The organism is Lichenicola sp. GTC18331 (genome assembly GCF_055386855.1).
In genome coordinates this window covers 2,514,125-2,570,772 of sequence record NZ_AP045015.1, presented here as the reverse complement: position 1 = coordinate 2,570,772, position 56,648 = coordinate 2,514,125, and the positions used below count along the sequence as shown (strand labels likewise).

Here is a 56,648-nt window from a genome sequence, read left to right as displayed (position 1 = left end):
AATCCGCCGTTTGCGCTGATCGCCGCGCGCGCGGTGTCGCCGAACTGCGTTCCCGGCGCGGCACCTGGATTGACCACGCATGCGCGGATGCCGAACGGGGCCCATTCGAGCGCAGCGCTTTCCGTCAGCGCATTCACCGCCGCCTTGCTGGCACGATAGACCGACAAGAGCGGAAGCGGTCGGTAGGTCACGCTCGAACTGACGTTGACGATGACGCCGCTGCCACGTGCGCGCATGCCGGGCAACACCGCCTGCATCGTCGCCACGACGCCGATCGTGTTGGTGTCAAAAATGCGTCGGACCATGTCCGGGCTCGTGCCCTCGATGGCGTTCAGCCAGCCGATCCCGGCATTGTTGACCAGAACGTCGATCGCGCCCGCCTCCGCCGTCGCCGCGGCGATGCTGTCGGCATCGGTGACGTCGAGCCTAAGCACGCGCAGCGTCTCCGCACGCGGCAGCGTGCTCGCCGCCGGGTCGCGCATCGTGGCGACGACCTCCCATCCCTGTTCAAGGAAATGGAGCGCGATCTCCCGGCCGAAACCCGTGGAACAACCTGTGATGAGAACGGTGGGCATGAATATCCTCCGGATCGTTGACCCCACCAGACTTGGCCCGCGTCGGCCGGACGGTCTACGGTTCAAAGTCTGCGTTTCGTTGGAGATCGTCCAATCATGTCCGATCCGGTCGCCCAGGTGATCGGCCTGCTCCAGCCGAGCGCCGCGTTCTCCAAGATGGTCGTCGCATCCGGGCGCTGGGCGGTCCGGCCGCCGCTGGGCACGCCGTTCTATGGCGCGATGCTGGACGGGGAATGCATTCTGTCGCCGGACGGCGGCACGCCGATCAGCCTCCGGAAGGGCGATTTTCATCTTCTGTCCATGACCGAAGCGGTCACGGTGACGAGCCCGGACCCACCGGCATCCGGTTGGCTGGACGAGCCGGAAGAGATCGGGCCGGGCCTGTATCGCGTCGGCGAACCGGGGCCAGCGAACGCCCGGATGCTGATCGGCCACTATCAGTTCGCCTCGAACGATGCTGCCCTGCTGGTGTCTCTGCTGCCGCCTCTGGTGGTGGTGCGCGGCGAACCGCGCCTGCCGGTTCTGGTATCGCTGTTGAGCGAGGAGGCCCGCGCGGAGCGGCCCGGGCGGGACGTGGTTCTGTCGCGGCTTCTGGAGGTGCTCCTGATCGAGGCTCTGCGGACCGAAGCCGCGCCGGATGCGGCGCCGGGCCTGCTGCGCGGACTCGCCGATCGGAAGATCGCCGTCGCTCTGCGCAGCCTGCACGGCGATCCGGGGCATGGCTGGACGGTGGCGGCTCTGGCGCGGGCCTGCGGCCTGTCACGCTCCAGCTTCTTCGACCGGTTCCGGCACGAGGTGGGCATCAGCCCGATGGATTACCTGCTCGGCTGGCGCATGGCTCTGGCCAGGGATCTGCTGCGCAGCGGCGAGGCCGGTGTCGGCGAGATCGCCCGTCGTGTCGGCTACAGTAGCCAGAGCACCTTCAGCGTCGCGTTCACCCGCCACGTAGGCATGTCTCCGACCGCTTTCGCCCGGGGGCGGCAGACACCCGACCCGGTCGTTCCGGCGGCCTGAACGCCGCGATCAGACGCGACCGCCGCCCGGCCTCCCCTGTCTCCACCGGTCTCCGTCGTTCGCCGTTGCATGCGTTCGACCGATCGCTTAGCAGAGCCGCAGCGCAACCCCGGAAGAGGCATGGCCATCATGGCGGAGAACGGCCCGGCCGGTGCAATATCGTCACCAGATCACCACGCCGCTTCCCTCGCAGCATGAGCCGGGCGATCAAGATCGGCTGGTGCTCGCTGGTCGTCAGCGTGGTGGTGCTGGCGATGAAGGCCGGCGCCTATCTGCTGACCGGCTCGGTGGCGCTGTATTCCGACGCCCTGGAAACGGTGATCAACGTGGTGGCCGCGGCGGGCGCGCTGACCGCGCTCTGGTTCAGCGAATTGCCACCAGACGACAACCATCCCTACGGCCATCACAAGGCGGAATATCTGAGCGCTGTGGTGGAGGGCGCGCTGGTTCTGGCGACCTCGGCCGCGATCCTGCACAGCGCCTGGGACGGCTGGAACCATCCCCGGCGTCCGACCACGCCGTTTCTGGGCATCGGGCTGAACGCCGCCGCCGGGCTGATCAACCTGCTCTGGGCCCTGGTGCTGCTGCGCTGTGGGCGACGCTGGAAATCCCCTGCCCTGGCGGCCGGCGGCAAGCATCTGATGACGGATGTCTGGACCACGGGTGGGGTTCTGGTGGCGTTCGCCCTCGTGCCCCTGACCGGCGAGCTGCGCATCGACGCTTCCGTAGCGGCGCTGGTGGCACTGCATATTCTCTGGGTCGGCTACCGGATGCTACGCGAATCCGTCGGCGGACTGATGGACGAGGTGCAGGACCCCGACAGCCTGAACCGCCTGCGACGCGTGATCGGAGAGAACGCGGAGGGCGCGATCGAGGCGCATGATCTGCGCAGCCGCACCGCCGGCAGCGTGACCTTCGTCGAGTTCCATCTCGTGGTGCCGGGGCTGATGACGGTGGAAGCCTCGCACGAGATCTGCGACCGGCTCGAAGCCGCCTTGCGCGACGAGGTCGGCGAAGCGGTGATCTCGATCCATGTCGAACCCGAACCCAAGGCCAAATTGGTCGGCGTTCCGGTGCTCTGATCCGGGGCCCGAATCGGCGACCCATCCTGTCGACGGGAACGAATCGGGGCCACACCGGAAAGGAAGCTTCTGGCGCCAATGGGTTCCGGGCTATAATTGACGCTGTTCGCGAAGGAAGGCCGGAGCAGCGCCCATGCAAGTCGCCCATCGCAGCCGGCTCATCTCCGAGCGGTTCGCGTCCCCGGAACTGCAATCCCTGATCCGCCGGCGTTTGACCGAGCTGGGCGGGCTGGCGCTCGCCCTGGTGGCGATCGCCACCCTGGTCGCGCTCCTGTCCTACGATCCGAACGATTCCTCGTTCAACACCGCTACCTCGGCGCCCGCACATAATCTGCTGGGCTCCGTCGGCGCGACCTTGTCCGATCTGGTGCTTCAGTCGCTCGGATTGGCCGGCTATCTGCCCGTGCTGATCATGCTGGCCTGGGCATGGCGCATCGCGTCGCATGGCGGTCTGGGCAATCTGACGGTCCGTTTGATCGCCATCATCTGCGCCCTGCCGGTGCTGGCCTCGGTGCTGGGCGGCATTCCGCTGTTGTTCCATGTCTCGCCGCCCACCCCGAACCAGAGTTGGTCGGCCATGGGCCTGCCGGGCGGTTCGGTCGGGCTGTCCCTGGCGCAACTCGCCTTGTCGGCGGGCCAGGGCGCGCTCGGCGCGGTCGGCGGTCTGGTTGTGTGGCTGCTCGGCGTGGTCCTTTCTGTCGTGCTGATCCCGCTCTGTCTCGGCCTCTCCGCAGGCGAGTGGCGCGCCATGGGCCGTGGCGCGCGTCGCACGGCACGGCTCGGACGCAACAAGAGCGCACCGGCGTCCCGACGCAGCCTACGCGACCGTTTCTCCGCCGGCAGAGCCGCTCCGGTGGAGGACGAGGACGATTTCGACCATGTCCTACCAGGCGACACGCCGTTCTCCGCCGCGGCGCGCCAGACCGCACCGGCCACCGGCACCGGCCTGACGTTGCGTGCCGATCCGCGCGAACCGGAGCGGGCGCCGAAGCGCGCCCGGCGCAGCGCGGATCGTCGCGAACCGTCCTTCGCTGGCGGCAGCACCGCACCCGCACCGAAGCCGGCGCTGCCGAGCCGCAGCGGCTGGGTGATGCCGCCGAGCGCGGAAGACGAGCCGGAAGAGCAACCGATCCTGCCGCTGCGTTCACGCGCGGCCAAGCTGTCCGCCGGGCGGACGGAGGAGGAGGTGCCGACCATTCGTCTGGGCGGTCCCGTGTCCACCGCCGCGCCGCAGCCGATGCCGCAACCCACCGCATCGCGCGAGCAGCGCTCGGGCATGTTGTCGCGCTTTCTTGGCGGACGCGGAGAGGCGGGTGCGGAGCCGATGCGACACGACGCGCCGCATGCCGCCCAGCCTCACGCGGCCCCGTCCGCTGCGCCGCGCATGTCCGCCAGCCTGCATGCGCCGTTCGGCGGATGGCATCTGCCGCCTTTGTCCTTGTTGCAGCCGGCGCCGGCGCGCAACAGCGTCGGCCCGTCCAACGAAAGCCTGCAGGCGAATGCCCGTCTGCTCGAAACGGTGCTGTCGGATTACGGTGTGCAAGGTGCGATCGGCGACATCCATGCCGGGCCTGTGGTCACGCTCTATGAGCTGGAGCCTGCGCCGGGCATCCGCTCGGCCCGCGTGATCGGTCTCGCCGACGACATTGCCCGCTCCCTGTCCGTGACCGCCGTGCGCATCGCCACCGTGCCGGGCCGCAACGTGATCGGCATCGAGGTGCCGAACGCCCGCCGCGAAACCGTGTTCTTCTCCGAGCTGCTGGACGCGGACGACTGGAACGCGCATCCGGCCCGCCTGTGCCTGGCTCTGGGCAAGGACATCTCCGGCGCGCCGGTCTATGCCGATCTCGCCCGCATGCCGCATCTGCTGATCGCCGGCACCACCGGTTCGGGCAAATCCGTCGGCATCAACTCCATGATCCTCAGCCTGCTCTACCGGTTAAGCCCGGACGAGTGCCGCCTGATCATGATCGATCCGAAGATGCTGGAGCTGTCGATCTATGACGGCATCCCGCATCTGATGACGCCCGTGGTGACCGATCCGGCCAAGGCGGTGACGGCGCTGAAATGGACCGTGCGCGAGATGGAACGCCGGTATCGCGGCATGAGCCAGCTCGGCGTGCGCAACATCAACGGCTACAACGAGCGTGTCGCAGCCGCCCGCGCTTCCGGTGAGACAATGACGCGCAAGGTGCAGACGGGCTTCGACCCCGAGACCGGTCGCCCGATCTTCGAGGAACAGAACCTGTCTCTCGAGGCGCTGCCTTACATCGTCGTGGTGATCGACGAGATGGCCGACCTGATGATGGTGGCCGGCAAGGAGATCGAGAGCACGGTGCAGCGTCTGGCGCAGATGGCGCGCGCGGCCGGCATCCACGTGATCATGGCGACGCAGCGCCCGTCGGTGGACGTGATCACAGGCACCATCAAGGCCAATTTCCCGACCCGCATCTCCTTCCAAGTGATTTCCAAGTTCGACAGCCGCACCATCCTGGGCGAACAGGGCGCGGAACAGCTTCTGGGCCAGGGCGACATGCTCTACATGGCCGGCGGCGGACGCATCACCCGCGTGCATGGCCCGTTCGTGGGCGATGCCGAAGTCGAAGAAGTCGTGCGCCATCTGAAGGAGCAGGGCGAGCCGGCCTATGTGGACGAGGTCACCGCCCTGTTCGAAGACGAAGGCAGTTCGTCCGGCGGTGGTGGCGGTTCGGGCAACGGCCTGAACGGCGGCGGTTTCGACGGCGAGACCGGGCTGTTCGATCAGGCCGTGGCGCTGGTGTCGCGCGAAGGCAAAGCGTCCACATCGTTCATCCAGCGGCATCTGTCGATCGGCTACAACCGCGCTGCCAAGCTGATCGAGCAGATGGAGAAGGAAGGCATCGTCAGCGCCGCCAACCATGTCGGGCGTCGCGAGGTGCTGACCCGCCGGACGGTGGACGAGGAGTGATCGCCACCGTCGCGATATAGCCTCGCAACGCGGCAGGTCTTTCTCGCCAAACCGGGCGCCTTCGCCGAAGGCACTGAGCCGCTACCGGGAAAAGCAGAACAGCTCGGCGTAAGAACTGCTTGACAGCAGAGGCTCCGATCGCGCTTTTCCCGGAACGTATGTATGCGAACGATCATCCTGAGAATCGAGCCGCTGCACCCGATGCAGAACCCAGGCTGGTGGGCGAGGACCCGGGCATCGCCTTCGGGCGCCGCCTGCTGCGCGTCGGTTTCGCGTGGCGCCGGGAGATTGACGCCGATCTGAAACCGTTCGGGCTGACCGACGCCTCCTGGCGGCCGATCCTGCTGCTCGGCACGCTGGGCGAGCCGGTGCGACAGGGCGTTCTGGCGCGGATGCTGGAGGTGGACGGTCCATCCCTCGCCCGCGTGGTGGACCAGTTGGAGCGCGACGGCCTCGTGTCGCGCACGGAGGATCCGCTCGATCGTCGCACCAAGCACGTGCACATCACCGCCGACGGCATGGCGCTGCATCATGCCGTGCAAAAAGGCGCCGCCGCCGTCTGCCGGCGCATGCTGGCGGACGTGTCGGCGGCCGATCTCGACCGGTGCAACGCCGTGCTGGACCAGGTCGAGCTGGCGATGACCGCGACGCGCGACGGAACCGACCGGGCATGAGCGATCATGTGGCCGCGCGCGGCGTGCCGATGCGCGCAGTGTGGAACATTCTGCAAGCGGAACGGCACAACGTGTCGTTCGTGGCGCGCACGCTTCTGGCCGCCTGCATCGCGCTCTATGTCGCCTTCGCCCTGCAGTTGCAGTCGCCGCTCTCTGCGGTGACGACCGTACTGATCGTGGCGGGGCCCACCAACGGCGCCATTCTCAGCAAGAGCTTCTGGCGTCTGGTGGGAACGCTGATCGGCGCGGCGGCGGCGGTGGCGTTGATGGCGTGGTTCGCGCAATCCCCCGTGCTCTACACGGTGGTTCTGAGCTGCTGCATCGGCGTGGCGTGTTTCGTGTCGACGCTGTTGCGCTTCTTCAAGGCCTACAGCGCGGTTCTGGCCGGCTACACCATCATCATCGTCAGTGCCGGCGCGTTTCATGCGCCGGACGACATCTTCATCGACGCCATATCGCGCGTATCGGCGGTGACCACCGGTCTGGTCAGCGCGGCTCTGGTGTTTCTGGTCACGGTGCTGCCGCGTTCTTCCGCGCTGGGCAACAGCATCGAGCTGATCCTGCGCGATCTCGCCGCCCTGTTCGTGCGCGTGCGCTACGATGCAGGCAGCGACGGGAAGGACGCCCGCGCACGGGCCGCTCTGCTGGGCCGAATCTCGGCATTGGACGAGGCGATCGAATACGGTGCCGCGGAAAGCTATGCGCTGCGCCGCCGGCGTCATGCGATGCGTCTCGCCGCGTCGCGTCTGCTGGGTCTGCTCTCTGCGGTGGAACCGGTGCACGGAGATGCTTCGGGCTCGCCGGCAGCGACCGAGGCGCGCCGGATCGCCCATCACTGCATGACGCGCGTGGCAGATCGCTCGGTCAATCTGCACGCTCTGACGACGGAACTCGAGGAAGCGGAAGACAGGCTCACCGTTCTGGCCGATCGCGCCCGCACCGGCGACGCGCTTCTGGTGACGATGCACGAACGGACGCTGGTGTCGGAGCTGCGGCGAACGCTGGCGGCGCTGAACTCGGCCGGAGACGCACGCACGGCCAGTGAGTTGCAGCGGCGCATCCGCTTACGCCCCCTGCCGGAATGGCATGCTGCGGGACGCAACGCGATACGCGGCTTCCTGGTGACATTCATCGCCGGACTGTTCTGGTACGTCTCGCAATGGCCGTCCGGCCCGTCGATGCTGGCCTTTCTGATCCCGGCAGCGTGTTTGTTGTCCACCAATCCGTCGGCCTCGCGCGCGAGCATGCAGTTCGCGGGCGGCACATTGTTCGCGGTGCCTCTGGCGTTCTTCTGCGAGTCGATGCTGTTGCCGCAGGTGGACGGGTTTCCGCTGCTGGCGTTCTCGTTGTGCCTGTGTCTGGCCCCGGGGATCTGGCTGCAGACCCAGGCCTCGACGCGATTGGCAGCGACAGGGTTCGCGATCTTCTTCTGCGCCATGGTGAACATCCACAACCCGATCACCTTCGACGACATCTCGCTGCTGAACACCTTGTTCTCGTTCATCGTCGGACCGGTTCTGCTGGTGATGGTGTTTCGCGTGCTGTTGCCGGCCGACGTGTCCGGCGACGCGCGCCGGTTCGGCGGTTCCTTGTCGCGCGCCGTGGAGCGCTTCGCCCGGCGCGGCCTGCGCGGTCGCGGCACGCCATCGGTTCGGTTCGAGATCTGGCAGGATCAGCAGATGCAGAAGGTGCTGCGTCTGGAGCAGCGTTCGGTGCAGTTGCCGGCGGGCGTCGGGCCGCGCACCACGCGCGCGGCCTATCTGGTGCTGGCGCTGGGACGCACCGTGGCTGCGCTCCGCACCCTGCGCCGTCACGCCGATCTGCCGCAGGACGTGCACGACGCGCTGAATCACGGTCTTGCCGCCATAGGACGCATGTCGCGCGATCCCGAGGCAGCGGCCGACGCGGTCTCGACAGCGGCGATCGCACTGCCGATGGCGGATGTGTCGGACATCGCCGGTGCCAACGCCGAGATCGACACCGATCCGCTCGATCGGGAAAGCCCGCCAGCCGAACCGGACACTGCGGCCGAGACGCCGGATATCGCCCCCGAGCCCCCCCATGCCGATCCGATGGCGCTGCCGGACGATCCGACGGCGCCCGGGGTCGATGACGATCCATCGGCCACGCCGCATGATCCGACGCCTTCGAGCCTAGCGCCGACGCCTGCCAGCCGGCCGGGTCCGTCTGTGCCCGCCGTGGCTGTGCCGGTCGCACGAACCGCCGACGACGCCGCCAACCGCATGCGACGCGAAGCGCGCGGCCTGCTCGATGAAGCGGCACTGCTGATCCGGCACGCCGACGGTCTGATCCGTCGCGACTGCCCGATCATGCGCGCGGGTTGGACACCCACACCACTCCCTCATGCCGGAAACGCCTCATGCTGAGTGAATCTCACCTGTCCGGCGTGTTGTTCGCGCCGATCGTGCTCTACGTGCTCGCGGCGGTGCTGCTGACGATGATCCTGCGCGTGGTCATCTGGCGTAGCGGGCTCGCGCAATGGCTCTGGCATCTTCCGCTGATGGAAGTCGCTCTATTCGTCTGCATTCTTTCGCTTCTCGTCCTGTATTTCTGATTCGGATACGCTCGTGTCGCCGCTTTCCCTGATTCGCTCTTTCGTTCGCCTTGTCCTGACGCTCGTCATCGTCGGCGCCGGCTGCGTGCTCGGTCTGTCGCTCTGGCGCACCTACATGGTGTCGCCCTGGACGCGGGACGGGCGCGTGCGCGCCTATGTGGTCGACATCGCGCCGGAAGTATCGGGCACGGTGGTGTCCGTACCCGTGCACGACAACCAGCTCGTGCATAAGGGCGACCCGCTCTTCGTGATCGATCCGGTGCGCTTCCGTCTGGCGATCGCGGAAGCGGAGGCGAAGCTGTCCGCCGCCAGGGAGGATCTGCGCCTGCGCCAATCCGACGCCAAGCGGCGCGTCGGTCTGGCCGGCATCGTCTCGGCGGAAGAACAGGAACGGTTCAATTCGGTCGCGGAAACCCAGCGCGCCGCGGTGGATGCCGCGCAGGCGTCGCTCGACGTGGCAAAGCTCAATCTGCAACGAGCCACGCTGTATTCGCCGGTGAACGGCTACGTCACGAATCTGTCTTTGCGCGTGGGTGATTATGTGAATGCCGGTCAACCGCGCATCGCCGTGCTCGATCGCGACAGTTTCTGGGTCAACGGGTATTTCGAGGAAACCAAGATCCACGGCGTCGCGCCCGGGGAACCCGCGCGGATCAAGCTGATGGGTTTCAAGCCGCTTCTGCGCGGCCATGTGGAAAGCATCGCCGCCGGCATCAACGATCAGAACGGCAATCCCGACCGGCTCGGCCTTCAGGATGTGAATCCGGTCTTCACCTGGGTGCGTCTGGCGCAGCGCATTCCCGTGCGTATCCATATCGACGACGTTCCGGCCGGCGTGGTGCTGTCGGCAGGCATGACCTGCTCGGTCGCCGTGGGGTCGGAAGTGTCGGATCGCGTGCATCTGTCGAGCTGGCTGCAGGATCATCTGTGAGCGGTACGGCTACGATGAAGCGCATTCCCTTCGCCCTGGTCGCGCTGCTGACCGGCTGCAAGGTCGGCCCGGTCTATCGCGCGCCGGATACGGTGGTGCCCGCGAACTGGAGCGAGCATGCGGCCACGCCGGAAGAGCTGAGCCGCACCGAAACACAGATGCGGCAATGGTGGGCCAGCTTCCACGATCCGATGCTCGACCGTCTGATAGAACAGACCATCCGCGGCAATTACGACATCCGCATCCAGTCGGAGAAGCTGTTGGCGGCGCGCGATCTGCGCGACCAGATCGAGGCGCAGCTTCGCCCGCAGGTGGATGTGCTGGGTTCGGCCGGTATCCAGAGATACAGCACCACGCTGCAATATCCGCCTTTGCCGGGCATCTCGTCCGATAACCGTCTCTGGCAGTACGGCACGACGGTGAGCTGGCAGGTCGACCTGTTCGGCCGCATCCGCCGTTCGGTGGAAGCGCAGAATGCCGCCGTCGCCGCCGGTGTGGAGGAGCGGCGCGGCACGCTGATTTCCGCTCTGGCCGAGGTCGCGACCGATTACTGCACGCTGCGCGTGACCCAGCAGCAGGTGGTGATCGCGCAGAAGAACATCGCCGCCGCCGACGAATCCCTGAAGCTGACGCAGAAGGTCTACGCCGAAGGGCTCGGCACGACTCTGGCGGTGGCGCAGGCCCAGGCGCAGCTCGAAACCGAACAAGCGACGTTGCAGCCGCTGCAGACCCGGATCGCGCAGCTTTCGCATGCCATCGCCCTGCTGGCCGGTGCGCTTCCGGCCACCTACGAGGCGGAGCTGGCCCAGCCTGCACCGATGCCCGAGGTTCCGGCCCTGCCGGTGGCGCTGCCGTCCACCGTGATCGCCAACCGGCCCGATATCCGCGCGCGGGAACGGCAATTCGCGCAGGCCACGGCACGCATCGGGGTCGCGATCGCGCAGCTCTACCCGTCCTTCAGCGTGCCTTTGTCGTTCACGCCGATGTCGAGCATGATCCACGAGCTGATGACCGCCAGCAGCCTGGTCTGGTCGGCGCTGCTCCAGGCGAGTTTCCCGGTCTATCACGGCGGCAGCCTGCAGGCTCAGGTGCGCGGCGCCCGGGCCGAAGCGGAAGCGGCGCGCCTGGCCTATCAGAACACGGTTCTGCACGCCTTCGGCGAGGTGGAGGACCGTCTGGTCGCCTACAACAACGACGCCATCCGGGCGCGGACGCTGCATGACGCCGCACGGGACGATGCGCTGGCGATGGAGCGTGCCCGGCGCCTCTATGCCGCCGGCCTGAGCGGCTTTCTCGACGTGCTGACCGCGGAGAGGCTGGCCTACGAGGGCGAGAACGCCGCCGTGCTGGGCGAACTGGCGCGGATGCAGGACGCGATCGGACTCTACACCGCGATGGGGGCCGGCTGGCAGGACGTGCAGTTGCCCGATCCGCTGCCGGTGACGGTGGCGGAGCAGAACGCCGCCGCGGCGGCGCATCGGGCGCACTGAAACGGGCGCCGGGACCCGCATCGGGCACGTAAAGCGGCTGCGATCCGGGCCCCTCGGCCGCTTCGCACCGGCCCGGTGCGTGTATTCGCGGTCATTTAAGCTGCCATCGGCCTCACGCAGGCATCCCGAACGCCCGACGCTCGTTGGAACGCGCGATCCGGCACAGGCCGGTTCTCCGCAATGCGAGGCGTGCGATGGCTTTGTTCGATGGATCTCCGATTCTGGAAGTGGTGCCGCTCGAGAACGGCCGCTTCGGCGTGCGTGCCACCGGCGGCAACGCGCTGGGCGGCATCGTCGAGGAGTTCGACACCGAGAACGAGGCGGATAACTGGGTGGCGGCCCATTCCAAGCTGTCGTTCGACGGCAGCGGCATTCTGAAGCCGGGCGACGGGCAGAACGTGGCCTGACCCCCGCGATCGGCCGGGCGCCTAGTCACGGCGCCCGATGCCGGATCGTCGTTTTGCTGGCACCCATGCGGCAAAGCCGGTATCCGCGCGCGCCCACCCCCTGCTAAGGCGGTTCGGGACGATGGAGGCCGTGCGATGGCGACACCAAACAGCGCAGGAACGATGCCGGCAGGGTTGGCCCCGGCCATTCGGCCGGCCGATGCCGCCACGGCCATCCTGCTCACCGTCACCTTCTGTCACCTGCTCAACGACTCGATGCAGGCCCTGCTTCCAGCGATCTACCCGCAGCTGAAGAGCGATTTCTCGCTGTCGTTCGGGCAGATCGGCTACTTGACCTTGACCTATCAGATCGTGGCGTCGCTGCTGCAACCGCTGATCGGACACTATACGGACCGCCGTAAGCTGCCTTGGTCGCTCTCGGTCGGCATGGTGTTCACGCTGTTCGGATTGCTGACGCTGGCTCTGGCCGGGACGTATCCGCATCTGCTGCTGGGTGCGGTGCTGCTCGGCATTGGCTCGTCGATCTTCCACCCGGAATCGTCGCGCATCGCCCGAATGGCGTCGGGCGGCCGGTTCGGATACGCGCAATCCCTGTTCCAGGTGGGCGGCAATCTCGGCACCTCGCTGGGGCCGCTGATGGCCGCGTTCATCGTGCTGCCTCTGGGCCGGCCGAGTCTGGCGTGGTTCTGTCTGCTGGCCCTGCTGGGGTCGGCGCTCCAGGCCGGGGTCGGGCGCTGGTATGCGCGTCAGCCGCCTCTGGTGGCGCGGGCGCGGGCGCATCACGTGGCGCTGGGACGCGGACGCATCACCGGGGCGCTGGCGGTGCTGATCGCGCTGGTGTTCTCCAAGTATTTCTATCTGGCCAGCTTCTCCTCCTACTACATTTTCTTCCTGATCCACCGTTTCGGCCTGTCGGTGCAGGCGGCGCAGACCGATCTGTTCGTGTTCCTGGGCGCGGTGGCGGCGGGCACCTTCATCGGCGGCCCGGTCGGCGACAGGATCGGCCGCAAGAGCGTGATCTGGGTGTCGATCCTGGGCGTGCTGCCGTTCAGCCTGTTGCTGCCGCATGTCGGGCTGACCGCGACGATCGTTCTGAGTGCGGTGATCGGGCTGATCCTATCCTCGGCGTTCTCCGCCATTCTGGTCTACGCGACCGAGTTGCTGCCCGGGCGTGTCGGCATGGTGTCCGGCCTGTTCTTCGGCGTGGCGTTCGGCATGGGCGGATTGGGTGCGGCCCTGCTGGGCATGCTGGCCGACGCCAAGGGCATCGTGTTCGTCTACGATGTCTGCGCCTTCCTGCCGGCGATCGGCATCCTGACCGCGTTCCTGCCCAATCTGGACGCGCCGCGCGGCGCGAAACGCGGCTGAGCCTGCCGCCCCTACCCGCGCACCTGTTCGAGGACAGACGCTTCGTCGTGCTGAACAAGCCGGCCGGTCTGCCGGTGCATCCCGGCCCGCGCGGCGGGGCGTCGGTCGAGGATTGGTTTCCGCTGCTGTCGCGCAGGAAGGACGGCCCATGGCTGGCCCATCGGCTCGACACCGACACGGCCGGCTGCCTGCTGGTGGCGCTGCGCAAGACGGCGCTGATCGAGGCGCAGAGCTGTTTCGCCGATGGCCGCGCCGGGAAACGCTACTGGGCGGTGGTATCCGGCGTGCCGGAAGCATCTTCCGGCGAGATCGACGCGCCTCTGCTCAAGCACAGCGACAAGAGCGGCTGGCGCATGCGTGTGGACCCGAAGGGACAGCCGGCGCGCACACGGTGGCAGGTGATGGGCACGGCGCCTGGGCTTTGCTGGCTGGAGCTGGAGCTTCTTTCTGGGCGCACCCATCAGGCGCGTGTGCATTGCGCGCAGCTCGGCCTGCCGATCCTGGGCGACCCGATCTATGGAAAAACCGGCAGCGGCCTGCATCTGCTGGCGCGGTCGATCGCCCTGCCGCTCGATCCACCCGTCGCCGCGACCGCGCCGCCGCCACCGCACATGCGGGACGCCTTGGGTCGTTGCGGCTGGAGGGCTTCAGCCGAGGACTGAGGAATCAGCCAGAAGTTGGTTGATCCGCGACGCGTCGTCCGCCGAAGCAGGATTGTAGACCAGCATGGACAGGTCGGGCCGGCCGTCCACGGCAAAGGAGCAGTAATCCAGCGCGATCTCGCCGATCGCGGGATGGCGCAGACGCTTGGTGCCTTCGCCTTGTGCCAGAACCGTCCGGTCCTGCCATAAACGCGCGAAGACCGGACTTTTTCGGCACAGCTCCTCCACCAGAGGCGCCGCCGCCGCTTCGGCACCGGCGCGGACGATATCGGCACGGAAACTGCCGACCAGGAAACGAGACAAAGCGTCCCAATCGTGCTGCCGCGCCTGGACCGTCGGTTGCAGGAACAGGCGCCGCAGAACGTTGCGCTCTTCCGGCCTGAGGGTCGCGTAGTCTGTGAGGATCACGGAAGACGCCCGGTTCCAGCCGATCACGTCCCAGCACGCGGTGCGGAGCAGCGCCGGGCTGCGCGGGAACGCGTCCAGCACCGCCTGGAGGCGCGGCGTCATGCCATCGGACGGACGGTAACGGATCTCGGGTGGATGGCCGAGGCCGATCAGAAACAGGTGTTCGCGCTCGGCGTCGCTCAGCGCGAGGGCCCGCGCCACCCGCCCCAGCACCTCGGACGACGGCGGACCGCCGCGCCCCTGTTCCAGGAGCGTATACCAGGTGACGCTGATGCAGGCGCGCTGCGCCACCTCCTCGCGACGCAGGCCGAGCGTCCGGCGGCGACCGCCCGTCGCGATGCCCAGAGCAGCCGGATCGAGCCGGGTGCGGCGGTCGCGCAGGAAGCCGCCGAGGCCGTTGTCGCGCGCGGTGCCGATTGATCCGTCGGGCATTCGGGTCCGATCCTGGCAGGGATCATACCAGTATAAGGTCCAGGCTTTCCCCGGGCGACGGGAAGATCGACGGTTCGCGCATCAACAAGCACGGATCGAACCCATGCGCGTTTTCGTCACCGGAGCCACGGGCTTCGTCGGTTCCGCTCTGGTCCAGGAGCTTCTGTCGCACGGCCATGAGGTGCTGGGCCTGTCGCGCTCAGCGGAAAAGGGCACCGCTCTTGCCGCGACCGGCGCGGAGGTGCTGCACGGCACGCTCGACGATCTGCCGTTGCTGCGCGACGCCACAGCCCGTGCCGACGCGGTGGCGCATCTCGGCTTCAACCATGATTTCAGCCGTTTCGCCGAGAATTGCGCGCAGGATCGGCGCGCCATCGAGGTGATCGGCGAAGCGCTTTCGCCCGGGAAGCCGTTTCTGGTGACGTCCGGCGTCGCCATGCTGGCACAGGACCGTCCGGCGACGGAGGCCGATCGCCACCCGGACGATCACGGCTTCCCGCGGCGCTCTGAGCAGGCGGCGCGGGCCCTGGCGGCGAAGGGATTGACGACCGGAACGGTACGGCTGCCCCCGACGACGCACGGTCTCGGCGACCACGGCTTCGTGCCGATGCTGGCGGCGCTGGCGCGGCAGACCGGCGTCTCGGCCTTTGTCGAGAACACGGACACACGCTGGGCGGCGACGCACCGCACCGATGCGGCGCGCCTGTTCCGTTTGGCACTGGAAGACGGAGTGCGGCAGCCGGTCTATCACGCGATCGCCGAGGAAGGAGTGCCGTTTCGCCGCATCGCGGAGGCGATCGGACGGGCGCTGGGCGTTCCGGTGGACGCACGCGCACCGGAGCATTTCGGCTGGATGGCGGCGTTTGCCGGCACCAACATGGCGGCAACCGGCGCGGACACCGCGTCGCGCCTGGGCTGGGTGCCGACCGGGCCGGACTTGCTCACCGATCTGGCTGAGCCCGGGTATTTCGACGTGGGCTGAGGAGCTGGGTGAGAGAGAAAGGTAAGAGTATTCTTTCTTGGAAGAAAGAACCAAAGAACTTTGGCCGTTTGGTCACAGCTAAATCAACCAGCATTCAGCCAAACGGACAAAAGTCTTTTTGCTTCTTTTTCTTCAGAAAAGAAGATCTTACCGTCTCCTTCCATCAAGGCGCTTTCCACACCGCGTCCGCCACAGTGATCTTTCCGGGCAGAAGATGCTGCGCCAGGAAAGCGTCCGCAATGCGCTGCTGCTCGGCCACCACATCCGGCGTCATCGGCTGGACGCCGTAGGTGAGCCGGTCCAGCGCCTTGCGCACCACGGGCAGAGGCAGGCCAGTATCGGTGGCGAGATACTGGCTGGCATCCGCCTTGTGCGCCTCGCTCCATGCATCCGCCGCGGCGATCTGCTGCAGCAGGATCGGGATCAGATCCGGGTTCTTCGCGGCAAAACCGCGCTCGGCCAGAAAGAACTGCCGGTTGCCGACCACGCCATCGGCCCAGGTGAGCACGCGTGTGGGTTTGGCCGCCTGCACGGCGGAGAGATACGGGTCCCAGATCGCCCAGGCATCGATGCGGCCACTGTCGAACGCCGGACGCGCAGCACCTGGCACCAGGAACACCGGCTGGATGTCGGCCATGGTCAGCCCCGCCTTGGTCAGCGCAGCGAGCAGCAGCCAATGCACGTTCGACGCGCGGTTGAGCGCCACCTGCTTGCCCTTGAGGCCGGCCACATCGCGGATCGGACTCGATTCCGGCACGATGATCGCCTCGCCGAAGGGCGCGACCGGCTCGTGCCCGACATAAACGATCCGGTTGCTGGTGGCCTGGGCGAAGATCGGCGGCGCATCGCCGGTGATGCCGAAATCCACCGCGCCGGCACTGAGCGCCTGCAGAAGCTGCGGGCCGGCAGCGAACTCGCTCCAGGCAATGGACACGTTGGTGCCGGCCAGCGCTTTCTCCAGCAATCCGGTGTGCTTCAGCAGGATCAACGTGCCGTAGCGCTGATAGCCGATCCGGATGGTGCGCGGCGCGCCGGCGGCGAACGCGGCACCTGCGGTCAGAAGGGCCGGAACAGCGCCGAGAAGGCTGCGACGTGAAAGCATGGGCGGACTCCATCGAGATCACGTGCTTTGCATTATTCACGATTGCGGTCCAGTCTCCTTGAAATCAATCACTACGAACGATCGTTCTTTACGATCTGCCGCCGCAGGAGCGTGCTCATGCCCGACACCATCCTTCCCGTGGATCACAGGACCGGCCTCGCCCCTTCCGGGGGCGCCACGGAATGCGACGTGCTCTGGTTCCTGCCCACCCACGGCGACGGGCGTTATCTCGGCTCGCAGATCGGCGCGCGCCATGTGACGCTGAACTATCTGAGCCAGATCGCCCGCGCCGCCGACGAACTCGGCTATTTCGGCATGCTGCTGCCGACCGGGAAGAGCTGCGAGGACAGTTGGGTCGTGGCGTCGTCGATGATCCCGCTGACGCAGCGCGTGCGCTTCTTGGTCGCGGTGCGTCCGGGACTGAGCGAGCCGTCCATGACCGCGCGCATGGCGGCGACGTTCGACCGGCTCAGCAACGGGCGCCTGCTGGTGAACGTGGTGACGGGCGGCGATCCGACCGAGCTGGCCGGAGACGGCGTGTTCCTCGACCACGCGTCGCGCTACGAGGCCACCGCCGAATATCTGGAGGTGTGGCGCCGGCTGATGCGCGGCGACACCGTGGATTTCGAGGGGCGGCACCTACGCTCGAAGGGCGGCAAGCTGCTGTTTCCGCCGGCGCAGCGCCCCTACCCGCCTTTGTATTTCGGCGGCTCATCCGGCGTCGGCCAGGAGGTCGCGGCCGAGCATGTGGATGTTTACCTGACCTGGGGCGAGCCGCCCGCGGCGGTGAAGGAAAAGATTGACGCCGTGCGGGCACTGGCCGCCGCGCGCGGGCGCACGCTCAGCTTCGGCATCCGCCTGCATGTGATCGTGCGCGAAACCTCGGAGGAAGCCTGGGCGGCGGCGGACTCGCTGATCCGGCATCTGGACGAGGCCGACATCGCCAAGGCCCAGGCCGCGTTCGCGAAATTCGACAGCGTGGGCCAGCAACGGATGGCCGAACTGCACAAAGGCGGCCGCGACAATCTGGTGGTGTCGCCCAATCTCTGGGCCGGGGTCGGTCTCGTGCGTGGCGGCGCCGGAACCGCTCTCGTGGGCAACCCGGACGAGGTCGCCGCGCGCATGAAGGAATACATGGCGCTGGGCATCGACCGCTTCATCCTGAGCGGCTATCCGCATCTGGAGGAATGCTACCGCTTCGCCGAGTTGGTGTTTCCCAAGCTGCCGCTCCGGGCCACCACGGGCAACGCTCTAGGCGCAGCGCATCACGGCGGGCCGTTCGGCGAGGTGATCGCGAATGTGAGCGCACCGACGCATGGGGGACGGGGGTAGGTTGCTGCGGGGCTCTGCCCCGCATGCCCCGGAAAGGGGCGGTCTCCCCTTTCATCCCCAAACGTTGCGAACTCCAATTGGTAGCGGATTCGGCGTTGTAGCAGGCCTTACTATACCCACCTGGGCGACCTGTAAGCAGATATCAGATGTTTGGCGATCACTTCACACAAAAACAGATCGCTCTTAGGCTTTGATTGCTGCAATAATGTCGGCGCCGGAGCCGGCGATCGTAGCCGGACCCACCGACTCAACCATGTCTCTGGGAAGACCCGCAATTACGCAGGCGTCGGTTACGGTCAGACTGGACTCCAAACTAGGCCAGTAGAGGGCTAAACCAGCCCTCCGCATGAGTGCAAACAGATCATCAAACATGAGTTCACCTCCAGGACGATTGATGCTGAAGCTGTGCACGTCATCACCTTCGTCCGGAGAGAGATCACCGCCACCTCCGTCGGGGTAAGAAAGAACCATAACATTCGGCTCAATTCCTTCAGAGGCGTAGGCACCGAACGCTTCATGAAGCCATTGTCGAGGGAAACTCGCTATTTTCCCGTTTCGAAAGCAATGGATATATAAGTCAAAACTCATTCTTGTTGCCCTGAGCCGATTGATGCGCTGTCCTGACTTATGAGTATTCTCATGCAGATCGGCGTCGTCGAGGTTATTCGCGCAGCACATCCGGATTTAGGTCAATCTACCGCGATCCCTTCGTCCCACGCTCTCGTACCCACTTGTCGTCACCCGCTCCAAAGTGGACAGCCCGCCGTCGGCCCCCATTGATCGACGAGAATATCTCTAAGGCCCCATTGACGACCCAACTCTTGATTACCCCACGCGTTAGGGCAATCTGTTCGCTCTACCCACCCGGGCACGAAAGGTTCGATCATGCAGCAGTTGGAACAGGTTGCGTTTGTTGCCGCCGCACTGCTGGCGATGATCCCTGTTCTGCTCGCCGCGCGGCCGAAGCCGCAGCCGATCCGCATTCGGGCGCGGAAGGGCCGCTAGACCGCCTCGCCCACGTCCAGCGCGTCGAGCAGCACGCGACGCCCTCGCGCGAACTCGGCAGCATCGTGCCGGCGCGGGCGCTCCATTTCCAACGGCAGCACGGTTCTGATCCGGCCGCGATCCAGCACCACGGCCCGATCGCCGAGCGTCAGTGCCTCGTCCACATCATGCGTCACCAGCAGTACGGCGCAGCCATGGGCGCGCCAGAGGCGCTCCACCATCGCGTGCATGCGTAGGCGGGTGAGCGCGTCGAGGCTAGCGAAGGGCTCGTCCAGCATCAACAATTGTGGCGCGCGCACCAGAGCCCGGGCGATGCCGACGCGCTGAGCCTCGCCGCCCGATAGGGTGAGCGGCCAGGCGTCGAGACGATGCGATAAACCGACCTCGCCCAGGGCCGCTTCGGCGCGGGCGTGCGCATCCGCGCCGTTCAGACCCAGCATCACGTTGTCGCGCACCCGCTTCCACGGCAGCAGGCGGCTCTCCTGGAACACCACCGCGACCTGTTCCGGCACGGTGACAGTGCCTTCCTCGACGGGGTCGAGTCCGGCCAAAGTGCGCAGAAGCGTGGTTTTGCCGGAGCCGGAACGGCCCAGGAGGGCAACGAACTCGCCGGGACGGATCTGCAGATCGAGCCCGTCCAGCACACGATTGCCACCGAAGGCGCGGCCCAGGCCCTCGACGAAGACACCGGCGCTCATCGCACGCCTCCCGCCACCGGGCGCCAGCACAGCAGACGCCGCTCCAGCATCCGCACCGCGAGATCGCTGAGCAGACCGAGCAGCGCATAGACCAGCAGCCCGACCAGGATGATGTCGGTGCGGAGGAAATCCTGCGCGTCCATCATCATATGACCGATCCCCGTCGACGCGTTCACCTGCTCGGCAACCACCAGCATCAGCCAGGAAATGCCGACGGAAAAGCGCAGGCCCGTGAGCAGATCGGGCAATGCCCCGGGCAGAACGATGTTGCGGATCACGGCCGAGCGGGACAGGCCGAGCGTGCGGCCCATCTCCAGCAGCTTCGGGTCGATCGCGCGGATGCCCTTGAACAGGTTGAGATAGACCGGGATCAGCGCGCCCAGCGCCACCAGGGCGATCTTGGGCGTCTCGCCGATGCCGAACCAGAGAATGAACAGCGGCACCAGAGCCAGAGCCGGCAGAGTGCGGAGCATCTGCATCGGCGCATCGACCACGTCCTCGCCGATACGCGACAGGCCGGCGACCAAGGCCAGAGCGATGCCGCCACCGATGGCGATGGCCAGTCCGCTGCCGGCGCGGCCGAGGGACACGAACAGGTTCTGCGGCAGAACACCGCTGCGGGTGAGGTCGAACGCGGTGCGGGCAATGCGCAACGGCGAGGCGAGGGTTTCCGGCGAGACCAGCCCTGCGGAGGACGCCGCCTGCCAGACCGCCAGGATCAGCAGGGTGGACCAGAAGCGGCGGAAGGGCAGCGGACGGGCGGTCTTCCGCCCCCCCGCCGGGCTGCGTCTCGCCGACCGAACCGGCGCCGGGCGCGACACAGGCCGGCCAATCACCGCCGTCGGGCTGGAGACCCTGTCGAGCATGTTTGTTTCATCCGCTGTCGTTCGCGGATGAAACAAACCATCATGCAGATGGTAGCGTCAACTTATCACACTATTTTGTGTCGTTGTTCTTGCCCTTCTCCGACGCCCTCTCCGCCGGCTGCGCGCTGATCAAAGCGCTCATGTTGACGATGCCGCGTGCGGTGACGCTTTGCGCCAGCACATGTACCGGGCGCGACACGCCGAGCAGCATCGGCCCGACCTGCAGACCCTCGGCTGCCGCCTTCAGCAGGGAGAAACCGATATTGGCGGCATCAAGCGTCGGCATGATCAGCAGATTGGCGGAGCCGGTCAGGCGGCTATCCGGCACCGTGCGCTGACGCAGGGCTTCGGAGAGCGCGGTGTCGGCCTGCATCTCACCATCCACTTCGAGTTCCGGCGAAGCCGCGCGGATCAGGCGCAGGGCCTGACGCATCTTGCGGGCCGAGGCACTGTCGGAGGAGCCGAAATTGGAGTGCGAGAGCAGGGCCGCGCGCGGCGTCAGGCCGAACTCGCGCACCGCTTCCGCCGCCAGCAGGGTCATCTCGCAGATCTGCTCGGCGGTGGGGTCGAGCACCATGTGCGTGTCGCAGAAGAACAGCACGCCGTTGCCCTGGATCAGCGCGGTCAGGGCATAGACGCGGGTGGCGCTCTCATGCGGCGGGATCACCGGCAGCACGTATTTCACCTGCTGCCACCAGCTGTTCAGCCCGCCGACCAGGGCGGCGTCGACATGGCCGGAGCGGAGCAGCATGGAGGCGGCGATGGTCGGACGCTTCACCAGAGCGCGCTCCGCCGCCTGCATCGGCAGACCTCGGCGCGCAACCAGCTTCTGGTAATCGGCGATCATCGGCGCGAACAGCTCGGAGCTGTCCGGGTCGATCACCTCCACGTCCTTGTCCAGATCGAGACGTAGGCCGAGCAGGCGCAGCTTGTTCTGGATCACCTCGCGACGGCCGAGCAGAACCGGGCGGGCGAGCTTGTCGTCCACCACCGCCTGCACGGCGCGCAGCGTGCGCTCGTCCTCGCCCTCGGCGTAGGCGATGCGCTTCGGCGTCTTGCGGGCGGCCTCGAACACCGGGCGCATCACCTGCCCGGAGCGATACACGACGTCGTCCAGATCCTGGCGATAGGCCTCGAAATCGGCGATCGGCCGTTCCGCCACCCCGCTCTCCATGGCCGCCTTGGCGACGGCGGGGGCCACGACCAGGATCAGGCGCGGGTCGAACGGTTTCGGGATGATGTATTCCGGCCCGAACATCGGCGCCTCGCCGCCATAGGCCGCAGCCACGGCTTCGCTGGCCTCGATACGCGCCAGACCGGCGATCGCCTCCACGGCGGCGACCTTCATCGCCTCGTTGATCTCGCGCGCGCCGCAATCCAGCGCGCCGCGGAAGATGAACGGGAAGCAGAGCACGTTGTTGACCTGGTTCGGGAAATCCGACCGGCCAGTGGCGATGATCGCGTCCGGGCGCACCTCCCGGGCGAGATCGGGCAGGATCTCCGGCTCCGGATTGGCGAGCGCCAGGATGAACGGCTTCTCGCCCATGGTCTTGAGCCATTCCGGCTTCAGCACGCGCGGCGCCGACAGGCCCAGGAACACGTCCGCGCCGGGCAGCACTTCCGGCAGGGTGCGGGCATCGGTCGGGTGGGCGAAGCGCGCCATGTTGGCGCCCATGTTCTCGTCGCGCCCGGCATAGACCACGCCCTTCACGTCGGTGAGGGTGACGTTCTCCGGCTTGAGTCCCATCGCGACCAGCAGCTCGACGCAGGCGATGGCGGCGGCGCCGGCGCCGGAGGTGACGAGGCGCACGTCGGCGAGGGATTTGTTCTGGAGGGCGAGGCCGTTGCTGACGGCGGCGGCGCAGACGATGGCGGTGCCGTGCTGGTCGTCATGGAACACGGGGATGCGCATGCGCTCGCGCAGCTTGCGCTCGATCTCGAAGCACTCGGGAGCCTTGATGTCCTCGAGATTGATGGCGCCGAAGGTCGGCTCCAGCGCCGCGACGATGTCCACGAAGCGGTCCGGGTCCAGCGCGTCCACCTCGATATCGAAACAGTCGATATCGGCGAACTTCTTGAACAGGACGGCCTTGCCTTCCATCACCGGCTTGGAGGCCAGCGCCCCGATCGCCCCCAGACCCAGAACGGCGGTGCCATTGGTGATCACGCCGACCAGATTGCCGCGCGCGGTGTAGTCGCGCGCCTTGTCGGGATCGGTCTTGATCTCCTCGCAGGGAGCCGCGACGCCGGGCGAGTAGGCCAACGCCAGATCGCGCTGGGTCGCCATGCGCTTGGTCGGCACCACGGCGAGCTTTCCGGGGTTCGGCAGCCGATGGTAATTAAGCGCCGCGCGCCGGAAATTCTCGTCCATCCCTGTATCTCCCCTGGCGTGGCCGCCATCGTTCGGTCGTTCGGCGGCAGCGTTCAGGAGCCACCCTGCTCCGTCAAGGCGATCCGGCGAAGAGCGGCCATGCCGAGAGGCGCATCATCGCCCGGGTCCATGCGGCGAGCGGGAAAATGCGCAGGAGCCGGTTCTTCTAAACAAAGCTTTAGTCGGGGCCGCGTACCGGCACGGTTCCACCCTTCCTCCCGTCCGTGCGTTGATCCGACAGGGAGACAAACACCATGATCGAGATGCACGGCTTCTGGCGCTCATCCGCCGCCTACAGGGTACGAATTGCGCTCAACCTCAAACAGCTCCCGTTCCGGGAAATCTTCGTCGATCTCGATGGCGGCGAACAGAACCAACCCGAGTTCCGCGCTCTCAACCCGCAGGGCGTAGTGCCGACCGTGCTGTTCGAGGACGGCACACGCCTCACCCAGTCGCTGGCAATTCTGGAATATCTGGAGGAAACCCATCCGGAACCGCCTCTGCTGCCTTCGGATCCGGCCGGAAGGGCACGCGTACGCGGCATCGCCGGCCTGTTCGCGACCGACCATCATCCGTTGATCGTGCCGCGCGTCCGGCGCTTCCTGCGCGAGCGCTTCGACGTCGATCCGGCCGGCGAGACCGACTGGCTGCATCATTGGCTCGGCGAAGGTCTCCGCATCGGCGAAGCCCGGCTTTCGGCGGAAGCGGAAACCGGGCGCTTCTGCCACGGCGACACGCCGACCATCGCCGATCTCTGTCTGGCCAGTCACATGGCCGCGTCGCGCGTGTTCGGTGCCGATCTGACCGTGGCGCCGACGCTTCTGTCGATCGAGCGGAATGCCCTGGCGCTGGACGCGTTCGACAGGGCGCAGCCCGCCAGACAGAAACGCTGACGGATCGTGGGGGAAGGACGCGCCTCCCCCCACGCGTCGCTCAAACGTCGACGTTGGCGTGCGTTGCGATATAGCCCTGCAACTGGGCGATCGTGTCGTTGCCCACTGGCAGCACCGCGCCGTGGGAGACGCCGAGACGGTCCGGGAGCTGCGACAGGAAACCGCCGGTCGGGGTGACGCCCAGATCCGTGTATTCCGCCGCCGGCAGATGAAACTCCGCGATCAAGGCCGCGGCTCCGGCCAGACCTGCAGCCACGCTCAACGGGTGCAACAGCGCGTCGATCGGGGAGAAGGTGGCGCTGTCGCCGGAGAAAGCGGGCGCCACCAGCGCGGCGACCTTGCTCAAGGCGGCCTGATCGGAGGCGGCGCCGATCTGCAGCACGGTGCCGTAATGCGGCAACTGGCCGCCCTGCGCGACGAAACGGGGCGCGAAGGGCTGCTCGCCCTTGATGTCGGAGCCGTAATTGCCGACCGGATCGCCATCGGTGACGACGCTGACGAAATTGCCGCCGGTGCCGATCGCGGTCGCATCCGGACGGATGCCGGTGGGCTCGAAGCCGATCCCGGCGAGGCCGGTCTGCTGCGCCACGTATTCCGCCTCGATACCGCCCAGCGAGTGGCCGGTGACGAAGACCTGGCTGGACGCGTAGCCCTGCTTCGCCGCCTCGGCCAGAACCTGCCTGGCGAAACCGAGCGACTCCAGCTGCGCAGACGAGGTCTTCTGCTGGAGAATGGTCAGATCGCTGAGCAGGCCGCCGACGCTGGCTGCGGGATCGACCAGGATGTTCTCGCCGCGCGTGGTGCCGGAGAAGGTGATCAGCACCTGGTGTTCCGCGGTGATCCAGGTATGCGCGAAGGCGCCGTTGAGGTCGTCGGACAGCGAGAGTTGCTGTCCGTTCACCAGAAACGGCTTCATGCCGTCCGGCACGCCGCCCAGCACATATTCGCTGATGGCACCGTTGAGGAATTCCGAAACGGTGGGCGAAAGGGTTGCCTGTTGCGCCTGTGCCTCCAGGGCGTAGTCGGCGGCCTGAGTGGCGGGAACCGCCGAGGCATGCGCCGCGGCTGTCGTGGCGGTCGTTTCGCGCGCAGCGGTCGGCGTTACGGCGAAAGCCTCCACCGCGTGACGGGCGGCGGAAACCCCGAGCCCGGTCGTCCGGGTGATGTCCGCCAAAGCGGCGTGGGTGTATGCCGTCGCGCTTCTCGACGGGTCGACGACGATTTTATCATGCAGCATGGCGGGCGCCTCCGTTTCGCTCCGTGCCGCGCCGGTTCTGTTCGCCGGCTGCGACAGGAGCGCAGGCTGAAACACCTCAACACGATCGTCCAGACGAACGATAAGCCGGCTTTGCCCCGCCAGGGGGCGCCCGGACCGGCCCACACAGCGCTCTGACCTGCACGCCGTAGCGTCACCCGCCATGATGCGGCGACGTGAAAATTCATCGTTTTTACGCGTTATTTCTCATCGGCTGCTGTGGCATGCCGCCCCGAGAACCGCGCCGGGAAGACCGCCATGCGAGACCGACATCATCGCCTCGGCACGCAAGAATAGGCCCCCCGAACGCGTTCGTCCGACGCTCGCGGACCTTGCGTGTGCCCCCAGCCATCCGGAGCTGCCGAAACCGGTATCGTCGCGAAGAACAATCCGGAACGAAACCGCTCTCAGCGCGCAGGCAAGCCGCGACGCATCGCGAGCACGATCACCAAGGTCACGCCGTAACCCCAGAGCAGCCAGGACGCACCGAGGCGCAGCACCCGCTCGTCCGCACCGTAGAGAAACGGCGCCCAGCGCAATGCGACGGCGTCGATCAGGTTCGCGACGCCGACCACCAGGACCGTCGCGGCCAGGATCTGTTCCGGCCTCAAGCGTGCCGACCGGCGCACGAAACGGATGCAGCCCCAGCAGATGGGCAAACTCACCGCGAACAGCACCGCACCACGCAACGGGTCGGTCAGCGACCCGGGCACCCAGCGCATCGACGCGGTCGCGATGGCCCAGAACAGGATCGCGATCCCGACCAGCACCGGCACCTGCGTTTTCGTCAGCATGGCTTTCGACTCCGTTATGAAACACGCGTTACATAGCCTGAACGATGTAACGGGTGCTACAGAAATCGGCATGGATACTCTCCCCGACCGTCGTGACGCCCTGTGCGACCGGATCAGCGCCATCGTCCTCGCCCAGGGTCTGGGCGCCTTCGCCCTGCGCGGTCTCGCGTCGCAACTCGGCACCTCCGGCCGGATGCTTCTGTATTATTTCGGCAGCAAGGACGCGCTGGTTCGCGAAACCCTGCACCGGATCAACACCGGCCTGCGGTCGCGCCTGAGCGGCGTGGACGCCATGCCGCCCGTCACCCCCGGGAGACTGGTGACGTTCCTGCTCGAACAATCGGAGAAACCGGACATGGCGCCGGTGATGCGGCTCTGGACGGAGGTGGTGTCCGCAGGCGCACGCGGCGAAGCGCCCTACGACCAGCTGGCGCCGTTCGTGGTGGAGGACTGGATCGGCTGGCTCGACTCCCGGCTCCTGCCCGCCTGGCGCGGCAACGGCACGGCGGAAACCATTCTGGCGCTGATGGACGGGATGATCCTGCTGGACACGGCACGCCCGGGCACCACCCGCCCGGCCCGTGCGTTGCTGCCGGGATTGCTGGACGGGGCGGCTGGAGACAGTCATGCTGGCGATCGAACGAATCCAGAACGTCGAGGCGAGACATGACCGACACGCAGAAGATCGCTCCCGCTCAGCCCGGAAAAGGGTTGTGCCCCATCGTCGGCAGCACGCGCGCCTTGCCCCGCGATGCAGTCTGCACCGGCGCGGTGCCGGACGCGCACGTGATCGAGGCGAGCCTGAACATCCGGCCGCGCGACGAGACCGCCTTGTTCGCGAAGATGAACACGCTCGGCGACCCCGACGCGCGGCGCAAGCTGATGGCCCATGCGCGCGAAACGCTTTACGGGCCGGATATCCGCGCGCTCACCGACTATGCCAACCAGCACGGGCTGACCGTGCTGGAAAGCTCGGCCGCGCGCCGTCTGGTACGCGTGTCCGGCACGCCGCGTGCGATCGAAGCCGCGTTCGGGACCAAGCTCGAACTCTACAAGTCCGGCACGGAAACGTTCCGCAGCCATGCGGGCGAACTGCATCTGCCGGATGCGCTGCACGGCATCGTCGAATCCGTGCTGGGGCTGGACGACCGCGCCATCGCCCATACCCGCATCGTCCGCCCGCGTGCCGCACAGCCCGGCGGGCTGGAACCGAACAAGCTCGGCACGCTCTACGATTTTCCGACCGGCGTGGACGGAACGGGTGTGACCATCGCCCTGATCGAATTGGGCGGCGGCTATTCCGCAGCCGACAATCAGACCGCGTTCAAGGCGATGGGCTTGAAGACGCCGCGCGTGGTGGCGGTTTCGGTCGATGGCGCCCGCAACAAGACCGGCTCGGATGCGGACGGCGAGGTGGCGCTCGACATCCAGGTCGCCGGCGGTGTCGCACCCGGCGCGGAGATCGCGGTCTATTTCGCACCCAACACCGATGCCGGTTTCTCCGACGCCATCTCGCAGGCGGCGCATGACGGCACCACCAAACCGTCGGTGATCTCGATCTCCTGGGGCGGTCCGGAAAGTTCCTGGAGCGCGCAGGCGGTTTCGGCTATGAACAGCGCGCTGCAGGATGCGGCGGCGATGGGCATCTCGGTCTATGTCGCGTCCGGCGACAGCCTCGCCACCGACGGCGTCGATGACGGCATGGCGCATGTAGATTTCCCGGCCTCGTCGCCCTGGGCGATCGGCTGCGGCGGCACGCATATCGCCGTGTCCGGCAATACGATCTCGGCTGAAATGGTCTGGAACGATTCGCTCGAAGGCGGCGGCGGCACCGGCGGCGGCATCAGCGACCTTTTCGGCATTCCGGCGTTCCAGAACACCGTGACACTGCCCCCCAGCGTGAATGGCGGGCGTAAGGGGCGCGGCGTGCCCGACGTCGCCGGCAACGCGGCGCCTGGCAGCGGCTACCTGGTGGTGGTCGGAGGCAAGAAGGAAGTGGTCGGCGGCACCTCCGCCGTGGCGCCGCTCTGGGCCGGGCTCACCGCGCTGATCAACCAGAAGGCCGCGGTTCCGGTCGGCTTCCTGCCCGATTTTCTCTACGGGCAGATCAAGATCGGCCGGAAGCTGACGGTCGAGATCACCAGCGGCAACAACAAGCCGGCCAACACGCAGATCGGTTATCAGGCCGGCCCGGTCTGGAACGCCTGCACCGGGCTCGGTCGTCCGGACGGCAAGGCCCTGTTCGGCGCGCTGACGGCGCGGACGACCGGCAGCGCAAACGTCTAGTCGCTGAGGACGGGCCGGAGTGTCGTCGTTCCGGCCCTGGTCTTCATGCCCCTGCGGCGATCCGGTCCTGGATCGCGATCATTTCCACGCACGCCGCTGCCGCTTCGCGGCCCTTGTTGTGCTCGTCGTCGCGCGAACGAGAGATCGCCTGCGCGTCGGTGTAGGTGGTGATGACCCCGAATGCGATCGGCGTGTCGGTCGCGAGCTGCGCCTGCATCAGACCGATCGTCGTCCCCAGGCTGATGAATTCGAAATGCGCCGTGTCGCCCTTCACCACGCAGCCCAGGCAGATCACGCCGCGATAGCGCCCGGTCTTGGCCAGGCACTGCGCGATCAGCGGCAGTTCGTAGGCGCCGGGCGCCGCGATCACATCCTCGTCGCGCACGGGGATGTCGTGCTCGCCCAGCCATTCGTTCGCCCCGCGGCGCAGGCCGTCGGTGACGTCCTCGTTGAAACGGCTCACCACGATGGCGAGACGCGGTGGCGTTGCGAAGCGGAGATCGGGCTTCGTGCGGGGCGTGTTGGTGCTCATCGATTCGTCCTTATTCCGCAGCGCGCTCGGCGGTTTCGTCGCCAGCCAGCACATGGCCCATCCTGTCGCGCTTGGTGCGCATGTAGCGGTCGTTATGCGCGGTATGCGGCATCTCCAGCGACACGCGTTCCGCCACGGTGATGCCATGCCCTTCCAGGGCAGCGATCTTGGCCGGGTTGTTGGTCAGCAGCGCCAGACGCCCGACGCCGCAATCGCGCAGGATCGCGGCGGCCACGGAGTAGTCGCGCGCATCAGCCGCGAAACCCAGACGATGATTCGCTTCCACCGTATCGAGCCCTTCATCCTGCAAGGCATAGGCCCGCACTTTGTTCGCCAGCCCGATCCCGCGGCCTTCATGCCCGCGCAGATAGAGCAGAATGCCGTTCTCTGCCTGCGCGATGCGCTGTGTCGCCGCCTGGAGCTGCGTGCCGCAATCGCAACGAAGAGAACCGAACACGTCGCCCGTCACGCATTCGGAATGCAAACGCACCAGCGGCAGCGTTCCGGCCACGGACGGCTCGCCCTTGATCAACGCCAGATGTTCGCCGCCATTGCGATCCACATAAGCGCGCATCTCGAACACGGTATCGCTGTTCGCCACCGGAAGCGTCGTGGTGGCGCCGCGCTGCACGGTCGGCGAGTCGGTTTCCCGATCCCGCAGATAGGAGATCAGCTCGGCGATGGTGACGATCGGCAGATCGTGCCTGGCGCCGAACTCTTCCAGCTCCGCCATGCGCGCCATGCTGCCGTCGGCGCTCATGATCTCGCAGATCACCGCGGACGGCAAAAGCCCTGCCAGCTTCAGCAAATCCACCGACCCTTCGGTATGTCCGTCGCGGGCCAGAACGCCGCCGGGCACGCAGCGCAGCGGAAAGATATGCCCCGGGGACACGATATCGGCCGGCACCGCATGCGGCGATGCGGCGACCTCGATGGTGCGGGCGCGATCGCGTGCGGAGATACCGGTCTCGACCCCGGTGGCGGCCTCGATCGACACGGTGAAGCCGGTAGAGCGCGGCGCGCGATTGTCGCGCACCATCTGCGGCAGGCCGAGGCGGTCCACCTGCTCCGGCTCCAGCGCCAGACAAACGAGGCCGCGGCAATGCGTCACCATGAAGTTGATGGCGTCGGTGGTGACGTGCTGCGCCGCCATCACGACGTCGCCTTCGTTCTCGCGCCCCTCGTCATCGGTCATGATCACCATGCGGCCCGCGCGAAGAGCGGAGATCGCGGCCGCGATGCGGTCCGGGTAATCGGTCATGCGGCAATCCTCGCGAGCTGCTCGACATATTTGGCGATCACATCGATCTCCACGTTGATTGGATCGCCGACGGCGAGACCGCCCAGCGTGGTGTGGTCCCAGGTATGCGGAATGATGGTGACGGAAACGACGAAGAATTCGCCCTCGGGCTCCTCGATCCGGTTCAGAGTCAGGCTGATCCCGTCCAGGGTGATGGAGCCCTTCTCCACGCAGTAGCGACGCAGGCGCGCCGGAAGAACGAAGCGCAGCACACGCGCTTCGCCGGACGGCTCGACGCTGTCCAGACGGCCGACGCCATCCACATGCCCCTGGACGATATGCCCGCTCAAACGCGTGGACGGGGTGACGGCGCGTTCCAGATTGACCCTGTGCCCTTCTGCCAATCGGCCGAGCGCGGTCACCCGCAGCGTTTCCGGGCTGACGAACACCGACATGCGCCCTTGCGCGTCGAACTCGGTCACGGTGAGACAGACGCCGTTCACCGCGATGCTTTCGCCAAGAGACAGGTCGGGAAAACCCGTCTCCACGTCGAACTGGACGGTGCCGTCGCCCGGCGTGACGCGATGGATCCGGCCGAGCCGCTCTATGATTCCAGAGAACATGCACCCTCCTCGAAACAGCGCGTCAGCTCCGGCAGGAGCAGGAGCGGCGAGGCCGCGCGCGCATCCGCGACATCGACGGCGAGCCGGTCGGCCTCGCCTTCGGCGCCGCGCGTGATCACCAGCCGGTCGTTCCACGAACCGGCTTTTTTCAAAGACGCGAGCAGACCCGGTCCGGCTTCCACCATCGCCCACATCGCGCTCGCTTCCGCCAGCACAGCCGGCACCAGCTCCGGCGCCGGCACGCGTCGCAGAACGAACCGCTCCTCCGCGGCCGCCACCCAGTCGGACGGAAGGCTCCGGCTGCCCACCACCACCAGCAGACGGCGGCGTCCGGGATGGTCCGGCAGGCGGCGCACATCGAGGCCGGGGCGATCGGCCAGAACCGTGCCCGTGCCGGTCACGATCGCGTCGGTCGCGCGTCGCAGACGATGCGCCAGCAGCAGGGAGGATTCCGAGGTGAAGGTGGTCTGCCCGGCCGGCGGCATCATGGAGCCGTCGCGGTCGATCGCCTGCTTGATCGTGATCCAGGGCTTCTTTTCGACCGCGAGACGCCGGAACGGCGCGATCAGCGCGGCGCAGCGATGGGCGATCGGGCCATGTCCGTCGAGCGTTCGTACCGAGAGCCCTGACTCCGCCAGACGCGTCGCACCATGGCCGGACACGTTCGGATTCGGGTCGGAGCAGCCGATCCAGACCTCCCGCACGGGGCTACGGAGAATGGCTTCGGTGCAGGGGCCGGTACGGCCGCGATGGTTGCAAGGCTCCAGCGTCACCACGAGCGTGTGCGCCGCGTCCCATTGCCCGTTGTCCCGCAACACGGTCAGAGCCGCCGCCTCGGCATGAGGCAGGCCGGCGCGCTCATGGCCGCCGGTGGCGAGGATACGGCCATGCCTGTCGAGAATGGCGCAGCCGACCGGCGGATTGGGCGCGGTATTGCCAAGAAAGACCGACGCCGCGTCGATCGCAGCCGTGAAGCCGGCCACCACGGCGTCCGTCAAGTCTCGCTCGTCGATCAGGCTGTTCGCCGCACCCGTACTCAAAACACGATCCCGTCCCATACCGGACGACACCCAGGGCGCAGCTCGCCGCGCACGGCCTTTCCCATGCGGGAAAGGACCGTCGCAGCCAGCGTTCTCTTTCATCCGGACTATACCGTCGGCTCCGGGATCGCACCGGATCTGCTGACCCCGCTTCCAGGAAAGCGGGCGCTCGCGGGCTGATGCACGGTCGCCCGCACAATCACCGCCGGTGGGGAATCACACCCCGCCCTGAGAACGTCTCGCTGCTATCTAGGGTCGCGCAGGGGCCATTCGCAAGTGCGATGCAAAAGAGAGCGTGTCGAAACCACGTCTGCTCGCCGTTCCGGTCACGGTCCGGCCTTGGCGGAGGGGGGGATTCTCGCGCATGATGCCGGGCAAATCATGAACGACTTTCCGCCCCCCCTCGACGACGAATTCGACTCTCAGCCGCCCCCCCGGCCCGAGGGCTGCGCCCCCTCCGCAGACGATCGCACGCCGTCCGCCGCCGCACTCGACCGCTCCCTTTCGCGCCGCCAGCAGGATATCGCATCCCTCCTTCGCGGTTCCGGACGCTTGTCGGTGGAGGAGCTGGCATCGCGCTTTACCGTCACGCCGCAGACCATTCGGCGCGATCTGAACGAGTTGGCCGATGCAGGGGTCATCACCCGCGTCCATGGCGGCGCCATCATCGCGTCGGGTATCGCCAACCTGTCCTACGATGCACGCAAGCAGGTGGCGTCCGATGCGAAGCGCCGGATCGGCGAGGCGGCAGCGGCGCTGATCCCCGAAAGCGCGTCGGTATTCATCAATCTCGGCACGACCACCGAGGAGGTCGCACGTGCCATCGCCGGCCGCACCGGTCTGATGGTCGTCACCAACAACATGAACGTGGCGCTGAAACTGTGCCGCAATCCGGACATCCAGGTGATCGTCGCCGGCGGCTCGTTGCGCGCGTCGGATGGCGGCATCGTCGGCCGTCTGGCGGCGGATGCGTTCCGGCAGTTCAAGGCGGACGTGGCCGTGATCGGCACCTCGGCGATCGACGAGGAAGGCGCTTTGCTGGACTACGACCTGCGCGAAGTTCAGGTGTCGCGTGCGATCATCGACAATGCGCGCCGCGTGATGCTGGTGACGGATTCTTCCAAGTTCACTCGCGCTGCCCCCGTCCGGATCGCCCGGCTGGAAGAAATCGACATGCTGGTGACAGATCGCCTGACCGATCCGACACTACGCGCTCTGTGCCGGGAGGCCGGGGTCGAAGTGATCGAGGTGGACGCAGACGCGGAGAATTCGCTCACGCAAGGCTGACACGCGGAACCTTGTTCGTTTGGTTCGTTTGAGTTTATCGTCCGAACGATCAAACGCGCTGACAGCCGCGCCGTGGATGGGGCGGAACAAGGAACGTCCCGATGAACGTGAGTCCGCAGAAGAGCAGCCTGCTTCCTCCCTACGACATCGCCATCATCGGCGGCGGCATCAACGGCAGCGGTATCGCCCGCGATGCGGCGGGACGCGGCCATCGCGTGTTCCTGTGCGAAAAACGCGATTTCGCGTCCGGCACCTCGTCTGCGTCCACCAAGCTGATCCATGGCGGCCTGCGCTACCTCGAATATTACGAATTCCGTCTGGTGCGCGAAGCGCTGCGCGAACGCGAAGTGCTCTGGGGAATCGCACCGCATATCGCCTGGCCGCTGCGCTTCGTTCTGCCGCACCACACCGCCTTGCGTCCACGCTGGCTGCTCCGTCTCGGCCTGTTCCTCTACGACAATATCGGCGGTCGCAAGCGTCTGCCGGCGACGCGCTCGGTCGATCTGCGCACGGACAAGACCGGCAAGCCCCTGAAGCCCGAGTTCACGCGCGGATTCGAATATTCCGATTGCTGGGTCGAAGACTCACGCCTCACCGTGTTGAACGCCGCAGCCGCCGCATCGCTGGGCGCCACCGTGCGATCCCGTACCGCCTGCGTATCGGCGGTGCGCGAGAACGGTTTGTGGCGCATCACGACGCGTTCGGAAGACACCGGCGAAGAGGAGATCATTCTGGCCCGCGCGCTGGTGAACGCGGCGGGACCGTGGGTCGATAGCGTCGTGCATCAGGTGGTGCGCGAGAATAAGCGTGCGCCCGTGCGTCTGGTCCAGGGCAGTCACATCGTCGTGCCGCGCCTCTACGACCATGACGAGTGCTACATCTTCCAGAACGCCGACAAGCGCATCTTCTTCGTGATCCCCTACGAGACCGATTACACGCTGATCGGTACCACAGATCGCGATTACGACGGCGATCCGGCCGATGTCCGCGCCACGCCGGAAGAGATCGACTATCTCTGCCGCTCGGCCAGCGACTATCTGCGCAAGCCGGTCACGCCGGAGATGGTGGTATGGACCTATTCCGGCGTGCGGCCGCTCTACGCCGATGACGAAGAAGGCAAAGGCGGTTCTGCTTCCGCCGCAACGCGCGACTACGTGTTGAAGCTGGAACAGGAGCCGGGTCAGCCGCCGCTGCTGAACATCTTCGGCGGCAAGATCACGACCTATCGCCGCCTGGCGGAATCCGTTCTGGCGAAGATCGAGCCGCTTCTGCCGGCAACGCACAATGGACGACGCGCCGGCTGGACCGCGAACGTTCCTTTACCCGGCGGCGATTTCGCGCGCGACGGATATGACCGTCTGGTCGGCGATCTGGCTTCGCGCTACCCGTTCGCGCCGCAACGCCTGCTGCGTCGTCTGGTGCGCCATTACGGCACACGCGCGGCGATCGTTCTGGGCAACGCTCAGTCGATGGCCGATCTCGGCCGAGATCATGGTGCCGACCTGACCGATGCTGAACTGCGTTACCTGGTCCGGCACGAATGGGCACGCACCGGCGAGGACGTGCTGTGGCGTCGCACCAAACAGGGTCTCAGGCTCACGCAGGAGCAGCGCGTGGCGGTGGACGAGGCGGTGCGCGCGATCGCCGCGGAGGAGACTACGGGCTCGACGAGCTTAGCCACGCATTGACCAGCATCGATTGATCTGGCCTCCACGTCGTTCGGAGAGGCGCCGAAAGACCATCATAGCATTCAACACAGCGATGGAGCAGAACGCCCCGACGGGCTGAATGCTGACACGGCCTCAAACTTCCTCTTCCAAAGATCGTTTCTTCACCGGACGGCTGGGGAAACGACCATGACGCCGAACGACGTTTCTGTGGAAGATGCGGAGCGTGCCGCTTGCGTGGAGCGGTCTCTCTCGCACGGTAGTTCACCATGGGTCGCCGCCTACATGGTTGCGGCGGCCTTTCTGGCGACGGCGGCGGTGCTTCGAGGTCCGGAAGTCGGCCTGATGCAGACCGTCGTCAGACGAATCTCACTCGATGGTGGCAATGACAGCTCCGTAGGGTCGTTCGCCGTCCTTTTTAATCTGGTATTCCTCCTGCTGGAGACGATCCTCGTCTCAACCTGCTTCGTCGTCATCCGTTCGCTTTGGCGCGGGCGGAACGCGGCGCTGGTATCGCTCCGGTGCCGGCTTTCGCGAAAAGACTTCGGTCTTCGATGGTTTCTGCCGATCTCTCTTTTCTGCGTATTGTTTGCTGGCGCGCTCGGACTCTGCAGCCTGTCCGAACAGCCTATCGCCATGTCGGCTGCGACCGACTCCGTCATCCCGTTTCTGTTTCTCGGCTTGCTTCTGTTCTGGCCGACGTTGACGGTGCATGCTCGGCGGCTACACGACTGCGACATGAGCGCCTGGTGGCTTCTCCTGCTCGCGTTGCCCATCGCGAATGTGGTTCTGCAGGTCGTGCTGCTCATACTTCCTGGAACGGGGCACCGGAACAAATTCGGTGAGCGTCCCGAAGCCTGAACAGACGACACCGTCACCGACGCGCGAACGCGAAGAGAGGGCGCACATCCCAGCAATTGTATCCTTCTGGGTAGCAGTGAACGCTCGCCTTCACCGAACGACTTGCGCGACGATGATAGACCCGAGTCGCTGGCAGACCGTAGGCATAAAAAAGGGCGAAAGGATTGCTCCTCCCGCCCCACATCATTTCGACCGGTTCCGCCTCAGGCGGCGTCCGGCTCCACCCAGGAGCGAGCATGGTCGAGCGCCTTGCGCCAGCGGGCATGCAGCGCCTCCCGGCGATCGGCAGACATGGTCGGCTCGAACACGCGATCGGCCTTCCAGAGCTGACGCACCTGGTTCAGATCCTTGTAGATCCCAACGGCGAGACCGGCGAGGAAGGCGGAGCCGAGACCGGTGGTCTCCACGTTCGCCGGACGGATCACCGGGATGCCGAGCAGATCGGCCTGGAACTGCATCAACAGGTTGTTGTTGGACGCGCCGCCATCGACGCGCAGCTCCTTCAGACTGATGCCGGAATCGTTCTCCATCGCGCGGAGCACATCCACGGTCTGGAACGCGATCCCTTCCAGTGCGGCACGCGCGATATGCGCATCGGTGGTGCCGCGCGTCATGCCGACGATCGACCCGCGCGCATACTGGTCCCAGTGCGGAGCGCCGAGACCGACGAAAGCCGGCACCAGATAGACGTCGCCGGTATCCGGCACGGATGCCGCCAGCGCCTCCACTTCCGACGAGGAGCGGATGATCTTCAAACCGTCACGCAGCCACTGCACCACCGCACCGGCGACGAAGATCGAGCCCTCCAGCGCGTATTGCGTCTCGCCGCCATAACGCCAGCCGATGGTCGTCAGGAGCTTGTTGCGCGACGGCACCGCATCCTTGCCCGTATTCATCAGCATGAAACAGCCGGTGCCGTAGGTGTTCTTCACCGTGCCGGGCTCGTGACACATCTGACCGAACAGCGCCGATTGCTGATCGCCCGCGATGCCGGCAATGGGGATGCCGGCCAACGTGCCGGTGGCCTCGCCATAGACCTCGGAAGAGCTTTTCACCTCCGGCAGCATGGAACGCGGCACGCGGAGATGACGCAGCATCTCCTCGTCCCATTCGCGCGTATGGATGTTGAACAGCAGCGTGCGCGAGGCATTGGTCTCGTCGGTGACATGCACCGCGCCGCCGGTCAGCCGCCAGATCAGCCAGCTATCCACCGTGCCGAAGGCGAGATCGCCACGCTCGGCTTTCTCCCTGGCGCCGTCGACGTGATCGAGGATCCACGCCACCTTTGTGCCGGAGAAATACGCGTCGATCACCAGACCGGTGCGCTCTTCCACGGTCTTTTCCAGACCGTCCGCTTTGAGGCGATCGCACAGGCCGGCGGTGCGCCGGTCCTGCCAGACGATCGCGTTGTAGACCGGCTGCCCGGTGCGGCGATCCCAGACGATCGTGGTCTCGCGCTGGTTGGTAATGCCGATCGCGGCGATCCGGTCGAGCGGCAGGTTGGCCCGGTTCACCACCTCGGCGGCAACACCGCTCTGCGTGGCCCAGATCTCGTTCGGATCGTGCTCGACCCAGCCGGGCTGCGGGAAGATCTGGCGGAACTCGGCCTGAGCCACCGCGACGATCCCGCCTTCGGGGTCGAGCAGCAGGGCGCGGGAGCTGGTGGTGCCTTGGTCGAAGGCAAGAAGATGGTCGCGCATGGTCAACGAGCTTTCTTCGGACGTTTCTTTGTTGTTCGTTTTTTCGTTCAGGCGCTCAAACGAGTCTGGACAGCAGGCGCAGTCTCGATCGGCGTCACGCCGGTCTCGACATAGTCCGGGTCCATGCCGGCAGCGCGATTACGCATGTCATGCGCGGCGGCAAGCGGACGGCCGATGCAGACATCGTAGATCACGGCACCCAGAACGCCGCCAACCAGCGAGCCCACGACGGGGGGCAACCAGATGCCGGAACCGTCGGTAAGGCCGTTGTTCTTGAAACCGGCCACCACGGCGAACAGGCGCGGGCCGAGGTCGCGCGCCGGGTTGATCGCGTAGCCCTGCATGCCACCCCAGGAGATGCCGATAGCGACGACCAGCAGACCGATCACGATCGGCGCCAGATTGGACGGCGAATGGATGTTGAATTTGTCGCCGACGGCAAGGATCAGAGCCAAAAGGATCGCGGTGCCGACCACCTGGTCGATAAAGGCCGGCCAGAAGCCGGGTACGGCGGGAAAGGTCGAGAACACGCCGGTGGTATGGTCGAGCGCCGGATCGACCGTGATCCACTGCGCATGATAAACCAGGAACACGACCGCCGCGCCCAGAAACGCGCCCACGAACTGGCCGGCGACGTAATGCGGCAGCTTGGCCCAGGGGAAACGTCCCGTCACGGCAAGAGCCAGGCTCACGGCGGGATTCAGATGCGCGCCGCTGGTCGCGCCGGAAATATAGATACCGAACGTCACCGCCAGACCCCAGCCCAGCACGATGTTGGTGTATCCGCCATGCGGCACCGGACCGGCATTGGGGAACAACACCACCATGGCGACGGACCCGCATCCGAACAGGATCAGAACCATCGTGCCGAACAGTTCGGCGACGAACTCCTGCAACCTTGAATATGTCATGGACGACCTCCCGAGAGCCCCCGCGTTATCGCCGCGAGATGCTTGCGTTCTGGAGTGCGTTCCGCGCGTCGGGGACGCGGCAGTTCGTACGGCCCGCATCGCTGTCACGCGATGACGAACCCCGCCCTGCCCGCGAGAATCGCTCCAACCCAACCGACGGCGCCGTTCGCGCTCTTTCGGTTTTTACCAAATCACGAAAAAAGCGAACGATCAAGCAAACAAGATCATCATCGCTTGCGAGCAAACCGAGGATGCGCCCGATGCTCCGGTCCCGTCAGCGCGCGGCGGCGATCCGGGCCAGCTCCATCGCCGCCGCCGGCGCGGTTTCCTTGGCGCCCGCGATGAGAAAGGCGAAGACGTCGCGGGCATGCTTCCGGACCGGCGGCGCACCCGCAACGGCGATCGCATCCGGCACCGTGCCACGCGACAACGCATCGATCCGGTCTGCCCAGAGTGCCAGTTCCGCCCCGGAATATCCGAACCGTTCACCGGATCGCGTTCCCTGCAGGCGCAGATAAACGAAATCGGCCGTGACCGGCGCGCGCGTTTCGACACCCTCCTTGTCCAACCCGACCAGCGCCACGTTGCGCTTGCTCAACAGGGTCAGGGCGGCAGGATCAAGGAAGCTCGGATGCTGCGCTTCAAGCGCGTGACGCAACGCGAGACCGTCGATTCCATCCGGCAACAGATCTAGAAAGGCTGCGAGCTGATCCGCATCGAATCTGCGCCCGGCTGGAAGCTGCCACAGGACGGGGCCGAGTTTGTCGCCCAGTTCGGCAAGACCGGACCGAAAGAAGCGGTCGATCGCCGGCCTCGCCTCGGCGGCGTCCTTGCGTTGGGCCGCACCCCGCGCCGCCTTGACCACGAAACGGAATCCGTCCGGAACCTCGGCCGCCCAGTTCCGGAAGATATCTGCGCTCTGGGTTCGATAGAAGGTGGCGTTGATCTCGATCGCCGACAGCACGGAGGCGGCGTGGCGCAGGTGGTCTTTCGGCTTCATGCCCGCCGGGTAGAAGGTCTCGCGCCACGGATCGAACACCCAGCCGCCGATCCCGGTTCTGATCGTTCCCGCCATGAGCTCGGCCTTTCCTCGGCACGGCGCTCGAATCCAGAGCGCTACTTCTTCACAGGAAGCGTGGTCATCACCACACGAACCTGATGCCCGGGCAACAGGTGATCCGGGCTTAGGCCGCTGCCGATCAGGGCCGCACGCACCAGATCGGGATACCGGGCACAGCACTCCGGCCGATGCGCGGGGCGCTCGATGGTGATGCGCGTGAGAGCGGCACGGCCATAGGCCTGCACGGCGCGACCGATGGTGGCCGAGGCCTTGGCGTCGAGCACGGTGCTGTCGTCGGCCTGAACGGCGAAATCGATCACCGGCACGGGCGGCGGCGCGGCGGTCAGATCCTCTCCCGCTACCTTGGGCATGGGCGGGCGCGGATAGCCCCACTGGAACACGGTGAATTGCAGGCCCTGCGGCGCCGGAGTCGCGGCGGATTTGGAGGCCGCGTTCTGCACCGAGCCCGGCCCTTGCGGACCGTAAAGCGGATTGGCGTAGGAATAGGCGGATCCAAACGGGGTCGTATCCGCGCCGGTATTGGGATCGTGCAGGCTGTCGGACGGCTTCTTCACGGCGTTCGGGTCGGGCAGCGGCGCATTCCGCAAACGCTGCGCCTGATCGGCACTCGGCGACGACGAAACGCTTTGCGAGAAATCGTAGCTCTGCGGCACCGACAAGGTGATCGCATTCGAACTCTTCCGAGGCTGCGTCGACGGGGACGGGTCGCTCGCCGGCTGCCCGTGCGCGACCGGGGCGGCAGCCAAACCCACCAGAACCAACAGGGACAACGCAGGGCGGCGGGGCATGGGCTCCGCTTTAGAAGTCGGACCCGTCCGCGGCAACCACGGCCTCGTGTCGATCCGCAACCGGAAACGCCACCGCGTCCCCGACCACGACGACGCCTACCACGGAGCCGGGCTGAAGCGCGAAGCCGGCGCCGCCGTCGATGCGGGCGGACACGCGCTGCCCTTCAACCAATCGCAGCACCACGCCGGCATCGTGACCGTAATAGCTGACGGTCTCGACCGTGGCGCGGCAGGGCGCATTCGGATCGAGCGCGATCTGCTCGGGACGCAGCATCAGCCGCACCGCGCCGGTGCGCGCTTCGCAATCCGGCGCCAGCATCACCACGCCGAGCGGGCAGCACACGGTGCGGCCCTGCGCCCAGCCTTCCATCAGCACCGCTTCGCCCACGAAGCTGGCCAGGGCCGCATCGACCGGCCGCCGGTAGAGCGACGCGGGAGCCGCCACCTGCACCAGCCTGCCATCGCGCAACACCCCGACCCTGTCGCCCATCGACAAGGCCTCGGACTGATCGTGCGTGACCAGAAGAGCAGCCGCACCCGCCTGGTGCAACGCATCGGCGACGGCACGGCGCGTCCCGGCGCGCAAGCCCGCATCCAGCGCGGAAAACGGCTCGTCCAGCAGGACCAGCCTCGGCTCCGGCGCCAGCGCGCGGGCGAGTGCAACACGCTGCTGCTCGCCGCCGGACAGGGTCTGCGGCGAACGGTCGGCGTAGCTCGCCGGCAGTCCGACCAACTCGAGCATGCGCGCCGCCAGCCGCTCCGCCGCCCCGCCGCTGCGCCGGGCGCGATCGAGACCGAACAGGATGTTGGCCGAAACGGAAAGATGGGGGAACAGGGCACCATCCTGTGCGACGTAGCCGACTCCGCGCTTTTCCGGCCGCACATGGATCCGGCGTCTGCCGCTCGCATCGTCCACCGGAACGCCGCCGATCAGGATGCGTCCGGCATCGGCGCGCTCGAACCCGCACACCAGGCGCAACAGCGTCGTCTTGCCGCCGCCGGACGCGCCCAGGATCGCGACCAGCTCGCCCGGCTGCACGCACAGATCGACGCCGCGCAGAACCTCAGCCTCTCCGAACGTGCGACAAACGCCGTCGATCTCGAGCGCCGGAGGGGAAGACGGGTAGAAGGCGTTCATGACAGCCGTTCCGAAGCGCACCACGCGCGGTTGGTTGCACCAAGATGGGCCGAGGTGCCCCATCCTTCAGCCAGGATGTGGGCGACAACGACAGCGGGTTCGGCCATCACGGTTCCGGCTCCGCCCGTCTCATCCGGGCCCGATGCCGGCACTGCGGCCGAAGCGCCGCGCAAGCACGTAGGTGGAGCAGAGCGAGAGCAGAACCATCATCGCCGCATAGGGCGCCGCGGCGGCGAAAGCCAATGTCGTGGTGTCCTGCCAGACCTCCGTCGCCAGCGTGCGCGTGCCGATCGGCGACAACAACAGCGTGGTGGTCAGCTCCGTCACCACGGCGGCGAACACCAGGGATGCCGCGGCGCCGAGTCCGGGCGCGGCCAGCGGCAGGACGATGCGACGCGCGACTGCGACCGGACCGAGTCCGAGCGCCCGCCCGGCATCCTCCAGCTTGCGCTGCGCCTGTTCGAACGCGGCGCGCACGCTCACCAACGCCAACGGCAGGAACAGGATCGCATAGGCCAGGATGAGCAGAGGCGCCGACTGGTAGAGCGGGGTCAGCACCTTCAACGCCAGGGTGATCAGTGCCAGCGCCACCACGATCCCCGGTGCGCCCTGGCCCATATAGGCGATGCGCTCCAGCAGCATCGAGGCGCGTCCCGGGAACCGGACGGACAGGAAGCCGAGCGGCAGGGCCAGCAGCAGGGTGGCGAAGGCGCCGCTCAGCGCCAGGCCCAGCGAACCGCCGGTCGAGGCCAGAAGCTCGCCCCAGGACACCCCGACCGAGGTGGTGGCGGCGCTGTTGTGCTGGAACAGCCAAAACCCGATCATGCCGAGCGGAACGCCCAGCGTCGCGATGGCGAGGCCGATCAGAAAGGCGAGCGCCGGCCAGCGCATCCAGCCCAGGCGATGCCTGACCGGGCGACGCGCCGCACCGCGCGTGAGCGAGGCATAGGCCGAACCGCGACGAACGCGCAGCTCGGCCGCGACGCAGAGCAGACACAGCCCGATCAGCACGCAGGCGAGCAGGGACGAATCCGGGCCAGTCAGCCCGGTGCGATACTGGCCGTAGAGCACGGTGGTGAAGGTGCGGAAACGCAGCAGAGCGAAGGCGCCGAACTCCACCAGCACGTTCAGCGCCACCAGCAGCATCCCGCCCAGAAGCGCCGGGCGAAGCTGCGGCAGCACCAGCCGGATGAAGCACCGCACCGGGCCGAGGCCGAGAACGCGGCCGCTTTCCTCGATCGCCGGGTCCATGCCGCGCAGGGCCGCCGCGACGGGCAGGTAGATCAGCGGCATATAGGCCGAGCTGACCACCAGGGTCGCGCCGGCGAAATCCTGCAGATCGCTGCTGAGCGACACCCAGGCATAGGAGGTGATGAACGGCGGGATCGCCAGCGGCACAGCGGCCAGAACCGCGAACACGTTGCGGCCCGGCAGATCGGTGCGCTCGATCAACCACGCGCACAGGGTGCCGATCACGGCGCAGCACGACACGGTGGCGGCGCAGAGCGTGACGGTGTTGCCGAGCAACTCGCCCACCAGCGGACGCCAGAGCAGCGCCACGGGCTCCTCCGCGCCGGTCGCTTGCCACACCGTCAGCAGCAAAGGCAGCAGCACGATTCCGGTCGCGGCGGCGGCGCACAGAAGCAGAAGCCGCGGCGGACGCACGGAAACGCGGGCGGCTTTCACCGCCCGCGCCCGCTTGCTCATCGTCGCGACAGGACCGAAAGCCGGGATCAGAGCAGACCGGCCTCGCGCAGCAGCTTCGCCGCGTCCTGATCGTCGCCCAAATCCTTGATCGAGATCGCCGGCGGCTGGAGCTGGTCGAACGGCTTCAGGATCGGGTTGGCCTTGACCCCCGCCGCCAGCGGATACTCGAAATCGACGTCGCCGCTGGCGAGCGCGGTCTGCATCGGCTTGCTCACCATGAAAGCGAGGAAGCGCTGCGCCGCGTCCTGGTGCTTGGAGGATTTCAGCACCGCGGCACCCGATACGTTGATCAGCGCGCCGACATCGTGACCGGTGAAATGGTGCATCTTGGCGACGGTCGCCTTGCCCTTCTCCTGGTGCAGACGAGCCCAGTAGTAGTTGTTGATGATGCCCGTCGCGACCGCGCCGCGATCCACGGCGGCAACCACGCCCTCGTCGTCATCGAAGATCTGCGCGTTGGTCTTCATCGCCTTCAGCCAGTCCAGCGCCGCCGGACGGCCCTTCAGCTTCACGATCGCTTCCACCAGCGGCAGGAAATCGGCATCGGCCGGCGCGATCGCGACCTTGCCCTTCCATTCCGGCTTGGCCAGATCGAGCAGCGAGGCCGGAAGCTGGCTTTCCTTGATCAGATGCGGGTCGAAGCAGAGCACGTTCTCGCGCGCCAGCACGCCGAGCCAGTCGCCGGTCTCGGCGTTGAAGCGCGACGGCACCTGGGCCAGGGTCGACTTCTCCACGGGCGACAGCAGGCCTTTTTCGTCCAGCAACACCAGCTCGGGCGAGTTCTCGGTGAAGTAGACATCGGCCGGAGACGCGGCGCCTTCCTGCACGATCTGCGACGCGATCTCCGGCGCCTCGCCGAAGCGGGTCTGCACAGCGATGCCGGTCGCCTTGGTGAAGGCGGCGACCACCTGATCGACCATCTGCTTGTGCTGGGCGCTGTAGAGCGTCAGCGTTTCAGCCTGGGCGGCGGTGGAGACACCGGCGAGGCCGACGGAGATAGCCAGGACGGAGGCGGACAGCCTGGACCGGAACGAGACGCGCATGTTTGGATGACCCACTCAGTTGCGACTTGTTCCTAACTGCAACATCGCTGGAGCGCAATTCGCGTATCCGGGACACAGCCGTCACTTTTTCGCAACAGAAGACGGCGATCCCCGCCTCTCGGGAACCTCGGTGGCGCCGATGCCGTTTCGACACAAACTCACAACTGGAGGCAGCCTTTCATGTTCACCGCTTCTTGCCGCGCTCTCGCCACCGTCGGCCTGCTGGCCGTCGCGACGGTCGGCCTGTCTGCCTGCAACACCGTCAGCGGCATGGGCCAGGACGCCTCCGCGCTCGGCCATGACGTGTCGCGCGGCGCCACCGCCACACAGAGTGCCGTGACCGGCAACACCGGCCTGGCCACCCACTAAAAGCAGTCCACCCGGCCGGCTTTCACCCGGCCGGGTCTCCTGTCTGATCCCGCTTTGGTGATCGGACCGCCCGATGCCGACGGCATGGCAGCCCCCCATATTCCACAACGGAATTCTAGATTGGGGATCGTGCTATGCAGACCATCGATCACACCCTGCTTCCGTCGGTGCTTCCCGCCGCCCCGGTCACGCCACCGGACGCGCGGCCCGCTCAGCGCGCGACGCAGCGCATTGCTGTGAAGCCCATCGTGCCGCGACAGAAGACCGTCCTGTCAGCCCGGGACATTCAGACCGCGGAGGATGGCGGCGAGCAGGAAGGCGAAGCGCACCCGTCCTGAAAGGTGACTTGTCAGCGCGCCTTGAACTGCTTCAAAGCGTCGAGCATGTGGCTGACGTGCCCATCCGGGTCCATCGCCGTATAGGCGGCCAGGACCCGACCGTCCGGCGCGATCGCGTAGGAGGTGCGGTTGGACAGGCCGACCAGGGGCAGGGTGGCGTCGTAGCTTTTGGCAACCTTGCCGTGATCGTCCGCGCCCACGGCAAACGCGCTTTGGCATTCGCTGACCGAGAACCTGTTCAGCGTGGCGATGTCGTCCTCCGACACCCCCAGCACCTGCGCGCCCAACGCCTTGAACTGCGGCATAGCCTCGGCAAAGTCGTGCGCTTCCACCGTGCAGCCGGAGGTGAAGGCCTTCGGATAGAAATAGAGCACCACCGGACCGTGTTTCAGCATGGCGGCGAGCGACGCCTGGAACGGCTTGCCGGCCAGCGTGGCCTCAATGGTGAAATCCGGTGCCTTGACTCCGACCGGAAGCGCCGCCTCGGCCGGCATCGCGCTTGCCGCAAGCGCAGCCGCGCCGATCGCGGCGGCGGCGAGATTACGAACGCGCATCGGGCGACACCACCATGCAAGCACCGCTGCCACGCGACAGTTTCTGGCAGGCCGCCATCGCATCATTGCGTGACAGGCCGGTCAGGCGCGCGCGATAAACCCGGCCGTTGCGACCCTGCTTGACGCCGGCGATCTCAGCCTGTGCGCCGGACAGGCTTGGTGCACGCGAGCGCGCGGCGCCGGCAGCCTGACTGGCCTGCGCCTGGGTGTTGAAGGCACCGACCTGCACCGACCAGTTGCGCGGGCCGCGCCCCGCATCGCGCAGAAGCGGAGCCGGCTCGGCCATGGCGCGGCGGATGAGCTGGAAATGCGGCTTGCGCGCGGCAGGCGCCGCCGCCTGCGTGTCGGTGGAGTCGTCCTGCGCCGGCATTTCAGCGGAGGCGAGCCGCACGGGAGCGACCGCCGTATCCGGGCCGCTGGAATCACCGCTGGCGATTGCGGCCGGGTGCTGCTGGTCGGTCGGCGCCAGCGTCCAGTTACGCACCGGTGCGCTCGCCACCGAAGCGGCGGGGCGGGACACGATGCCGCGGCTGGCCCAGGCGGCGCTCACGGAAGACGGGCTGTTGGCGGCGAGTGCCACCGGCGTAGCAACGGCGGCCTGTGCAGGCGACTGCGCCTTCATGCTGCGCCAGTCCTTGATATAGGACGGTGCCGCGCCACCGGTCGTCGCCGGCGCTTCGGCCACCTGCATCGGCTGGTCGTTCGGCTGCTGCAGATCGCGCCGGCGGGTCCAGGCCAGCCTGACCGACTTGGTCTCGTCCTGCGTCTGAGCCGACGCGTACTGCACGTCGCTGCCGGAATGAGCAGCGATCATCAGGTCGGCCTGCGAACGGCTGTTCGGCCAGATCCCGGCGATCTGCGGGCCGATGATGGCCACGTATTGCCGGGTTTCGCGCGGCAAGGGCCGGTTCTTGGTCAGGAAGTCGTCCAGACGCCCGGGCCCGGTGTTGTAGGCGGCCAGAAAGCCGGGCGCGCCATAGATGTCGTACATCTGGCGGATATAGGCCGTGCCGGCCATGATGTTGTCGTGCGGCTCGAACGGATCGTCACCAAGCCCATACTGGGCGCGCAGATCGTCATAGGTCGGCGCCATCAGCTGCATCAGACCCATGGCGCCGGCACCCGAGGTGATCAGCGTACCGTTGCGGCTGAACTGCTGACCGCCCGACTCGCGGCCGATCACGGCGCGCACCCAGGTGTCGGGCACGTCGAACTTGCGCGAGGCTTCCTCGATATATGGCCCCCATGGATCGTCGGGCGGACCGGGCGGCGCGTAATAGGAGCGCGCATGCGCCCGGTATTTCGCCGCTTCCTGCGCCACCGGCATCATGGACGGCTGCGACGGGGTTTCCGCGCAAGCAGCCAGAAGCGCCAGCAGAACGGCGGAGCAGGCTGCACGCGCCACGCCGGAGCGGTCGCGTTTCGCCGCCGCGGCGGATCGGAACGTGGGTCGGCAGGCAGGTCGCGACATCGGCTTGCTTGAACTCCGGCAGCCAAGGCTCAGGTGGAGAAAACCGTTCCTCCGCCTTACAGTGGCTCCATCTCTGCCGCAACATCAACCATCTGTTGGGCGAATTTAAGACCAGATCCGTCGCAGGAACGTCACGGTTCGTCCCGCACCCACCCCGTGCAATCCATTGCCGGGCAACAGCGGATCGGCTACGCCGCGCCCATGAGCGCGCTGCCATCCGTGACGGAGCCTTCGCCCGAGCCGGACCGCGATGCGGCCGGACCGATCGACGCGGCCGTGACGGCGGTCGAATCCCCCGGCTCCGCGACCGCCCTGGCCGGCGCCGCGCACGATTCCATGCCAGAGATGCTGATCGACGCCCGGCTCGGACGCCGCACACGCGGCCTCGCCGCGCGCGCCGATCTTCGCGACGGACTTGCCCTCTGGCGCCTCGCCTTCACCCTGGGCTGGCTCGACATCAAGCTGCGCTATCGCGGATCGGCTCTGGGTCCGCTCTGGCTGACCTTGTCCAGTGCGGTGATGGTCGGCTCGATGGGCTTTCTCTACGCCGCCCTGTTCCATATCGGTCTGGCGGAGTACCTGCCCTACCTCGCCCTGTCCCTGATCCTCTGGCAGGCCGGCATTGGTGGCCTGGCCGGCGAAGCCTGCAACAGCTTCATCGATGCCGAGCAGACCATCCGCTCCATGCGCATGCCGTTCACCGTGCAGGTGATCCGGACCGTGGTGCGCAACGTCATCGTTCTGGGCCACAACGTGGTGGTGCCGGTGGTGGTGTTCGCCATCTTCAGGCAATGGCCGGGGCTGACAGGCTTTCTGTGCCTGCCCGGCCTTGCCTTGTGGCTGCTGGACGGTGCCGCCTCCTGCTACCTGCTGGGTGCGATCTGCGCCCGCTTCCGCGACGTGCCGCCGATCATCGGCAGCCTGCTGCAGATCGCCTATTACCTCACCCCCGTGATCTGGAAGCCATCCCAGCTCGGCCAGCGCTCCTGGTGGCTGCCGATCAACCCGTTCGACTCCCTGCTCGAAGTGGTGCGCGCGCCGCTGCTGGGCACGATGCCGACGCCGTTCACCTGGGTCGCGGCGCTGGTCTACAGCGCGCTGCTGTGCCTCGTGTCGTGGCGCGTGTTCGTGCGCGCCCGTCCGCGCATCGCGTTCTGGGTCTGAACCGGATGCTGACCAACCCTATTCAAGCCCCGCCCGGCGGGCGCGCGTTCATCGACGTGACGGCGCTGTCGCTCGACTTCCCACTCTATCACGGCGGCGCACGTTCGCTGAAGAAGACGGTGCTGAGCGGCGTGTCCGGCAAGGTCGGCGGTCCGCTCGGCCGCGCCGGACGCACGCCGGACGACCCGAACGCCACCCGGCGCGTGGTGGTGCAGGCGCTGCGCGACCTCAATTTCTCCATCCGCTCCGGCGAACGGCTCGGCATCGTCGGCCGCAACGGCGCCGGCAAATCGAGCCTGCTCCGCGTCCTGGGCGGCATCTACGAGCCGGTGGCCGGGCGCATCCATACCGGCGGCTCGATCAACACACTGCTCGACACCAATTTCGGGATGAATCTCGACCTGACCGGGCGCGAGAACATCACCCTGCGCGGTCGCTATGTCGGCCTCAACGCTGCCGCCATCCGCGCGCTGGAAGAAGACGTCGAGGGTTTCGCAGCACTCGGACCGTTCATGGACCTCCCGGTGCGGCTTTATTCCTCCGGCATGGTGGTGCGCCTCGGTTTCGGCCTGGCGACGGCCATCGCCCCGCAGATCCTGCTGATGGACGAGTGGTTCATGGCTGGCGACTCACGCTTCCGCGACAAGGCCCATGCCCGTCTGGAAACGGTGGTGCGCGGCGCGGAGATCCTGGTGCTGACCTCACACATGCCGGACGTTCTACGGCAATGGTGCACCCGCCTGATCTGGCTCGAAGCCGGGCGCATCGTCGCGGACGGTCCGGTAGACGAGATCATGACGCGCTACGAGAGCGGGGCGGCGCCCGCCCTCTAGCGCATCGCCCGAACCATGACACAGCACCGCAGACAGAACGCGGAACGGCGAACGATCACGGGCCGGCGGACCCGGAACGCCGCCCCCGTGCTGCTGTCGTGCCTGGTGCCGGTTCCGGTCCTGGCCGCCGATCCGTCCCCCAGCCCGCCGGAGCAGTGGTATACCGGCTCGCTGTTCTCCCCCTCGCCGGCCGAGTCCGCGGCCGGGATGCTGGCGATCGAACCCTATCTGGCGCTGAACAACGCCGATGGCCGCTTCGATTCGCACGGACGGCTCGAACCCGACACCACCCATGCGCACGATCTGGTCAGCCAGACGCTGATGAAATACGGGCTGACCGACCGCCTCTCGATCTACGCCCTGCCGGCCTTCACCGAAGGGCTCGCCTGGCGCCGCGCCACCAGCGGCGTGCAGTTCGGCGACCTTCCGGTGGAGCTCGAGCTTCGCGCGCTGGACCCGAACGAGCAGCGGCTGGTGCCCAACGTAACCCTGGCGCTCGGCGTGAACGCGCCCACGGGCCGCTACGACGGCCTCGGACGCGCCCAGGACGGGGTCGGCACCGGCGCCTGGTTCCTGCGCACCGGCATCGTCAGCCAGTCGACCTATCATGTCTCCGGCCACGCGGTTCGTCTGCGCGTGTTCGCCGCCGAGCGCATACGCGTGTCCACCGCGACCGTATCCGGCCTCAGCGCCTACGGCACGCAAGCGGGGTTCCACGGCCGCGCCCGCCCCGGCTCGTTCGGCAACGCGGGCGCCTCGGTGGAATGGGGACTGACACGGCAATGGGTGCTGGCGCTCGATCTCTATCGCAGCTGGGCCGATGGTGCCGTCCTGCGCGGCATCGACGCCGACGGGAGCCCGGTACGCCGCCACGCCCCGTCCAGCGGAGACTGGTCGGTCGGCCCCGCGCTGGAATGGAGCTGGTCGCCGCGCTTCGGCGCGATTCTCGGCGTCACCCTGCCCGTCTCCGGCCATGACGAGCAGCGCACGATCAGCCCGCAGCTGGCCGTGAACTGCGTATTCTGATCAGCCTCCGGCCTCACTGACGTAGCGCGCGAAGGTCGCGTAATCCGGCACGATCGCCTGCACGGTCTGCCCGAACACGAAGGTGGGCGTGCCGGCGATGTTGTATTGCTTGGTCGCCTGATCCTGCTTCTCCACGATCGCCCGACGCAGCGCGTCGTTCTGCAGCGTGGCGTCCACCTCGGCGCCCGGCATCCCGGCCAGCAGCGCATTCCGACGCAGCAGGGCGATCGGATCGGCCGAGCGGTCGAACGCCCAGCGTTCCTGGCTGGAGAACAAGGTTTCGATAAACGGCAGATAGCGGTCTTCCGGCAGAGAATCCGCGATCATCGCCGCCGCCAGCGCGAGCCGATCCAGCGGATAGTCATAGAAGGTGTAGCGGATCTTGCCCGTGTCGATCAGGCGGGTCTTGATCTCGGGAAACACCACCTCGCTGAAATGCGCGCAATGTGTGCAGGTGAGCGAGAACCATTCCTGCACCACCAGCCTGGCGTTCGGATCGCCGAAACTGTGTTCCGGCAGCGTTTCCGCCGTCACACCGGCCGGAACCGTCGCGCGTGCGGATCGCGACCCCGCGATCGGCAGGCCCGCCATGGCAGCGGCGGCGAGAAAGGTTCGTCTGTGCAACACCAAAACGGAACACTCCGGAGCGTCGGAAGCGGCGATGGTGTGCCGGCCCGAGGCGCCGGGCAAGATACGAACCGCCCTCCGCGAGCGCCGCGCGGCAGGACGCGGGCAACCGGTTCGAATCACAGGGCCAGGAACGGCGTCCCGGGGATCCGGATCGGAACGGCCGTCATGGCGCGGTCCGGCCGGACCCCACAGGGCAGAGCAGGTTCCTCTCCGGGGGCGGATCGTGCCTTTCGAGGCGTCTTCAGAACCCTACGCTGGCGTTCAGGAACAGCGTGCGCGGCGGTCCGACGAAGAAATAATCCGAAGCCAGATAACCCCAGTAATGCAGATTGGCGACGTTATCGAGTTCGGCGCGCAAGGTGACCGGGTGACGATCCGCCGTGAACTTGTAGCTGGCGCGCAAGTTCAACAGCGTCGTCGATGGGATATGGTAGGTATTGAAATCATCGCCCCACATCCGCTTGGTGACATGCACTTCCGCCGTGGTGCTGAGACCGGGCACCGCGCTGAAATTTTCCGTCAACTGAACCGTGTCCTGTACGCCGGGAACGCCTTCCACCGATTTCCCTTGGATGTCGGGATCGGTCTTCAGATAGGTCGCGCGCTCGAAGGCGATGCTGTTGGTCAGAACCAGACCGAGCGGCAGCGACATATGCCCGTTCACCTCGATCCCCTCGTAGCGTTGCGTGCCGTTGGAGACATAGACGTTGGCGCTGTTCGCATACTGCGCGCCGGCTTCGATCCGATAGATCGCAGCGGAGAGCGACCAGCGGCGACGTTCGAGCTTGGCACCCACCTCGATCTGGTCGGACATCACGACCGGAAGCGTGGCACGGGCATTGACGTAGCTGTCCGCGACGGTGCCCCCGCTCTGCAGGGCCTGAACATAGCTCGCGTACAGGGTGGTATCGCGCCAGGGATGATACAGCAGTGCTGCGACCGGCGTGATCGGCGTCTCTGTATAGGCCGTCTTGCCGCCCTGCCCGTCGTAGTCTTCTTCGAAATAATCGGTGAAGCGAACACCGCCCAGAAGGGAGACCTTGCCAAGCGTCATCGTGTCGCTCGCGAACACGCCCTCCTGATCGGAATGGAAGGAGCGGAACACCGTGTTGTCGAACGGGCTCGGGTAATCGTGGATGATCACCGGCCGATACAGGTTTTCCGGACCGATCGGAACGTCCGAAAGGTTGTTGTTCGGCAGATACTTGTTCAGACCCTGCCAGCTTGCGCCGAGCACGAGCTGATGTTCCACGCTCCAGGTATGGAAATGCCCTTCGACGATTGCCTGCACCTGGTTGTACTGCGACCAGGAGCGCGGATCGGTATCCAGCGCGACTTGGTAGTCGCCGTTCCGGTTATCCAGAGGCTGCCACTCCGATTTATAGGAGCGCCAGTCACGGCTGTTGCTGTAGTCCACATGCGCCGACCAGTTCGGCGAGAGGGTCCAACGCAGCCCGGTTTGTCCGTAGAAGACATGCGAGTCGAAGAACAGATCGGGATAGCCGGAAAGATTGGTCGTGCCACTGATCGCTTTCGGTAGCCCGCCCGTGTACGTGTTCGGATCCCCGATATAGAAATCCTGCACGCCGCCACGGACACGGCGATCCTGGTAGATCAGATTGCCGTACCAGAGCAGATCGTCGGTGATGCGCGCATCGAGGCCGAGCGATCCGGAATAACGTCGCACGTTCGAACCGTTGTAGGTCTGGCCTTGCTCATGCGTCAGATTGAGCCGATAGCCGAACACGTTGTTGAGCAAACGGCCGCCGGTGTCGACGTGCTGCTGGAAGACACCATCCGATGAATAGCCGAGATCCGCGCTGGTGAAACGGCGATCCGTCGGCTTCTTGGTCTCGTAATTGATCAGGCCGCCAGGAGCGTTGAAACCATACATGAAGCCGGACGCGCCCTTGAGAAGCTGGACCGCCTCGAACGATTCCAACGGCAGCTCCACCGTCGTCATGTAGAACGGATCGCCGTTGATCCTGTAGGAATTGTAGTCGTCCAGCGGCACGCCGCGCACGGTCTGCGAATAGGAATTGAACGAATAGGTGTCGCCATTCGCCACCACGGACGCATCCTGGGAAAAGACGCGCGCTAACGACTTCACCTGACGATCCTGCAACTCGGCCGCCGTCACCGTATGCGCCGAGAAAGGCGTATCCAGGTCGGACCGTGTTCCCAGCGCACCACCTTCTACCCGTCGGGACACCGATTGGCCGGTCACCGTCACCGTTTCCGGCTGCTGCGGCGCGGCAGCCGATTTCGGGTGCCGAGATCCCTGCTTCTGCTTCCCGGTCGGCTTGGGCGAGAGCGTGTCGGCTGACAGCCCCTGCTGCCCCATGGCGACAGCAGGCAGCATCAGCATCGCCGCCCCCGCCACAATTCCACGCATCAAGGGTGTGTTTCTGTATAACATCATGGCGTGACGTGTTTAGTGTAAAGACACACTATGTCAAATGCGCATTCTTCCGGTCGGCGCAGAGCCGCCATGCCGAGCCGGATGCGACCATCCACATCCGGCTCCCGTGCGGATCACCCCGGGATGGGTCGCTCGGTCAGTTCTGAGAGATATAAGCCGTCAGGCTTTCCACCGTGGCCGTCTGCCGGTCCAGCAGCGCCTTCACCACGTCGCCGATCGAGACGATGCCGACCAGGGCGCCATCCTCGAACACCGGCAGATAGCGCACGCGGTGGTCGGTCATCAGACGCATCGCATCCTCGATGCTGCTCGAGGGCGTAGTCTCGAACTGCCTCGGCCGCATCGCCGCTTCCGCCGGCATGGCGCGCACCCCGTTCGGGTTCTGCGCCATCGCCCGGGTGATGCCGCGATCGGACAGGAAGCCGAGCAGCTCCCCGTCCCGCATCACCAGAACCGCGCCGATATTGTTCTCATAGAGGATGCGCGTGACATCCCCGATCGGCGTGTCCGCTTCCACCTTGATCGTGGTCGCGCTCTTGTTGGCGAGGATCGATGCGATCGTCATGTCCGCCTCCCGTTCTTTTGGAAGGACGATAGGACGATCCGCCGCTCATTCCACGCGTTTTGCCGGAAACGGCCCGTTCACTCCGTCGTGTGCTCGATGACCATCATCCGGGTCGGGAGGCGATCCAGCTTGGGGCGAACCGCCTCCCGCTAATGATCAGCTCGTGAGCTGCACCTTGATCGGTCCATCACGCTCGATCACGTTCAGCGCCACCTCGGTGCCGACGCGCTGCAGATGCACGGTCACCTTCGCCCCACCCACGGACAGGTTGTAGAGCGTCACCTCGTCCAGGAAGGACGGCAGACGCGGCCGTTCGAAATGCACGGTGACGGTGAACGGATCGAAGCGAATGCCGAGAGAGGCCTGCATCAGCGAGGGGATGGTCGCCGCAGCCCAGGCCTGCGGCGAACACGCCACCGGATACTTCACCGGCCCCTCGCCACGCTGCCGGGCGAAACCGCAGAACAGTTCCGGCAGACGGCGCAGATCGGCATAGAGCGCCGCGTCGAACAGGCCGCCGAAGACACGCGCCGCCTCGTCCTTGAAGCCGTAACGCGCCAGTCCGAGCGCAATGATGGCGTTGTCGTGCGGCCAGACCGAGCCGTTATGGTACGCCATCGGGTTGTAGCGCGCCTCGCCGGCCGGAATGGTGCGGATGCCCCAGCCAGAAAAGAAGTTGCGCCCCATCAGCCCGGACACGATGCGCGCCGCGCGATCCGGCGGCACGATGCCGCAGAAGAGCAGATGCCCAGCATTGGAGGATCGCACGGCACAAGGCTGCTTCTTGCCGTCGAGCGCGATCGCGTAGGTGCCGAGCTCCTCGATCCAGAAACGGGAGTTGAACGCCACGCGCAGGCGCTCGGCCGCCTCGGTCATGCGCTCGGCGAAGGCCGTGTGCCCGATCCGTCGCGCGATGGCAGCCGCGGCACGCCGCGCGGCATAAACGTAGCCCTGCACCTCGCACAAGGCGATCGGCCCCTCGGCCAGCGTGCCGTCGGCATGGAACACGGAATCGAAGCTGTCCTTCCAGCCCTGATTCACCAGACCGTCCTTGTTGCGGCGGCCGTATTCCACGAACCCGTCGCCGTCGCGGTCGCCGTAGTTCTCGATCCAGCCGATCGCGCGCTCGATATGCGGCCACAAAGTCGCCACCGTGGCCACGTCGCCGGTGCGGTCGAGATACTCCCCGGCCAGCATCACGAAGAGCGGCGTGGAATCGACGCTGCCGTAATAGTGCCGGAACGGAACCTCGCCCAGCTGCGCCATCTCGCCATGACGCACCTCGTGCAGGATCTTGCCGGGCTCGGCATCGGCGACCGGATCGACCTTGTCGGCCTGATGCCGGGCCAGATAGTTCAGGACCCCGTGCGCGATCGCCGGATCGAGCCACAGGCATTGCAACGCGGTGATCAGCGCATCGCGGCCGAAGGCGGTGGAGTACCAGGGCACGCCGGCATAGGGGTAGGGCCCTTCCGGCTTCTCCGTCAGCAGCATGTAGATGTCGCAGATGCAGCGACGGATGGCCTCGTTGAAGATCTCGTTGGAAGACGCGATCGCCGCTGCTCGCGACGACGACACGCGCAGGCCACGTCTGGCCTCCACCAGCGAATACAGGAAGCTCTCCGCGACGCCGCGTTCCGGCTTCGAGACCGGATTGCAGCTTACCTCCACATGGATCAGCTGGCGCTGACCCGGCTTGAGCGTGAGGGTGAACGAGGCGCTGTCGGCGGTGATCCGGTCCGGCATCGGCGCGAAGCGCAGACGCGTGGTGCGCAGTCGCTCGTCCAGCCCCTCATAGCCCAGCAAAACGGTGTCGCCGTCGATCTCGGCCGGGCGCATCTGGCCGTGCCTGGCGCGCGGCGTGCCCCTCACCTCGAACAGATCGACGAAATCGGCGGCGAAGCGGATCTCCACCGTCAGCGTGCGCTCCTCCACGTCGTAGTTGCGCACCTGGATGCGCTCGAACGAGGTCTGCTGCCGCAGAAACAGCGTCCGTCGCACATGCAGCAGGTCGTGATCGACCTTGCGCCCGTCCAGCACCAGATCGGGGTTGGTGAGGTCGCAGCTCAGCGTGGCGTTGTTCTCCCGCAGGGTGGCGCTGAGCAGGATCGGCGGCTGCCCGGCGATCGACAGCGACAGCGACGAGAGATGGCGGGTGTCGAGGTAATACAGCCCGTCGGCGATGCCGGGGCCGGTCAGGATGTTGCCGGTGCCGTCGAACACCCCGAACAGATCGCCGAATTTCAGCGTGTGGAGGCGCCGGTCGGCCAGGATCGCGCTGGCGCCGACCGGATACCCGTCCTGAGGCGGACGCGCGGCAGTGGCTTCGTCGTGCGGGAGGGAGGTCTCTGGCAGGTGGTCCAAGGCGGCATCCTCAGGTCCGAGTGCGAACGGGCGCATCCTGCCCGGTCCGGGGCGTCATGCAACCGGGCAACCCCTCGAAACCGCGAACGTTCCGCATGCGAATGGCACGCAAACCCGCCCGAAAGGCTGCGAGCAAGACCGACGCCACGAGGCGCTACGGGGCGATGCGCGATTTCCGGCAAACCCCCGAGCCGGATTTCGAACCGGAATCGCGTCAGCAGACCGGAAAGCCGATCTTCGTGGTGCAGAAACACGACGCGTCCCGCCTCCATTGGGACTTCCGGCTCGAGCATGGCGGCGCGCTCTGGAGCTGGGCCGTCCCCAAAGGCCCGTCCATGGACCCGGCGCATAAGCGTCTGGCGATGCATGTCGAGGATCATCCGGTCTCCTATGCCGGGTTCGAAGGCACCATCCCCGCGGGCAATTACGGCGCGGGCACGGTGGAGATCTGGGATCGCGGCACATGGTCGCCGGTCCCGGACGACCCGGAAGCCGCGCTCGGGGCGGGCGAGCTGAAATTCACCCTCGACGGCGAGCGGCTCCGTGGCAGGTTCGTGCTGGTCCGGCTGAAGCCGAAACGGCGCGAGAAAGGGGAAAGCTGGCTGCTGATCAAGGAGCGCGACGAGCGGGCCGAACCCGGCGCCGATGCGACGGTGCTGGAAGCCAAACCCCTCGGCCGCCCCGGAAAACGCGCACCCCGCTCTCGCGCGGCCAAACCCGAAACCGGCTCCGACACGCTGCCGGACAACCAAATCCCGCAACTGGCCCGGCTGGTGAAGACGGCGCCCACCGGCCCGGGCTGGATCAGCGAGATCAAGTTCGACGGCTATCGCATACTGTGCTGGAAGAACGGCGACGACGTGCGGATCATCACCCGCAACGGCCTCGACTGGACCGATCGTCTGCCCAAACTCGCCGAAATGGTCGCCACGCTCCCCGCGACCACGCTGATGCTGGATGGCGAGCTGGTGGCGCTGGACAAGCAAGGCCGCTCCTCCTTCTCCCGGCTGCAATCCGCCCTGTCCGCCGGCAACACCGGCAAACTCGTCTATTACGTCTTCGATCTGCTGCATCGGGACGGCACCGATCTTCGCCCCCTGCCGCTCCGCGAACGTCGCGCCGCGCTCGAACCGCTGCTGCCGAAG

At 66.6% G+C, this 56,648-nt stretch carries 51 protein-coding genes and 1 riboswitch (2 of these 52 running past the window's edge); of the genes, 25 read left to right on the top strand and 26 right to left on the bottom strand.

Going from position 1 to position 56,648, the window contains the following annotated elements; all coding sequences use genetic code 11:
* Positions 1-575, bottom strand: partial view of an SDR family oxidoreductase gene (locus ACZ5BM_RS11740; protein ID WP_498908182.1) — the 5' portion only. The gene continues 181 nt to the left of window position 1, outside the view; the window shows 575 of its 756 coding nt (coding positions 1-575); its start codon is at positions 573-575; its stop codon lies beyond the left edge, outside the window.
* A gap of 96 nt (positions 576-671) precedes the next feature.
* Between ACZ5BM_RS11740 and ACZ5BM_RS11735 the strand changes: the two genes are divergently transcribed.
* The 11 genes from ACZ5BM_RS11735 (at position 672) to ACZ5BM_RS11685 (ending at position 13,725) form a co-directional block, all read left to right on the top strand.
* The gene (locus ACZ5BM_RS11735; RefSeq protein WP_498908181.1) at positions 672-1,589 is read left to right on the top strand and encodes an AraC family transcriptional regulator; all 918 of its coding nucleotides are present in this window, start codon (positions 672-674) and stop codon (positions 1,587-1,589) included.
* 194 nt (positions 1,590-1,783) lie between these two features.
* Positions 1,784-2,671 carry a cation diffusion facilitator family transporter gene (locus ACZ5BM_RS11730; protein WP_498908180.1) on the top strand — a complete coding sequence of 296 codons (888 nt, stop codon included), beginning with the start codon at positions 1,784-1,786 and terminating at the stop codon, positions 2,669-2,671.
* A gap of 133 nt (positions 2,672-2,804) precedes the next feature.
* Positions 2,805-5,618, top strand: a complete 2,814-nt coding sequence (locus ACZ5BM_RS11725; RefSeq protein ID WP_498908179.1) for a DNA translocase FtsK — start codon at positions 2,805-2,807, stop codon at positions 5,616-5,618.
* Between the two features lie 218 nt (positions 5,619-5,836).
* Positions 5,837-6,292, top strand: coding sequence for a MarR family winged helix-turn-helix transcriptional regulator (locus ACZ5BM_RS11720; RefSeq protein WP_498908177.1), 456 nt, complete (start codon positions 5,837-5,839; stop codon positions 6,290-6,292).
* Positions 6,289-8,679, top strand: coding sequence for an FUSC family protein (locus ACZ5BM_RS11715; RefSeq protein WP_498908176.1), 2,391 nt, complete (start codon positions 6,289-6,291; stop codon positions 8,677-8,679). Before ACZ5BM_RS11720 ends, ACZ5BM_RS11715 begins: the two co-directional genes overlap by 4 nt.
* Complete coding sequence (locus ACZ5BM_RS11710; RefSeq protein WP_498908174.1) at positions 8,673-8,867, top strand: DUF1656 domain-containing protein; 195 nt, start codon at positions 8,673-8,675, stop codon at positions 8,865-8,867. Before ACZ5BM_RS11715 ends, ACZ5BM_RS11710 begins: the two co-directional genes overlap by 7 nt.
* A 13-nt stretch (positions 8,868-8,880) precedes the next feature.
* Positions 8,881-9,798 (top strand): HlyD family secretion protein, encoded by a 918-nt coding sequence (locus tag ACZ5BM_RS11705; RefSeq protein WP_498908172.1) that lies wholly within the window; start codon positions 8,881-8,883, stop codon positions 9,796-9,798.
* Positions 9,795-11,288 carry an efflux transporter outer membrane subunit gene (locus ACZ5BM_RS11700; RefSeq protein ID WP_498908171.1) on the top strand — a complete coding sequence of 498 codons (1,494 nt, stop codon included), beginning with the start codon at positions 9,795-9,797 and terminating at the stop codon, positions 11,286-11,288. Before ACZ5BM_RS11705 ends, ACZ5BM_RS11700 begins: the two co-directional genes overlap by 4 nt.
* Before the next feature lie 194 nt (positions 11,289-11,482).
* Positions 11,483-11,695, top strand: a complete 213-nt coding sequence (locus ACZ5BM_RS11695) for a hypothetical protein (RefSeq protein ID WP_498908170.1) — start codon at positions 11,483-11,485, stop codon at positions 11,693-11,695.
* A gap of 135 nt (positions 11,696-11,830) precedes the next feature.
* Positions 11,831-13,063 carry an MFS transporter gene (locus ACZ5BM_RS11690; RefSeq protein ID WP_498908169.1) on the top strand — a complete coding sequence of 411 codons (1,233 nt, stop codon included), beginning with the start codon at positions 11,831-11,833 and terminating at the stop codon, positions 13,061-13,063.
* Positions 13,064-13,113: 50 nt separating this feature from the next.
* Complete coding sequence (locus tag ACZ5BM_RS11685; RefSeq protein WP_498911601.1) at positions 13,114-13,725, top strand: RluA family pseudouridine synthase; 612 nt, start codon at positions 13,114-13,116, stop codon at positions 13,723-13,725.
* On the opposite strand, the gene ACZ5BM_RS11680 is transcribed toward ACZ5BM_RS11685, so the two are convergent.
* Complete coding sequence (locus tag ACZ5BM_RS11680) at positions 13,711-14,565, bottom strand: helix-turn-helix transcriptional regulator (RefSeq protein WP_498908168.1); 855 nt, start codon at positions 14,563-14,565, stop codon at positions 13,711-13,713. The genes ACZ5BM_RS11685 and ACZ5BM_RS11680 overlap by 15 nt on opposite strands.
* A 103-nt stretch (positions 14,566-14,668) precedes the next feature.
* Between ACZ5BM_RS11680 and ACZ5BM_RS11675 the strand changes: the two genes are divergently transcribed.
* The gene (locus tag ACZ5BM_RS11675) at positions 14,669-15,547 is read left to right on the top strand and encodes an SDR family oxidoreductase (RefSeq protein ID WP_498908167.1); all 879 of its coding nucleotides are present in this window, start codon (positions 14,669-14,671) and stop codon (positions 15,545-15,547) included.
* Between the two features lie 163 nt (positions 15,548-15,710).
* Here the strand turns inward: ACZ5BM_RS11675 and ACZ5BM_RS11670 are convergent, their stop codons facing one another.
* On the bottom strand, positions 15,711-16,649 hold the full coding sequence (locus ACZ5BM_RS11670; protein ID WP_498908166.1) for a type 2 periplasmic-binding domain-containing protein: 939 nt from the start codon (positions 16,647-16,649) through the stop codon (positions 15,711-15,713).
* 117 nt (positions 16,650-16,766) lie between these two features.
* Between ACZ5BM_RS11670 and ssuD the strand changes: the two genes are divergently transcribed.
* Positions 16,767-17,981: an LLM class oxidoreductase gene (gene ssuD / locus ACZ5BM_RS11665; RefSeq protein WP_498908165.1), complete on the top strand. Its 1,215-nt coding sequence runs from the start codon at positions 16,767-16,769 to the stop codon at positions 17,979-17,981.
* A 183-nt stretch (positions 17,982-18,164) separates the two neighbouring features.
* On the opposite strand, the gene ACZ5BM_RS11660 is transcribed toward ssuD, so the two are convergent.
* From ACZ5BM_RS11660 to ACZ5BM_RS11645, 4 genes are all read right to left on the bottom strand, one after another.
* Complete coding sequence (locus ACZ5BM_RS11660; protein ID WP_498908163.1) at positions 18,165-18,569, bottom strand: hypothetical protein; 405 nt, start codon at positions 18,567-18,569, stop codon at positions 18,165-18,167.
* 413 nt (positions 18,570-18,982) lie between these two features.
* A complete protein-coding gene (locus ACZ5BM_RS11655) occupies positions 18,983-19,684 on the bottom strand; it encodes an ABC transporter ATP-binding protein (RefSeq protein WP_498908162.1) in 702 nt (233 codons plus the stop codon).
* On the bottom strand, positions 19,681-20,550 hold the full coding sequence (locus ACZ5BM_RS11650; protein WP_498908161.1) for an ABC transporter permease: 870 nt from the start codon (positions 20,548-20,550) through the stop codon (positions 19,681-19,683). Before ACZ5BM_RS11650 ends, ACZ5BM_RS11655 begins: the two co-directional genes overlap by 4 nt.
* 70 nt (positions 20,551-20,620) lie before the next feature.
* Complete coding sequence (locus ACZ5BM_RS11645) at positions 20,621-22,921, bottom strand: NADP-dependent malic enzyme (RefSeq protein WP_498908159.1); 2,301 nt, start codon at positions 22,919-22,921, stop codon at positions 20,621-20,623.
* A gap of 254 nt (positions 22,922-23,175) precedes the next feature.
* On the opposite strand from ACZ5BM_RS11645, the gene maiA reads away from it, so the two are divergent.
* Complete coding sequence (maiA, locus tag ACZ5BM_RS11640; RefSeq protein WP_498908158.1) at positions 23,176-23,814, top strand: maleylacetoacetate isomerase family protein; 639 nt, start codon at positions 23,176-23,178, stop codon at positions 23,812-23,814.
* A 40-nt stretch (positions 23,815-23,854) separates the two neighbouring features.
* Here the strand turns inward: maiA and ACZ5BM_RS11635 are convergent, their stop codons facing one another.
* Positions 23,855-25,051, bottom strand: coding sequence for an alpha/beta hydrolase family protein (locus ACZ5BM_RS11635; RefSeq protein WP_498908157.1), 1,197 nt, complete (start codon positions 25,049-25,051; stop codon positions 23,855-23,857).
* Between the two features lie 425 nt (positions 25,052-25,476).
* Positions 25,477-25,863 (bottom strand): hypothetical protein, encoded by a 387-nt coding sequence (locus tag ACZ5BM_RS11630; protein ID WP_498908156.1) that lies wholly within the window; start codon positions 25,861-25,863, stop codon positions 25,477-25,479.
* A 70-nt stretch (positions 25,864-25,933) separates the two neighbouring features.
* Here ACZ5BM_RS11630 and ACZ5BM_RS11625 point away from each other — a divergent pair, with 70 nt between their 5' ends.
* Together ACZ5BM_RS11625 and ACZ5BM_RS11620 are read left to right on the top strand one after the other, a co-directional pair.
* Positions 25,934-26,533, top strand: coding sequence for a TetR/AcrR family transcriptional regulator (locus ACZ5BM_RS11625; RefSeq protein ID WP_498908155.1), 600 nt, complete (start codon positions 25,934-25,936; stop codon positions 26,531-26,533).
* Positions 26,530-28,149: a S53 family peptidase gene (locus ACZ5BM_RS11620; RefSeq protein WP_498908154.1), complete on the top strand. Its 1,620-nt coding sequence runs from the start codon at positions 26,530-26,532 to the stop codon at positions 28,147-28,149. Before ACZ5BM_RS11625 ends, ACZ5BM_RS11620 begins: the two co-directional genes overlap by 4 nt.
* 43 nt (positions 28,150-28,192) lie before the next feature.
* Here ACZ5BM_RS11620 and ribH read toward each other — a convergent pair whose 3' ends face one another.
* The 4 genes from ribH to ribD are packed head-to-tail and all read right to left on the bottom strand — an operon-like array spanning position 28,193 to position 31,584.
* On the bottom strand, positions 28,193-28,681 hold the full coding sequence (gene ribH, locus ACZ5BM_RS11615) for a 6,7-dimethyl-8-ribityllumazine synthase (protein WP_498908153.1): 489 nt from the start codon (positions 28,679-28,681) through the stop codon (positions 28,193-28,195).
* Positions 28,682-28,691: 10 nt separating this feature from the next.
* Complete coding sequence (gene ribB, locus ACZ5BM_RS11610; RefSeq protein ID WP_498908152.1) at positions 28,692-29,942, bottom strand: bifunctional 3,4-dihydroxy-2-butanone-4-phosphate synthase/GTP cyclohydrolase II; 1,251 nt, start codon at positions 29,940-29,942, stop codon at positions 28,692-28,694.
* On the bottom strand, positions 29,939-30,544 hold the full coding sequence (locus ACZ5BM_RS11605; RefSeq protein WP_498908151.1) for a riboflavin synthase: 606 nt from the start codon (positions 30,542-30,544) through the stop codon (positions 29,939-29,941). The genes ribB and ACZ5BM_RS11605 overlap by 4 nt, the downstream gene beginning before the upstream one ends.
* Complete coding sequence (ribD, locus tag ACZ5BM_RS11600) at positions 30,526-31,584, bottom strand: bifunctional diaminohydroxyphosphoribosylaminopyrimidine deaminase/5-amino-6-(5-phosphoribosylamino)uracil reductase RibD (protein WP_498908150.1); 1,059 nt, start codon at positions 31,582-31,584, stop codon at positions 30,526-30,528. The genes ACZ5BM_RS11605 and ribD overlap by 19 nt, the downstream gene beginning before the upstream one ends.
* An 86-nt stretch (positions 31,585-31,670) precedes the next feature.
* Positions 31,671-31,824, bottom strand: a riboswitch (FMN riboswitch).
* A 141-nt stretch (positions 31,825-31,965) separates the two neighbouring features.
* On the opposite strand from ribD, the gene ACZ5BM_RS11595 reads away from it, so the two are divergent.
* The 3 genes from ACZ5BM_RS11595 (at position 31,966) to ACZ5BM_RS11585 (ending at position 35,399) form a co-directional block, all read left to right on the top strand.
* A complete protein-coding gene (locus tag ACZ5BM_RS11595; RefSeq protein WP_498908149.1) occupies positions 31,966-32,871 on the top strand; it encodes a DeoR/GlpR family DNA-binding transcription regulator in 906 nt (301 codons plus the stop codon).
* 101 nt (positions 32,872-32,972) lie between these two features.
* Positions 32,973-34,559 carry a glycerol-3-phosphate dehydrogenase gene (glpD, locus tag ACZ5BM_RS11590; protein ID WP_498908147.1) on the top strand — a complete coding sequence of 529 codons (1,587 nt, stop codon included), beginning with the start codon at positions 32,973-32,975 and terminating at the stop codon, positions 34,557-34,559.
* Between the two features lie 168 nt (positions 34,560-34,727).
* On the top strand, positions 34,728-35,399 hold the full coding sequence (locus tag ACZ5BM_RS11585; RefSeq protein WP_498908146.1) for a DUF805 domain-containing protein: 672 nt from the start codon (positions 34,728-34,730) through the stop codon (positions 35,397-35,399).
* Positions 35,400-35,602: 203 nt separating this feature from the next.
* Here the strand turns inward: ACZ5BM_RS11585 and glpK are convergent, their stop codons facing one another.
* The 7 genes from glpK to ACZ5BM_RS11550 form a co-directional block, all read right to left on the bottom strand.
* The gene (gene glpK / locus ACZ5BM_RS11580; protein ID WP_498908144.1) at positions 35,603-37,105 is read right to left on the bottom strand and encodes a glycerol kinase GlpK; all 1,503 of its coding nucleotides are present in this window, start codon (positions 37,103-37,105) and stop codon (positions 35,603-35,605) included.
* A gap of 41 nt (positions 37,106-37,146) precedes the next feature.
* Complete coding sequence (locus ACZ5BM_RS11575; protein ID WP_498908142.1) at positions 37,147-38,010, bottom strand: MIP/aquaporin family protein; 864 nt, start codon at positions 38,008-38,010, stop codon at positions 37,147-37,149.
* Between the two features lie 274 nt (positions 38,011-38,284).
* The gene (locus tag ACZ5BM_RS11570; RefSeq protein ID WP_498908141.1) at positions 38,285-39,085 is read right to left on the bottom strand and encodes a DUF72 domain-containing protein; all 801 of its coding nucleotides are present in this window, start codon (positions 39,083-39,085) and stop codon (positions 38,285-38,287) included.
* Between the two features lie 41 nt (positions 39,086-39,126).
* Positions 39,127-39,879, bottom strand: coding sequence for a hypothetical protein (locus ACZ5BM_RS11565; protein WP_498908140.1), 753 nt, complete (start codon positions 39,877-39,879; stop codon positions 39,127-39,129).
* A 10-nt stretch (positions 39,880-39,889) separates the two neighbouring features.
* Entirely contained in the window at positions 39,890-41,017 is a 1,128-nt protein-coding gene (locus ACZ5BM_RS11560) for an ABC transporter ATP-binding protein (protein WP_498908139.1), read from the bottom strand.
* A 129-nt stretch (positions 41,018-41,146) separates the two neighbouring features.
* The gene (locus tag ACZ5BM_RS11555; protein WP_498908138.1) at positions 41,147-42,724 is read right to left on the bottom strand and encodes an ABC transporter permease; all 1,578 of its coding nucleotides are present in this window, start codon (positions 42,722-42,724) and stop codon (positions 41,147-41,149) included.
* A 26-nt stretch (positions 42,725-42,750) separates the two neighbouring features.
* The gene (locus tag ACZ5BM_RS11550; RefSeq protein WP_498908136.1) at positions 42,751-43,782 is read right to left on the bottom strand and encodes an iron ABC transporter substrate-binding protein; all 1,032 of its coding nucleotides are present in this window, start codon (positions 43,780-43,782) and stop codon (positions 42,751-42,753) included.
* A 165-nt stretch (positions 43,783-43,947) separates the two neighbouring features.
* On the opposite strand from ACZ5BM_RS11550, the gene ACZ5BM_RS11545 reads away from it, so the two are divergent.
* Together ACZ5BM_RS11545 and ACZ5BM_RS11540 are read left to right on the top strand one after the other, a co-directional pair.
* The gene (locus tag ACZ5BM_RS11545; protein ID WP_498908134.1) at positions 43,948-44,136 is read left to right on the top strand and encodes an entericidin; all 189 of its coding nucleotides are present in this window, start codon (positions 43,948-43,950) and stop codon (positions 44,134-44,136) included.
* Between the two features lie 134 nt (positions 44,137-44,270).
* On the top strand, positions 44,271-44,474 hold the full coding sequence (locus ACZ5BM_RS11540; RefSeq protein ID WP_498908132.1) for a hypothetical protein: 204 nt from the start codon (positions 44,271-44,273) through the stop codon (positions 44,472-44,474).
* Between the two features lie 11 nt (positions 44,475-44,485).
* Here the strand turns inward: ACZ5BM_RS11540 and ACZ5BM_RS11535 are convergent, their stop codons facing one another.
* Together ACZ5BM_RS11535 and ACZ5BM_RS11530 are read right to left on the bottom strand one after the other, a co-directional pair.
* Entirely contained in the window at positions 44,486-45,028 is a 543-nt protein-coding gene (locus ACZ5BM_RS11535; RefSeq protein WP_498908130.1) for a peroxiredoxin, read from the bottom strand.
* Positions 45,015-46,499, bottom strand: coding sequence for a lytic transglycosylase domain-containing protein (locus ACZ5BM_RS11530; RefSeq protein ID WP_498908128.1), 1,485 nt, complete (start codon positions 46,497-46,499; stop codon positions 45,015-45,017). The genes ACZ5BM_RS11535 and ACZ5BM_RS11530 overlap by 14 nt, the downstream gene beginning before the upstream one ends.
* 201 nt (positions 46,500-46,700) lie before the next feature.
* On the opposite strand from ACZ5BM_RS11530, the gene ACZ5BM_RS11525 reads away from it, so the two are divergent.
* The 3 genes from ACZ5BM_RS11525 (at position 46,701) to ACZ5BM_RS11515 (ending at position 49,522) form a co-directional block, all read left to right on the top strand.
* Positions 46,701-47,663 (top strand): ABC transporter permease, encoded by a 963-nt coding sequence (locus ACZ5BM_RS11525; protein WP_498908127.1) that lies wholly within the window; start codon positions 46,701-46,703, stop codon positions 47,661-47,663.
* Positions 47,615-48,496: an ABC transporter ATP-binding protein gene (locus ACZ5BM_RS11520; protein WP_498908126.1), complete on the top strand. Its 882-nt coding sequence runs from the start codon at positions 47,615-47,617 to the stop codon at positions 48,494-48,496. The genes ACZ5BM_RS11525 and ACZ5BM_RS11520 overlap by 49 nt, the downstream gene beginning before the upstream one ends.
* Positions 48,497-48,583: 87 nt before the next feature.
* Positions 48,584-49,522 (top strand): hypothetical protein, encoded by a 939-nt coding sequence (locus ACZ5BM_RS11515; RefSeq protein WP_498908125.1) that lies wholly within the window; start codon positions 48,584-48,586, stop codon positions 49,520-49,522.
* On the opposite strand, the gene ACZ5BM_RS11510 is transcribed toward ACZ5BM_RS11515, so the two are convergent.
* The 4 genes from ACZ5BM_RS11510 to ACZ5BM_RS11495 form a co-directional block, all read right to left on the bottom strand.
* Positions 49,523-50,149, bottom strand: coding sequence for a thioredoxin domain-containing protein (locus ACZ5BM_RS11510; protein ID WP_498908124.1), 627 nt, complete (start codon positions 50,147-50,149; stop codon positions 49,523-49,525).
* A 244-nt stretch (positions 50,150-50,393) separates the two neighbouring features.
* The gene (locus tag ACZ5BM_RS11505; RefSeq protein ID WP_498911599.1) at positions 50,394-52,547 is read right to left on the bottom strand and encodes a TonB-dependent siderophore receptor; all 2,154 of its coding nucleotides are present in this window, start codon (positions 52,545-52,547) and stop codon (positions 50,394-50,396) included.
* 163 nt (positions 52,548-52,710) lie between these two features.
* Complete coding sequence (locus tag ACZ5BM_RS11500; protein ID WP_498908123.1) at positions 52,711-53,139, bottom strand: CBS domain-containing protein; 429 nt, start codon at positions 53,137-53,139, stop codon at positions 52,711-52,713.
* 156 nt (positions 53,140-53,295) lie between these two features.
* Positions 53,296-55,503 (bottom strand): amylo-alpha-1,6-glucosidase, encoded by a 2,208-nt coding sequence (locus ACZ5BM_RS11495; RefSeq protein ID WP_498908122.1) that lies wholly within the window; start codon positions 55,501-55,503, stop codon positions 53,296-53,298.
* A gap of 101 nt (positions 55,504-55,604) precedes the next feature.
* Between ACZ5BM_RS11495 and ligD the strand changes: the two genes are divergently transcribed.
* Positions 55,605-56,648, top strand: the 5' end (the start) of a protein-coding gene (ligD, locus tag ACZ5BM_RS11490; protein WP_498908121.1) for a DNA ligase-like domain-containing protein. Its footprint extends 1,506 nt past the window's final position; the window shows 1,044 of its 2,550 coding nt (coding positions 1-1,044); the start codon lies at positions 55,605-55,607; the stop codon falls past the right edge of the window.

Coding starts and splice junctions, on each gene's coding strand:
- ACZ5BM_RS11735 (WP_498908181.1), top strand. CDS start 672: ATGTCCGATCCGGTCGCCCAGGTGATCGGCCTGCTCCAGCCGAGCGCC.
- ACZ5BM_RS11730 (WP_498908180.1), top strand. CDS start 1,784: ATGAGCCGGGCGATCAAGATCGGCTGGTGCTCGCTGGTCGTCAGCGTG.
- ACZ5BM_RS11725 (WP_498908179.1), top strand. CDS start 2,805: ATGCAAGTCGCCCATCGCAGCCGGCTCATCTCCGAGCGGTTCGCGTCC.
- ACZ5BM_RS11715 (WP_498908176.1), top strand. CDS start 6,289: ATGAGCGATCATGTGGCCGCGCGCGGCGTGCCGATGCGCGCAGTGTGG.
- ACZ5BM_RS11710 (WP_498908174.1), top strand. CDS start 8,673: ATGCTGAGTGAATCTCACCTGTCCGGCGTGTTGTTCGCGCCGATCGTG.
- ACZ5BM_RS11695 (WP_498908170.1), top strand. CDS start 11,483: ATGGCTTTGTTCGATGGATCTCCGATTCTGGAAGTGGTGCCGCTCGAG.
- ACZ5BM_RS11690 (WP_498908169.1), top strand. CDS start 11,831: ATGGCGACACCAAACAGCGCAGGAACGATGCCGGCAGGGTTGGCCCCG.
- ACZ5BM_RS11680 (WP_498908168.1), bottom strand. CDS start 14,565: ATGCCCGACGGATCAATCGGCACCGCGCGCGACAACGGCCTCGGCGGC.
- ACZ5BM_RS11675 (WP_498908167.1), top strand. CDS start 14,669: ATGCGCGTTTTCGTCACCGGAGCCACGGGCTTCGTCGGTTCCGCTCTG.
- ACZ5BM_RS11670 (WP_498908166.1), bottom strand. CDS start 16,649: ATGCTTTCACGTCGCAGCCTTCTCGGCGCTGTTCCGGCCCTTCTGACC.
- ssuD (WP_498908165.1), top strand. CDS start 16,767: ATGCCCGACACCATCCTTCCCGTGGATCACAGGACCGGCCTCGCCCCT.
- ACZ5BM_RS11660 (WP_498908163.1), bottom strand. CDS start 18,569: ATGAGTTTTGACTTATATATCCATTGCTTTCGAAACGGGAAAATAGCG.
- ACZ5BM_RS11655 (WP_498908162.1), bottom strand. CDS start 19,684: ATGAGCGCCGGTGTCTTCGTCGAGGGCCTGGGCCGCGCCTTCGGTGGC.
- ACZ5BM_RS11650 (WP_498908161.1), bottom strand. CDS start 20,550: ATGCTCGACAGGGTCTCCAGCCCGACGGCGGTGATTGGCCGGCCTGTG.
- ACZ5BM_RS11645 (WP_498908159.1), bottom strand. CDS start 22,921: ATGGACGAGAATTTCCGGCGCGCGGCGCTTAATTACCATCGGCTGCCG.
- maiA (WP_498908158.1), top strand. CDS start 23,176: ATGATCGAGATGCACGGCTTCTGGCGCTCATCCGCCGCCTACAGGGTA.
- ACZ5BM_RS11635 (WP_498908157.1), bottom strand. CDS start 25,051: ATGCTGCATGATAAAATCGTCGTCGACCCGTCGAGAAGCGCGACGGCA.
- ACZ5BM_RS11630 (WP_498908156.1), bottom strand. CDS start 25,863: ATGCTGACGAAAACGCAGGTGCCGGTGCTGGTCGGGATCGCGATCCTG.
- ACZ5BM_RS11625 (WP_498908155.1), top strand. CDS start 25,934: ATGGATACTCTCCCCGACCGTCGTGACGCCCTGTGCGACCGGATCAGC.
- ACZ5BM_RS11620 (WP_498908154.1), top strand. CDS start 26,530: ATGACCGACACGCAGAAGATCGCTCCCGCTCAGCCCGGAAAAGGGTTG.
- ribH (WP_498908153.1), bottom strand. CDS start 28,681: ATGAGCACCAACACGCCCCGCACGAAGCCCGATCTCCGCTTCGCAACG.
- ribB (WP_498908152.1), bottom strand. CDS start 29,942: ATGACCGATTACCCGGACCGCATCGCGGCCGCGATCTCCGCTCTTCGC.
- ACZ5BM_RS11605 (WP_498908151.1), bottom strand. CDS start 30,544: ATGTTCTCTGGAATCATAGAGCGGCTCGGCCGGATCCATCGCGTCACG.
- ACZ5BM_RS11595 (WP_498908149.1), top strand. CDS start 31,966: ATGAACGACTTTCCGCCCCCCCTCGACGACGAATTCGACTCTCAGCCG.
- glpD (WP_498908147.1), top strand. CDS start 32,973: ATGAACGTGAGTCCGCAGAAGAGCAGCCTGCTTCCTCCCTACGACATC.
- ACZ5BM_RS11585 (WP_498908146.1), top strand. CDS start 34,728: ATGACGCCGAACGACGTTTCTGTGGAAGATGCGGAGCGTGCCGCTTGC.
- ACZ5BM_RS11575 (WP_498908142.1), bottom strand. CDS start 38,010: ATGACATATTCAAGGTTGCAGGAGTTCGTCGCCGAACTGTTCGGCACG.
- ACZ5BM_RS11570 (WP_498908141.1), bottom strand. CDS start 39,085: ATGGCGGGAACGATCAGAACCGGGATCGGCGGCTGGGTGTTCGATCCG.
- ACZ5BM_RS11565 (WP_498908140.1), bottom strand. CDS start 39,879: ATGCCCCGCCGCCCTGCGTTGTCCCTGTTGGTTCTGGTGGGTTTGGCT.
- ACZ5BM_RS11560 (WP_498908139.1), bottom strand. CDS start 41,017: ATGAACGCCTTCTACCCGTCTTCCCCTCCGGCGCTCGAGATCGACGGC.
- ACZ5BM_RS11555 (WP_498908138.1), bottom strand. CDS start 42,724: ATGAGCAAGCGGGCGCGGGCGGTGAAAGCCGCCCGCGTTTCCGTGCGT.
- ACZ5BM_RS11545 (WP_498908134.1), top strand. CDS start 43,948: ATGTTCACCGCTTCTTGCCGCGCTCTCGCCACCGTCGGCCTGCTGGCC.
- ACZ5BM_RS11540 (WP_498908132.1), top strand. CDS start 44,271: ATGCAGACCATCGATCACACCCTGCTTCCGTCGGTGCTTCCCGCCGCC.
- ACZ5BM_RS11535 (WP_498908130.1), bottom strand. CDS start 45,028: ATGCGCGTTCGTAATCTCGCCGCCGCCGCGATCGGCGCGGCTGCGCTT.
- ACZ5BM_RS11530 (WP_498908128.1), bottom strand. CDS start 46,499: ATGTCGCGACCTGCCTGCCGACCCACGTTCCGATCCGCCGCGGCGGCG.
- ACZ5BM_RS11525 (WP_498908127.1), top strand. CDS start 46,701: ATGAGCGCGCTGCCATCCGTGACGGAGCCTTCGCCCGAGCCGGACCGC.
- ACZ5BM_RS11505 (WP_498911599.1), bottom strand. CDS start 52,547: ATGCGTGGAATTGTGGCGGGGGCGGCGATGCTGATGCTGCCTGCTGTC.
- ACZ5BM_RS11500 (WP_498908123.1), bottom strand. CDS start 53,139: ATGACGATCGCATCGATCCTCGCCAACAAGAGCGCGACCACGATCAAG.